Origin of the sequence: Microbulbifer salipaludis (genome assembly GCF_017303155.1) — a bacterium.
GTDB lineage: Bacteria > Pseudomonadota > Gammaproteobacteria > Pseudomonadales > Cellvibrionaceae > Microbulbifer > Microbulbifer salipaludis.
Genome location: NZ_JAEKJR010000001.1, coordinates 1,268,774 through 1,326,444, shown reverse-complemented (window position 1 = coordinate 1,326,444; position 57,671 = coordinate 1,268,774). Strand labels below are relative to the sequence as shown.

The following is a 57,671-nucleotide window of genomic DNA, read 5'->3' as shown; positions in this document are numbered from 1 at the left end:
GCGACTCGGAGCTGGACATCATCTCGGGGCTGAGACTCGGAGCCGACGACTATCTCACCAAAGACATTTCCCTGCCCCATATGCAGGCGCGGATCAGCGCCCTGCTGCGGCGGGTCAGCGTGATGCAGTCGCAAAGCGACGAGGGCGAAACCCTCAGTCAGGGCGACCTGACGCTGGATGTGTCGCGCCTGCACTGCCACTGGAAAGAACAGCCGGTAGACCTGACGGTGACCGAATTCTGGATCGTACACGCCCTCGCCAAGCGCCCCGGCCATGTGAAATCCCGCAGCCAGCTGATGGAAGCGGCACGGGTGGTGCTCGATGACAACACCATCACCTCCCACGTAAAACGGATCCGGCGCAAGTTTCAGGCCATCGACAGCAGTTTTGACGCCATTGGCACCGCCTATGGCATGGGTTATCGCTGGCAGGTTTAGCCGCGACCGCCCCCACTCAGGCTTGCCCCTATGAATCTGCGTCGCCAACTGGTCCTGCTCAGCCTCTGCACCCTGGCCCTGCCGTGGGCGGGCTGCCAGTACCTGCGGCAGGTGGACAAGGCCCTCAGCCAGGGGCAAATCCAGACCCTCGAAGCCACCGGCAACGCCATCGCTGCGCGCCTCGCCAGCGCCCCGGAACTGATCGCCCCCGATCCCCGCCGTACCGGCAGGCCGCCGGGTGCCCAGCTGTACCTGAACCCGCTGCCGCAGGCACCAGTACTCGACGGCTACGGCGAGGAGTGGCGCGCGCTCAAGCTGCGTCCGCGCCCTTTGCCAGACCAACACGGCGAGCCCCTGGCGCAGGCCACCCTCGGCAAGCACGACAGCCAGGTGTACCTGTTGCTGACCGCAAGGGACCGCAGCCCCAGCTATCACGACCCGCGCACCGCCAGCCTGTCCAGCGGCGACACCGTGGAAATCCATACCGCCCAGCATCAGTACACCCTGCCCGTGGCCAGCCAGGGTTCGGTGCGGGCGCTTTATTACAATCCCCGGCGCGGCGACTACGAGCGAGAGCTGCGTCTGCGCGGGCGCTGGACCGCCTCCGCCGGCGGCTACCAGCTGGAGCTCGCGCTGCCCTACGCCCTCACCGGTGGCGAACTGGCCATCCGCGTGCTCGACCGCACACAGAGCGATGCCGGCAGCCCCGCCCGCCGTGCCTCCACGCTCCCCGCCGACGGACGCCCAGGCGCGCTGGTAGAGCCCCTACCCGCCCTGCAGCAGGAGCTGGAGCACTTCGCGCGCCCGGCACTGCAGCTGACCGTTGTCGACCAGGAAGGCTTTGTACTGGCGCGCGCCGGCGCCATATCCGGGCAACAGCGTGAGGAGGAAGGCACCCCGCCGGCCGAGGGGCGCTGGCTGCGCAACTGGTTCTACCGCCAGATCCTGGGCAGTGATCGCCTGCCGCCCCTGCCGGATGGTACTTACCCGCCGACCCTGACCGAAAACCGCGAAACCGCTTCGCTCTGGTTCAGCGCGCCCACAGACGACCTCGATTCCGCGGCCGACAATCGGGTCGGTGCCGTAAGTGTGCCGGTGGTCACCCGCGCCGACGACATCATCGAGCGCCCGCTACTAGGGCGCGTTATTGCCGCCCAGTCGGCCAGCGCCCTGCAATCCCTTACCGAGTCCGCTGCGCGCCGCCTATGGCTCATCACCGCCGGCGCCGCGGGTCTGGTCCTGCTGCTACTGCTGGGTTATGCCAGCTGGCTGTCGTGGCGCATCCGACGCCTGCACCGCGCAGCGCGCACTGCGGTGGATGCCAGTGGCCGCCTGCGCGGGGATTTCCCACGGCCCTACCTCAACGACGAGCTCGGCGCCCTCAATCGCGCCTTCGCCAGCCTGCTGGCGGAACTGGACCACTACCACCAGTACCTGCGCAGCCTCGCGAGCAAGCTTTCCCACGAACTGCGCACCCCGCTGGCGGTTGTGCGCTCATCCCTCGACAACCTCAACGCGGGCGCACTGAGCGAAGAGGAACAACGCTACGCCGAGCGCGCCGCAGAAGGGGGCGCGCGCCTGTCGGCGATTCTCAACGCGCTGTCGGCCGCCAACCACCTGGAGGCCAGCATCAGTCAGGCCGAGCGGGAAGAATTCGACCTGCACGACCTGCTGCAGCTGCTCACCCAGAGCTACGCCGACGCCCATCCCGGACACCACTTTGTGCTGCAAAGCCCCGCGGGCGAACAGCGCTTCTACGGCGCCCCGGAGCTTCTGGCACAGCTGCTGGACAAGCTCGCCGATAATGCAGTGAGCTTTGCCCCGGCGGGCACCACCATTCAACTGGAACTGGACGCTACCGCCAACGCCTACACCCTCCGCGTCAGCAACGACGGCCCGCTACTGCCAGCCGGCTTTGGCCAGAAGCTGTTCGACTCCCTGGTTTCCGTGCGCGATGATGGCGGCAAGGCGGGGCACCTGGGGCTCGGGCTGCACATCGCGCGCCTGATTGCCGACTTCCATCACGGGGAACTTCACGCCACCAATCGCGCGGATGGCAGTGGCGTCGTATTTACCCTGATCCTGCCGCGCCCGTGACTGACGCGCGCGGTTTATCCGCCATCGCCCACACAGTCACAAACAGCCAGCCCCGGCGGTTGACAAACAACCAACGCTGGGGATAATGTCGCGTCCCAAACGGGCCCCCGGCCCGAATGTTCGAGATTTTATAGATTCCAGACAGGAGCAACCGGTGGCCAACTCACCCCAAGCGAAGAAACGCGCGCGCCAGAACGAAAAGCGCCGCAATCACAACGCCAGCCTGCGCTCCATGGTGCGCACCTACATCAAAAAGGTAGTTGCGGCCATTGATGCAGGTGATGCGGAAAAAGCCAAGACTGCCTACGAAGCCGCTGTGCCGGTGATCGACCGTATGGCTGACAAGGGCATCATTCACAAGAACAAGGCTGCTCGTCACAAGAGCCGCCTGAATGCCCAGATCAAGAAGCTGGCTGCTTAAGCCACCGCTTCCTGAGCGCAAAAAACCCCGCTAATGCGGGGTTTTTTATTGCCTGAATTTTGCCTGTTTACAGCAGGATCAGGTTATCGCGGTGAATCAGCTCATCGCCATCCCGGTAACCGAGCAGCTCGACAATACGCTCCGACGGCTGGCCGCAAATTTTCTGCGCCTCGCCACTGTCGTAATTCACCAGGCCACGGGCCACCTCTTCGCCAGCCTCGTTGACACAGCTCACCAGCTCGCCGCGGTGAAAGCGCCCCTCCGCCGCCACCACACCCACCGGCAACAAGCTCTTGCCCTGCTCCCGCAGCGCGCGCTCCGCACCGGCGTCCAGCCGCAGGCGGCCGCGCACCTGTAGCTGGCCAGCCAACCAGCGCTTGCGCGCCGTCAGCGGGTCGGCCTCTGGCAACAGCAGCGTGCCCAAATCTTCTCCCGCTACCACACGCTCAATCACCGATTCATTGGTGCCGCCCACAATCACCGTGCGGGCTCCGGAGCGGGCCGCGAGCTGCGCCGCGCGGACCTTGGTGGCCATACCACCACGCCCGAGGCCGCTGCGGGAATCGCCAGCCATCGCCGCCAGACGCGGGTCAGTGGCCACCGCCTCACGCACCAGCTCGGCGGCGGGGTTGTCACGGGGGTCGGCGGTAAACAGGCCGTCGGCATCGGTCAGGATCAGCAGCACATCCGCCTCCACCAGGTTCGCCACCAGCGCACCCAGGGTATCGTTATCGCCAAAGCGGATTTCTTCAGTGACCACCGTGTCGTTTTCGTTGATCACCGGCACGGCACCAAGGGACAGCAGCGTTCGAATCGTGCTGCGAGCATTGAGATAGCGGGTGCGATTGGAAAGGTCGTCGTGATCCAGCAGGATCTGGGCGGTGCGTATGTCGTGCTGGCCAAACGCGTGCTCGTACACCTGCACCAGATGGCTCTGGCCCACGGCGGCGGCCGCCTGCAACTGGTGCATGGACTCCGGCCGCCGGCGCCACCCGAGGCGGTCCATGCCCGCCGCCACGGCACCGGAGGACACCAGCAACACCTCGATACCCTGGCGGCGCAGGGCGCTGATCTGCCCCGCCCAGTTGTAAATAGCCGCGCGATTCACGCCGCGACCATTATCCGTTAGCAGCGCACTGCCGATTTTAATGACCCAGCGTTTGCTGGTAGAGAGCTGTTGGCGCGACGAGATGGGGTCCATTTCTTCCTCGTATGGGGGCGCACCCCTGCGCGAAAACCCTTAAGCAGGATTTTCCGCTGCAGGGGCGGATAAATCAGGGACGATATTCTACATCGACGTCATAGTCATCGTCGTCCCAATCTTCATCATCTTCGCCAGATTCTTGCGCCGCTTTGCGTTTTGCCCGCTGCGCTTCGCGCAAATGCTCGATACGCTCGCGCGCTTCGCGCTGCATCTGGCGCTGCGCTTCCTGCTCCGCCTCGTACAGGTCGCCGTCCAGCTCCTCCATCTCCTTGCGCTCTTCGAGGTAGTCCATCAACTGGCCAGACAGCACATCGGTGCCCTCGCCGCGAATCGCGGCGACACGGAATACCGGGCCCTGCCAACCGAGCGCATTGACCACCGACTGGCAACGCTCTTCCAGCTCGTCCGCCGGCACCAGGTCGGTTTTGTTCAGCACCAGCCAGCGCTCGCGCTTGGCCAGGGTGGGGCTGAACGCCTCCAGTTCGCGCTCGATCGCCAGCGCATTCTGCGCGGGGTCCGAGCCGTCGAACGGCGCCAGGTCTACCAGGTGCAACAGTACGCGGCAGCGGGTCAGGTGCTTCAGGAAGCGAATACCCAGGCCGGCACCTTCCGCCGCACCCTCGATCAATCCGGGAATATCCGCAATCACAAAGCTGCGGTACTTCTGCACCTTCACCACACCAAGGTTTGGCACCAGCGTGGTGAACGGATAATTGGCAACCTTGGGCTTGGCCGCCGATACCGCGCGAATGAACGTGGACTTGCCCGCATTGGGCAGGCCGAGCATGCCCACATCCGCCAGCACCTTCAGCTCCAGCTTGATATTGCGGCGCTCACCCTCGCTACCGGGGGAAGTCTGGCGCGGCGCGCGATTGGTACTGGACTTGAAGCGGGTGTTGCCGAGCCCGTGCCAGCCGCCCTGTGCCACCAGCAGTTTCTCGCCGGGTTCCAGCAGGTCGCCGAGGGTTTCACCGGTATCCACATCGATGGCGGTAGTGCCCACCGGCACCTTGAGCTCCAGGCTTTCACCCTTGGCGCCGGTGCAGTTGCGACCGCGCCCGGCCTCGCCGTTCTGGGCCTGGTAGTTGGGCTGGTAGCGGTAGTCCACCAGGGTATTCAGTGACTCATCAGCCACCAGATACACGGAGCCGCCATCGCCGCCGTCACCACCGTCGGGGCCGCCCTTGGCGACGAATTTTTCCCGCCGAAAGCTCAAGCATCCCTTACCGCCGTTGCCGGCCTGCACCGTGATCGGCGCTTCATCTACAAATTTCATGACTCTACTTACCGGGGTTATCCGGTCTTCAGTGTAATTTGCGGCAGATCAAACCAAAAAAGCCCCGCAATTGCGGGGCTTTTCGATCAGGCATTACGACCGCTTAGGCTGTTTCGATAGAAACAAACTTACGGTTGTTGGCGCCCTTCACCTCAAACTTCACTACGCCATCAGCGGTAGCGAACAGGGTGTGATCTTTGCCCATACCAACGTTAACGCCAGCGTGGAACTTGGTGCCACGTTGACGAACGATGATGCTGCCTGCGGAAACCGCTTGGCCGCCAAAGCGCTTAACGCCCAGGCGTTTACTTTCGGAATCGCGACCGTTGCGCGTACTACCGCCAGCTTTCTTATGTGCCATGAGTAGTTACTCCTCTTCTATTACCTGGTGATTAGCCTTTGATGCCAGTGATTTTAACTTCGGTGTACCACTGACGGTGGCCTTGACGCTTCATGGAGTGCTTACGACGACGGAACTTGATGATTCTCACTTTCTCGCCGCGGCCGTGGCTCAGCACTTCTGCAGTCACCTTGGCACCTTCCACAACCGGTGCACCAATGTTGATGGTGTCACCGTTCACTACCATCAGAACCTTGTCGAAATCGACAGATTCACCAGTAGCGACTTCAATTTTTTCCAGGCGCAGTACTTCGCCTTCTTCTACACGGTGTTGTTTGCCACCGCTTTCGATAACAGCGTACATATCTCTATGCTCCAAAATGGACGACACGAAGCAGCGGCCGGGTCACGATCTATGCTATAGAGAGATGTGACCAGATAGCCAGCATTTTGGGAGCTTGCGCCGTTGGTGTTGAAAACGTCTTTCCCGCTCGACCCGGTTCGTGTCCTGTAGCGACAGGCAGGGCCCGGTTCAAGCGGGGCGCAGATTCTAATCAATTCGCCCGGTTGATACAATAGCGCGTTTTTCGGACAGGCCAAGGGAGCAAGGCGGCGGTCATCGCAGCCCTATCTTGCCCCACCTGCCTTTCCGCCCGCGACCAAAACGGCTAGTCTTGCCGCCGTGAGAGATAATGAGCGCAGTATAAGGAACCCAGAATGTTGCCCTTCCACCAGGTAGCCGCCGACGACTTCGCGGCCGTCAACCAACGTATCATTGATCAGCTGCACTCCGACGTCCCGCTCGTGGAAAACATCGGACACTACCTGGTTGAGGCCGGCGGCAAGCGCCTGCGCCCACTGCTGGTACTACTGTGCAGCCGCGCAGCCGGCTACACCGGCGATAACCACATCACCCTGGCCGCCATCATTGAATTTATCCACACCGCCACCCTGCTGCACGACGACGTGGTGGATACCTCCGATATGCGCCGCGGCCGCATCACCGCCAATGCCCAGTGGGGCAACGCCCCGGCAGTACTGGTGGGCGACTTCCTCTACTCCCGCGCCTTCCAGATGATGGTGGCCCTCAAGGATATGGACATCATGTCCATTCTGTCCGACACCACCAACACCATTGCCGAGGGCGAGGTGCAGCAGCTGGTCAACGCCGGCGATCCGGCAGTCACGGAAGCAAACTACCTGACGGTGATCCACAAGAAGACCGGCGCGCTGTTCGAGGCAGCCTGTGAAACCGCCGCCGTGCTGGCCGGCTGCAGTGAGGACGAGCGCAAATCGCTCAAGCTGTACGGGCGCCACCTGGGCTCCGCCTTCCAGCTGGTGGACGACGCCCTGGACTATCGCGGCAACGCCGAGGAACTGGGCAAGAATGTGGGCGACGATCTGGCCGAAGGAAAACCCACCCTGCCCCTGATCCACGCCATGGCCAACGGCACCGCCGAGCAGGCCGCACTGGTGCGCGAAGCCATTGAGCAGAAGAGTGCAGACAAGCTGGCGGAAATCGTGGCGGTCATCGACGCCTGCGGCGCGCTGGACTACACCCTGCAGCGGGCCCGCGCGGAGGTCGACCTGGCACTGGAAAAACTGGAGTTCCTACCGGAAGGCGCGCACAAGACGGCGCTGCAGCAGCTGGCCAACTTTGCCATCGAGCGGACGGTCTGATCACTTCCCAGTACCCATAAAAAAACCCGGCAGCAACGCCGGGTTTTTTATGGGAGCGCCATTGAAGCCTTACAGCTTCATGTCGCCAAAGAAGTTCTTCACCCCTTCAAACCAGCCGGTCTGGCGGGGAGAGTTTTTCTTCTCGCTCAGGGTGTCGGCGAACGCCTCCAGCAGCTCTTTCTGCTTGGCGCTCAGGTTCACCGGGGTCTCCACCACCACCCGGCACAAAAGGTCGCCCGGCGCACCGCCGCGCACCGGAGTTACCCCCTTGCCACGCAGACGGAACAGTTTGCCGGTCTGGCTTTCCGCGGGAATTTTCAGTTTGACCTTGCCTTCCAGCGTAGGCACTTCCATTTCGCCACCGAGGGCGGCGGTCACGAAGCTGATGGGCACCTCGCAATACAGGTTCTTGCCATCGCGCTGGAACAGCTCGTGCTCACGCACCATCACCTGAACATAAAGGTCGCCTGCAGGCCCGCCGTCCGGCCCTGCCTCACCTTCGCCGGCGAGACGGATGCGGTCACCGGTATCGACACCCGGCGGCACCTTGACCGACAGGGTCTTGGTCTCTTCCACCCGACCGCGGCCGTGACAGCTACCGCAGGGGTCGCTGATGACGGTACCGCGCCCGCGGCAGTTGGGGCAGGTCTGCTGTACCGAGAAGAAGCCCTGCTGCATACGCACCTGGCCGGCGCCACCACAGGTGCCACAGGTCTGGGGCTGGGAGCCGGCCTTGGCACCGGAGCCGTGGCAGGTGCCACAGTTGGCCAGGGTCGGCACCTTGATCTTGACGGTGGTGCCGCGCACCGCGTCTTCCAGATCCAGGTCCAGGTCATAGCGCAGGTCGGAACCGCGCTGGGGGCCGCGACGGCCGCCGCCAGCGCCGCCGCCAAAGATATCGCCGAACACGTCGCCGAAAATATCGGAGAATCCGCCAAAACCGCCGGCACCCGCACCGCCAGCCTGCCCCTCGACGCCGGCGTGGCCGAACTGGTCGTAAGCAGCTTTCTTCTGCGGATCGGACAGGACTTCGTAGGCCTCGTTGGCCTCCTTGAACTTGTTCTCCGCCTCTTTATCGTCAGGATTGCGGTCCGGGTGAAACTTCATCGCCACCCGGCGGTAAGCCTTTTTCAGCTCTTTTTCATCCGCACCCTTGCTGACGCCAAGGACTTCGTAGTAATCGCGTTTGGACATAGCTCTGTGTGTTCTTTTTAAACTGCAGAAGGCGCGAGAGCCCAGTGTGAGCGCCCGCGCCTTTTTGTATCACCCTGCCAGCAGCGGCCGGCAGGGCAGAGACAAGTGGTTGATTACTTGTCTTCTTTCTTGTCGTCTTTGACTTCTTCGAACTCGGCGTCCACTGCGTCGTCACCGCCAGACTTACCACCTGAACTCGCCTGCTCGGCCTGCTCCGCGGCCGCTTCGCTGGCTTGCGCCTGCTCCGCGTACATTTTCTGGGCTACCGGGCCAGAGGCTTCGGTCAGCTTGGTGGTGGCCGCTTCCATAGCTGCCTTGTCGTTGCCTTTCACCGCTTCTTCCGCTTCGGAGAGCGCCGCATCAATCGCCGCCTTCTCGTCTGCCGTGGCCTTGTCGCCGGCTTCTTCCAGCGTCTTGCGCGTGGCAGAGATCAGGCCGTCGAGGGTATTGCGGGTGGTGACCAGCTCCTCGAACTGCTTGTCCGCTTCGGCGTTGGCCTCGGCGTCCTGTACCATTTTTTCGATCTCGTCATCGGACAGGCCGGAAGAGGCCTTGATCACGATGGACTGCTCCTTGCCGGTCGCCTTGTCTTTGGCGTGCACGTGCAGGATACCGTTGGCATCGATATCGAAGGTCACTTCGATCTGTGGCATGCCGCGCGGCGCCGGCGGGATGTCGGCCAGGTCGAAACGACCCAGGGACTTGTTCTGTGCGGCCTGCTTGCGCTCACCCTGCACCACGTGAATGGTCACCGCAGTCTGGTTGTCATCCGCGGTGGAGAACACCTGGGACTTCTTGGTCGGGATGGTGGTGTTCTTGTCGATCAGCGGGGTAGCCACGCCACCCATGGTTTCGATACCCAGGGTCAGCGGGGTGACGTCCAGCAGCAGTACGTCTTTCACGTCACCGCCCAGTACCGCGCCCTGAATCGCTGCGCCCACGGCAACCGCTTCGTCCGGGTTCACGTCTTTGCGCGGCTCTTTACCGAAGAACTCGGTCACCTTCGCCTGCACCAGCGGCATGCGGGTCTGACCGCCCACCAGAATCACTTCGTCGATGCCGGACGCAGACAGGTCCGCGTCGGCCAGCGCGGTTTTTACCGGCTCCAGGGAGCGGGTGACCAGGTCTTCCACCAGGCTTTCCAGCTTGGCGCGGGTCAGCTTCACAACCAAATGCTTGGGACCGGTGGCGTCTGCGGTGATGTACGGCAGGTTCACTTCGGTCTGCTGACTGGAAGACAGTTCGATCTTGGCTTTTTCCGCGGCTTCTTTCAGGCGCTGCATCGCCAGGGGATCGCCTTTCAGGTCGATGCCCTGTTCTTTCTTGAACTGCTCCGCCAGGTAGTCGATCAGGCGCAGGTCGAAGTCCTCACCACCGAGGAAGGTGTCACCGTTGGTGGACAGCACTTCAAACTGCTTCTCGCCATCGACGTCGGCGATTTCAATGATGGAGATATCGAAAGTACCACCACCCAGGTCGTAGACCGCGATGGTGCGGTCGCCGCCGGCTTTGTCCATGCCGTAGGCCAGCGCTGCCGCAGTCGGCTCGTTGATGATGCGCTTGACGTCCAGACCTGCGATACGGCCGGCGTCTTTGGTGGCCTGACGCTGGGAGTCATTGAAGTAGGCCGGCACAGTGATTACCGCCGCGTCTACTTTCTCACCGAGGAAGTCTTCCGCGGTTTTCTTCATTTTCTTCAGCACTTCAGCAGAGATCTGCGGCGGTGCTTTCTTGTCGCCCTTCACCTCTACCCAGGCATCGCCGTTTTCGGCTTCAACGATGGAGTAAGGCACCATCTTGATGTCTTTCTGTACCACGTCGTCTTTGAACTTGCGGCCGATCAGACGCTTGACGGCGTACAGGGTGTTGGTGGGATTGGTCACAGACTGGCGCTTGGCGGACTGGCCCACCAGCACTTCGTTGTCGTCGGTGAACGCAACGATGGAAGGGGTTGTGCGATCGCCTTCCGCGTTTTCAATTACACGAGCCTTGTCGCCGTCCAGTACTGCCACACAGCTGTTGGTAGTACCCAGGTCGATGCCGATGATTTTTCCCATGGATCTGATTCCTCACTTTGCTGCGCGCCGGATTTCACCCTGGCTGCGCACATTTGTATTCGGTTGCTGCTTATATTGGTGCCGCCATTGGGTTTTCAAGGGCACCGCAAGCAGCGATTTAGAAATCCGCCTTACGGCGCCTTGCTGACAACGACCATCGCCGGGCGCACCAGGCGGCCGTTCAGGCGATAGCCCTTCTGAAACACGTCGAGCACCGTGTTCGGCTCCACATCCCCATTGGGCACCTGGGTCATGGCCTGGTGCAGTTCCGGATCAAAGGGCTCGCCCGCCGGATCCACCACTTCCACACCGGCTTTCACCAGAGTGTCGATAAAGGACTTCTGGGTCAGCTCGATGCCCTCGATCACCGCCTTCTGCGCTTCATCGCTGCTGTCGATGGTGGAGAGCGCGCGCTCCAGGTTGTCCACGACCGGCAATAACTCCTTGATCAGCTTCTCCACACCAAACTTGTGTGCCTTTTCCACATCCTGCTGGGCGCGGCGACGGGCATTCTGTACCTCAGCCTGGGCGCGCAGCACCATGTCTTTATGCTCGGCGAGCTGCTGGTGCAGGGAGGCAATTTCCTCCTCCAGAGCCGCTTCTTTATCCGCATCCCGGTCAGCTGCCAGCTCTTCCGCCAGCGCCTCTTCGGCCGCGTGCTGCTCTTCCGCATCCGGGGTTTCCACCTCGGCGGCCTGTTCGCCGGTCTCAATCTGTTCGTCTTCGCTGCGCTCTTTGGCCACTGCTTTCTCCGTCTGTGTCCGTCGGTCTACTGCCAATTGGTCAAATCGTTGTAAAACTTGCCCGGGAACCTGTTCAGGCACCGGGAATGCAAGGCTATATGGGGGCTGCGCCAGTCACTTCAAGAGGATGTGGCCATACGCAGGCGCAACACGGGGGCAAACGTCAGGGTAGTGTGGGGAGCGGGCGCTTGGGATAGTTGATTCACGCACATTCAACGCCCGGGGTGATTGAAAGGGGGCGGCCAAATACTGTATAAACAACCACTATTCGGATAGCCACGAAAATAATCTCATGTTGCTGCACCTGTCTATCAGCCAATTCACCCTGGTCGACCAGTTGGAACTGGAATTCGGCCCCGGCACCAGCACCCTCACCGGCGAGACCGGCGCGGGCAAATCCATCACCCTGGATGCCCTCGGCCTCGCCCTGGGCGACCGTGGCAATGGCGAGCTGGTACGGGCCGGCGCCAAGCGCGCAGACATTCACGCAACCTTCGATATCGCCCAGCACGACGAGGCGCGCGCCTGGCTTGAGGAGCAGGAAATGGATGCCGGGCGCGAGGTGATCCTGCGCCGCACCATCAGTGCCGATGGCCGTTCGCGGGCCTACATCAACGGCCAGCCGGTGACCCTGATGCAGCTGCGCACCCTCGGCGAGCAGTTGATTGATATCCACAGCCAGCACGAGCATCAGTCGCTGCTGAAGAAGGACACCCACCGGCGCCTGCTGGACGAATACGCCCACGCCGAAGCGCACAGCGCCGAAGTACGCATTCACTACAAAACCTGGCAGGACCAGTACCGCCGCTACCGCAAACTGGCCGACAGCGCCGAGGAAACCCAGGCCCGCCGGGACCTGCTGGAATACCAGCTGGAGGAACTGGAGCAGCTCAACCTGCAGCCCAGTGAGCTGGAAGAGCTGGAAAGTGAGCAGCGCCAACTGGCCAATGCCGGCGATATCCTCAATGGCAGCTACCAGCTGGCCGCACTGCTCAATGGCGGGGAAGGCGATATTGCCGAGCAACTGCACCGGGCACTGCAACTGGTAGGCGCCATGCCGGAGCAGAGTGCGGCACTGGCGGAAGTGGCGCAGATGCTCGACAGCGCGCGCATCCAGATCGAAGAGGCTGGCAGTACCCTGTCGCGGCATATCGACCGCTTTGAAATCGACCCGGAGCGCCTGGCCGAAGTGGAAGAGCGCCTCTCCGCGATTTATTCCATCGCGCGCAAGCACCGGGTACAACCCACCCAGCTGCCCGAGCTGCAACTGCAGTGGCAGCAGGAGCTTGAGGAGATCGGTGCACCGGATGCCCTCGACAAGCTGGCCGCGGAGTGCGAGGCACTGGAACAGGCATTCCGCACCAGCGCCAGCAAACTCAGCAAGCTGCGCGCCGCCGCTGCCACCCAGCTCGCCGAGGCCGTCAATGCCCAGCTGGCCGACCTCGCCATGCCCCACGCCCGTGTGGAACTGGCACTGAGCCCGCTGGACAAACCCTCTGCCACCGGCCTCGAAGAAGTGGAAATCCTGATCGCCACCAACCCGGGCCAGCCGCCGCGCCCGCTCGGCAAGATTGCCTCCGGTGGCGAATTATCACGGGTCAGCCTGGCCATCCAGGTGATCACCGCGCAGACCTCGCGCACCCCCACGCTGGTGTTCGACGAGGTCGATGTGGGTATCGGCGGCGCCACCGGTGATGTGGTCGGCAAGCTGCTGCGCCAGCTGGGCGAACGCGGGCAGGTCATCTGCGTGACCCACCTGGCACAGGTAGCGGCACGCGCCCACCGCCAGTACCTGGTGGAAAAACACAGCGACGGTGACAATGCCTTTGTGGCACTGCGCGAGCTCAAGGACGAAGAACGCTGCCGGGAGATCGCGCGTATGCTGGGGGGCGAGACCACCGCCCAGTCCCTCGCCCATGCGGAAGAAATGCTCGGCCGCCGCTGACGCCCCTCAAAACCTATCAGTCACAGATTTTCGGCCCGCAAACCCTGCGCGGGCCGAAATTGACCGCATGTGGCATAAAATTCACCTTATACTCCCGCGCCCCGAACCATCCCTCTGCCGGGTTGGAAACCAACTACACTGACGGGCAAAGAACGCGGTCGCACCATGCAAACAACCATTTTCAACACTCCCATCGTTACACCCGTCCTGCGCCTGGTGGCGCGGCTACTGCTGAAGCTGCACGGCTGGAAAGTCGTCGCCGACGAGCGCGCGCTGAAGCTGAAAAAATACGTGCTGCTGGCCGCGCCGCATACGTCCAACTGGGATGGCTACTTCTTCATTCTCGCGGCCCTCAAGCTGAAGGTGAACCCGCAGTGGATGGGCAAAGACAAACTGTTCCAGTTCCCCCTGGGCGGTGCCATGCGCTGGTTTGGCGGTATCGCCGTGGATCGCAGCAAGGCCAACAACCTGGTGGAAGCCACCATTAACCAGTATAAGTCCCGCGAGGAGCTGGTGATCGCAGTGCCGCCCGAGGGCACCCGCGGCAAGTCCGAACGCTGGAAAACCGGCTTTTACCACATTGCCCGCGGTGCGGCGGTACCGGTGGTGTGCGGCTTTATCGACTTTGCGCGCAAAGAGGCTGGCCTGGGGCCGGTGATGGAGATGGGCGAGAACCTGGCCCGCGAACTGGCACGCTTTGGCGAGTACTACGCCACCAAGGTCGGCAAGTACCCCGGCGACTACACGCCTCCGGTATAAACCGCAGGCGGCAGCCAATATCAGAACTTACAAAAAAGGGGGAGCGTTAGCTCCCCCTTTTTTGTAAGTGCGAAAGAAGGGTGCGCCGTTTAGCTATCCTTCTTCTTCACATACAGCACCAGACTGTGGCCGGTCAGCTCGTAGCCGTGCTCCTCGGCGATCTGGTGCTGCAGCTCTTCAATCTTTTCATTGTGGAATTCGATCACCTTGCCGGAGTCGGTACACACCATGTGGTCGTGGTGGTCACCGCGATCCAGCTCGAACACCGAGTGGCCACCATCGAAGTTGTGGCGCATGACCAGGCCGGCGCTCTCAAACTGGGTCAGTACCCGGTACACCGTAGCCAGCCCTACATCTTCTCCGGCTTCCAGCAGCATCTTGTACACATCTTCTGCGCTGAGATGCTGTTCATTGGCACTTTCCAGCAGCTGGAGAATTTTCACTCGCGGCAGAGTGACTTTGAGGCCCGCTTTGCGCAGTTCCTGGTTTTCGTTCGACATGAGTTATTCAGTTCCGCAGTGTGCTCGTTATCGCTATATCGTCGTTCGAAATAGTCGCTTGTAATAAATGGCGCCGTGCCTGTCGGCAGGCGCACAGTTCGGGTATTATCCACGCCCAGTGAAGTCAGCGGAACCCCAGGCGCCAAATCGGCCCCAAAAGCACGGCAATATGGCGGCTGCGGGGAACTTTATCGGTAGATTGGCGACTATTCATGTCATGTTGACTCGGGCTGTTGCGTCAACAGCGGCCGCGTCGATGTTTACCCGCTGGTCCGCTATGCTGTCCACAGCACCGGAGCGCCGCTTCGACACCCTGAGCCAGGGAAACCAATAAAAATTCAGATGGAGCATTCAATGCCATCAGTTGTACGAATTCTACTGATTACCGCACTCTGCAGCGTTGCCACGGCCTGCAGCCTGTTCAAGTTTCCCGGCGTTCACCGCATCCAGGTGCAGCAGGGCAATATCATTACCCAGGAAATGGTGGACCAGTTGAGGCCCGACATGACCCGCCGCCAGGTGCGTTTTGTACTGGGTACTCCCCTGCTGGAAGACACGTTTAACCCCAATCGCTGGGATTACATCAATCGTGTACGCAGCCCCAAGGGCGAAGAGACCCAGAAGCGTTTTTCCGTGTACTTCAACGGTGATCGCCTGATCGGGACCAGCGGCGACTGGCAGCCCAGCGGCTGGCCCTGATCTGCCCAAGCCATCAATGACCTGCAGCAGGGCTCAATTGCCCTGCGCCTGCCGCTTCGCCTTCTCCGCGCGCTGCTTGCGCGCCTCCTTCGGATCGGCAATCAGCGGCCGGTATACCTCCACCCGGTCCCCCGGCTGCAGTACATATTCTGCAGCCACCGCCAGGCCCTTGGTCCCCAGCGCCTGACCGAAGATCCCCAACTTCGCCGTTGCCGGGTCCACCTCCGGATACTCCTTTGGAATCCCCGACTGCTCCAGCGCCTGCAGGGCGGTGGTGCCCGGCTCCACCAGCAGGCTCATCAGGCGCTGCTCATGGGGCAGCGCGTACACCACTTCCACGGCAATGGTTTTCTGGTTGGTCATGATTCGGCTCCGTAAATCTGTTTTGCCCGCTCACACATCGCGTCCACCATCTGGTTGGCAATCCCACTGAACAACTTGCCTGCGGCGGCCCCCAGCAGTCGGTTCTGCACACTGAACTGCAGTGCGAAGCTCACCTTGCAGGCGTTCTCTGCCAGCGGCGTGAACAACCAGGTGCCGTTGAATTCACTGAACGGGCCGTCCACCAGCACCAGCTCCATACGCTCCGGCCGAAACAGCCGGTTGCGGGTCACGAAGCTCTGGGAGATACCCGCGCGGGACAAATCCAGGCGCGCCTCCAGCGTCTCGGCATCCCGATGCAGTATTTCCGCGCTGCGGCACCCCGGCAGGAACTGCGGATAGCTGGCGACATCATTCACCAGGTCAAACATCTGCTCTGCACTGAACATCACCAGCGCGCTGCGCTCAATATTTGTCATTGATTAAACCTTGCCCGACAACTACGGTTTTCTTGCCTATCTGGTGGGAGGCTGACCGATTTTAGCCACGGACGCTACTCAAGGCGGCTAAATCCTGCAACAATCCGTCCTTTCGACTGCAGGTAATCGCAAAGACTACCCAGTCCCACAATCATTCTGGCGACAAGAATAACAGGCAAGCGAGAAGATTTATGTCCGCAGCAAGAGAACATTTTGGCTCCCGTCTCGGGTTCGTTTTGGCCGCCGCCGGCTCCGCCGTCGGTATCGGCAACCTGGTTTCCTTTCCCGTCGCTGCCACCAAAAGTGGTGGCGGTGCGTTTTTGCTGGTGTACGCGCTGTTCGTTTTTCTGATCTGCCTGCCGGTAATGATGGCCGAACTGGCCCTCGGGCGTAAGTCCGACAAAGACCCGGTGGGCGCTTACCGCCAGCTTTCCGGCGGCTCGCGCCTGTGGCGCATCCCGGGCTGGTTCGCCCTGATCACCCCCTTTATGATCGCCGTGTTCTACATGGTGGTGACCGTATGGATTCTTGGCTACCTGGTGGAAGTCTTCAAAGGCAACCTGGGCCTGCTGGCCACTGAGGCCTACTTTGGCGAGTTCATCAATTCCAAAACCGTATTCCTGTACCTTATCGCGCTGATGCTGATCATCAACGGCGTGCTGTCGATGGGCGTGAAAGACGGTATTGAGCGGGCGGCCAAAACCCTGATGCCGATGCTGTTCGTTATGCTGCTGGTACTGGTACTGTTTGTACTGACCCGCGAAAACGCCATGCTGGGCGTGCAGTACTACCTGATTCCGGACTTCTCCAAGCTCACCTCGGAAGTGGTCAGCAAGGCCATGTCCCAGGCCTTCTTCTCCCTGTCTCTGGGCATGGGGATCATGATTACCTACGGCTCATATATGAAGCGGCGCGACTCCATTCCCGGATCCGCCCGTGCCGTCGCCATTACCGATACCCTGGTGGCGGTTACCGCCGGCCTGCTGATCCTGCCGAGCATTTTCCACTTCAATCCACAGATTGACACCACCACCCTGAGCGACTCCTCCGCCGGCATGATCTTCCTGTTCCTGCCGAAGATCTTCCTGTCGCTGCAGGACAGCATTGGCTACGCGGGCGCCAGCATTTTCGCCGGAGCCTTCTTCTTCCTGGTATTCATCGCGGCGCTGACCTCGCTGGTCTCCATCATCGAGGTGCCGGTGGCCACATTGCGGGACGAGCGCGGCATGTCACGCCGCAAGGCCATCTACACCATTGCCGCTATCCAGCTGGTGCTGGCGGTCGGCTGCGCCATGTCCTTCGGTATGGCAGACTGGCTGACCCAGTTCGTCACCCTGGCGGGCAGCAACAAATCGTTTTTCGACTTGGTAGAAATCCTGTTTTACGACACCATACTGCCCCTCAATGGCTTGCTGGTGTGTATCTTCGTGATCTACAAGTGGAAGAAAGCCAATTTTGACGCGGAGCTGCAGGAAGGTGACAAAGCCTTTGCCGGCTCCCTGTCGCAGAAGTATGTGAACTTCTCACTGGGCACCTTCATTCCGGCAATCCTGCTGTTGATCTTTATCAACACGGTTGCACTGAAGTTTTTCGGCTCCAGTATTTTCTAATGCATGTTGCCGTACCGGCACCTGATGTACCGATAGTTAGTTTTCATGGCAAAAAAGAAAAAGGCTCCGTCCTCAAACACCATCGCCCTCAACAAGAAGGCGAAACACGATTACTTCATCGAAGAGAAGTTTGAGGCGGGCCTGGAATTACAGGGGTGGGAGGTAAAATCCTGCCGCGAGGGCAAGGCCCAGCTCACCGACAGTTACGTACTGTTCAAGGATGGGCAGGCCTGGCTGCTGGGTGCGCGTATCCAGCCGTTGGCCAGCGCCTCCACCCACTACGTCACCGAACCCGACCGCACCCGCCGCCTGCTGCTCAACCGCCGCGAGATCGCCAAGCTCTTCGCCGCCGTTAACCAGAAGGGCTACACCTGCGTGTGCACCGCGATTTACTGGAAAAAGCACCTGATCAAGTGCGAAATTGCGCTGGCAAAAGGCAAGGCCTCTCACGACAAGCGCGAGACCGAAAAAGAGCGCGACTGGAACCGGGTGAAGCAGCGGGTAATGCGCACCGAGCACCGCTAACCGCCGAACCCGACAGCCAAACCATAACAAAAGAATAACGACGAGATTTACCATGAGTGCACCGCGAGGACAATTCAGCTCCAACTTCGGCTTCCTGATGGCCGCCGCAGGCTCCGCCGTCGGCCTCGGCAATATCTGGGGCTTCCCCACCAACGTGGCCGCCAACGGCGGCGCCGCCTTTGTGGTCGTATACCTGGTACTCGCCTTCCTGCTGGCGTACCCGGTGCTGATGGCGGAACTGTCCATCGGCCGCTACGCGCGCAGCAACATGGTAAAGGCCCTGCGCAGTATTTCTCCCGGCCCCGTGAGCCGCGGCGTGGGCACCCTGGCCGGATTTGGCGGCATCCTCGTTGCCTCACTCATCCTCAGCTTCTACGCCATTGTGGCCGGTTGGATGGTGGCCCATCTGGCGGATCCTTTCGCCAACCTGGTCGGCGCCACCGAAACCGCCAGCTGGCTCACCGGTGACAGCACCGCGCGCAACTTCACCTTCACCGCGATTTTCAGTGGTCTCACCATGCTGATCATTGCCAGCGGGGTTGAGAAGGGCATCGAGCGCTGGTCCACCCTGCTGATGCCGGCACTGCTTATTCTGCTGCTACTGCTGATCATGTACGTGCTGGCCCAGCCCGGCGCCGTTAAGGGCCTGGAAGCCTACCTGATCCCCGACTTCAGCAAGCTGTCACCGCAACTGCTGCTGTCCGCCATGGGCCAGGCCTTCTTCTCGCTGTCCCTCGGCGTTGGCACCATGCTGATCTACGGTTCCTACCTCAGCAAGCAGGAGAGTCTTCCCCGCCTCGGCGCGCTGGTGACCCTGATCGACGTGGGTATCGCGTTCACCGCCGGCCTGCTGATCCTGCCGGCGATGTACGTGGCCCAGGAAGCCGGCACCCAGATTTACTCCGAAGCCGGCGACCTGATTGCCGGCCCCGGCCTGATCCTGCAGGTACTGCCGGCCCTGTTCGACTCCATGGGCACCTCCGGACTGTTTGTGGCCATCGCGTTCTTCGCGCTGATGACCATCGCCTCCCTCACCTCCTCCATCTCCATGCTGGAAGTGCCAGTGGCGTTCTGTATCGAGAGCCTGAAACTGAAACGCAAGCCCGCCACCCTGCTGATGGGCGCCCTGATCTTTGTCATCAGCACCGTCATCATTTTCAATTTTGAGGCGCTGTTTGGCCTGGTGATCTCCGCGGCAACGGAATACGGTCAGCCGCTGCTGGGCGTTGCCCTGTGTGTCTTCGCCGGCTGGATCTGGCGCCGCGACCAGCTGCTGGTGGAGCTCCAGGAAGGACACCCGGGCATCGAGAACACCCTGTTCTGGAAAGTCTGGCCCTGGTACGTGCGCATCGTGTGCCCGCTGCTGATCCTCGCCGCCTTCGCGCAAACTGTGCTGTAATTACCCCGATGTACCCGCCGGGCTGCCGATACGCGCAGCCCGGCGACGCTTTACCTGACCCACGTCAGCCGAAGCCCTCCCCCGACCCCAGCTGCCCCGACACAATTCTATGCCTGCCAGAAAACCGCCCTCGATCTTCCGCAATCGCTCCGGCAACCGAGCATCCGGCCGGCCCGGGCAGCAACAACCCGCCCAGGGCACTCCCGAGGTCGATATCGAGCGCTTCAGTCACGAGGTACGCGGTATCGCCCGGCACCAGGGCAAGACTTTGTTTGTGGACAACGCCCTGCCCGGCGAGAAAGTGCGCATACGCTACACCGCCAGCCGCGCAAAATTCGATGAAGCGGTGGCCACGGACATCCTCAGTCCGTCTGACGATCGCCAGCCACTACCCTGCCCCCATGCCGAAACCTGCGGCGGCTGCGCCCTCCAGCATATGCAGCCCACGGCACAGATCGCCGCGAAGCAGCAGATCCTGCTGGACCAGCTGCAGCGCTTTGCCAGCGCCAGCCCGGAGCAGGTGTTGCCGCCTCTCACTGCCGACATTGCCGGTTACCGCCGCAAGGCCCGCCTCGGCGTCCGCTATGTGAAACCGCCGCACAAAAAAGGAGCCGCCAGCAAACCCCGCCTGGTACTGGGCTTCCGCGAAAAGCGCTCCAACAACCTCACCGACATCCGCGAATGCCTGGTGATGCCGGCATCCTTCTCCAGCCAGTTGCCGCAGCTGCACCAGCTCATCGAGCGCTGCCATGAGGGCCGGCAGATCTCCCATATCGAGGTCGCCGTCGGTGAAGACGCCACCGCACTGGTGGTCCGCCACCTCAAGCCCCTGCCGGACGAAGACCGCCAACGCTGGCTCGACTTCGTACAGCCACTGGGGTGGCACTTGTACCTGCAGGCTGACGACACCCCGCGCAAAGTGTGGCCGGAAGACGGTGACGAACGGCTCAACTACAAACTGCCGGAATTCGACCTCACCCTGCACTTCCACCCGCAGGACTTTGTGCAGGTGAACTTCGCCATCAACCGGCAGATGGTGCACCGCGCCATCGAACTGCTGGACCCGCAGCCCGGCGAACGGGTACTGGACCTGTTCTGTGGCCTTGGCAACTTCACCCTGCCACTGGCCAAACGCGCCGCCGAAGTGGTTGGCGTCGAAGGCGCCCTCGCGCTCACCCGCCGGGGCCGCGAGAATGCCGAGCACAACCGGCTCGGCAACGTGCAATTCCAGGCCGCCGACCTCACCGAAGACTTCTCCACCAGTCCCTGGGCCCGCGGCGGCTTCGACAAGATCCTGCTGGACCCACCGCGCACCGGCGCCCTCGAAGTGGTGCGCAACATCGCGCACTTTGGGGCCAAACGCATCGTCTACGTCTCCTGCAACCCCGCCACTCTCGCCCGGGATACCGCGGAACTTCTGCAGCGCGGCTACCGTCTAACTAAGGCAGGCGTGATGGACATGTTCCCCCACACCACCCATGTGGAGTCCATCGCCCTGTTTGAGCGCACGTAACCAGAAGGGCACTGAGCGGTCACAAAATTGTGCCGCCACCCTATGGTGGCCAGAGACCTTCAGGTATACTGCGCGACACGCAAATGCGTTTCGAACTGACCAGCCTGCACACACTGCACGTTGGGTCGAACCGGGGATGACTTGGATTCGACGTTGGTTGCGAAACCATGGGTGCATGCCGTGAGGGTAGCGAATCACGTAAATCCAAAGCTGCATTTTATTAGTTGCCAACGACGACAACTACGGTGCCCAACTCGCTGCGTAAGCAGCTTGGAAAGCACTAACTAAGGGTTCGCCCCTTAGCGGCCTACAGTAAGGTTCCAGTACCGCGCTGCAGGCTGTCATACAGAACTGGATCGTCCTGAAGCGTGCCTGACGTGGATGGCCTAAAACTTATTCAGGCTCGCTCTTAACGTCCTGCCCGCTGGGCTGTAAAGAGCTAAATCAATAGGCGGATCTAAGCATGTAGAGCCTCTGGCAGAGTGCTGACGGACGCGGGTTCGACTCCCGCCATCTCCACCAAATTAAAAAGGCCCGTTACCGCAAGGTAACGGGCCTTTTTAATTTGGCGAGCTGTCGCGAGAGGAATGCTTAGCGAGGGTTCGATCAACGCACGCAGTGCGTTAAGACAGCCGCAGGCTGCCCCGAAGGGGTGAGGTGCAAAGCACCGAATCACTCCCGCCATCGGGCGATCAGAGCTCTGCGAATCAGGATAAAACTCCTGTTCTGTATTGGTGGATATGCCCACCAAAATGTTCCCCCTATGTCTGATAGATACCGCGCTGTTTTACTAAAACTCTCACAAATTGATGTCACTCTAGAAGTCATGACACCTTGCCGACCCGAGCACACAAAAACTCCGTTATCGAAGAAACAATTCTTTCTGGCGCTTCCACGTTCGGATAGTGGCCAATATCTTCGAGTTCCACGATATCAGGATTGGGAATGAGCTCCCGGTATCGCTCTACCATATGCGCGCCGGAAATCGGATCAGATAGCCCCACGGTCAGACGAATGGGAATAGAGGGTTGCTGCAGTGCCGATACCCAGCGCTCGCGGTATTGGCGCCGCTGATTCATGTAATCCATCAATCGATGCATGACCAGCTTCCCGCGATTGTGGGTGATGAGTTTCCAGAAATCATCGATCTCTTGCTGCGAGGGTGACGTAGCAGGTCCGAAAATCTTCCTGAAATTTTTCTCCAGTTTTTCCCGACTGAACAATCGGGCGAGCAGTCCACCGCAAGGGCTGAGTATGAGTTTTTGTATCAACAGCGCCCGATGCGTTTCCGGGAACAAGCCGCCATTCAAAAGATGCAGCGACCGAATAGTAAACGAGAGTTTTCCATCCAGTTGGCGCGACAGCAGTTCTTGTGCGACGGTATCACCATAATCATGGGCGATCAGGTGCGCAGCCTCCACACCAAGCGTATCCAGCAAGTTTTCAAAAATATCGGCCTGTTCAAAAATCAGGTATTCTTGTCGTGGCTTGCTGCTGTAGCCAAAACCGAGCATGTCGAGAGTGATACACCGGTAATGTTCGGTCAATGCTGGCCAAATCTTTTTCCAGTCCCAGCTGGAGGTTGGAAAACCATGGATCAGTAGCAGCGCTGGCCCCTGACCTTCCTCCCGGTAGAAGATTTTATGCCCCCGGTAATCGAGATACTGCCCAGAATCACGCCACGCGGATAACTGCATCGCCCTGCCCCCAAGGTCGTTTGTTTATTGTATTGACGACGTTCTAACACATTAACACCTGTTACTCATCCGTTTTACCCTTCCAGGCTGAGCTCGGTATCAGCAATCCTGTAATGGCCAACAGATTCCGGACCGTAAATTACGCTTTTGCAGCAGCGCCAGTCCCCAGCATCGGGCCAGCAAGATTCCAGTACCGCGCTACAGGCTGCCATACAGAACTGGATCGTCCTGAAGCGTGCCTGATGTGGATGACCTAAAACATATTAGGGCTCGCTCTTAACATCATTGCCCTTTATTACGGATCGCAACACCCGCTGCCACGCGCTGTACTTTTGAATCATCGACAACAACTTTCCCGTTCACGATGACATAGGGGATACCGGTAGATGGCAGGGAGTTTTTGCCGATTTCTGGGCCCGCATTGTCCGTCACGCTATTGGGGTCAAATACCGTGATGTCTGCGACTGCTCCCTCCTGAAGGCGGCCGCGTTTCTTCATTTGTGGTACGTGTTCTTCCAGAAATTTGGCAGGGCCATAGGTCATCTTTGAGATAGCCTCCATCAACGGGATGGCCTTGGTCTCGCGCACCATTCGCAAGATTCTTGCATGGGCACCGGCACCGCGGGCGTGGCCATTCCCCTTGCCGAATTGCGTATCCCAGTCACCATTCAAACCGCCATCGACGATATACGGCATCGCGTCGGAACCAATGATGACACCGGGGCGGGTTAGTGCCTCTTTGATGTACTCATCTTTCATCGAGTACATCAATAACTGCGTGTCGGGCGCTTCCTTGCGTAGGCGGTCAAATTCTTTGTCGGTCAGCGCCTTGCCGGTTTCGGTCACCTTATAGTCAGAGGCTTTAATGCCGAGGCGGTCTTCAAACCCAGGCTTGTTGTAGTCGGCGTCGACGTAAGTACCCGCGTATTGGTAGGGATAGAATTCACCGACTACTTTTTGCCCCTTTGAGCGTGCGGCATCAATCAGGTCCAGGCACTCTTTGGTTAACCCGAGGCAGTTGCTAGGAATATGGTGCAACAGCAGGGGAACATCGTTTTCGCGCGCGATGGTCAACATTTCCGTCATCCCCATGAATCCGCTCGGCGGAATCTGCGACAGGTAGCGGACATGCGACGTGATTGGCACATTGTACTTTTTTGCCAGGCCGGTAACGGCCATAATTTCCGGGCTGCCAACAACGGTGTAGTAGCCGATTGGAAAGCCGATCCCTATGCCTCCCTGTTTTAGCCCCTCTTCCACGGCTGCGAGAATCTTCGGCTCATCCTTGGGGTCATACAGCTTTGTTTTCCACTGCTGCCCATCATCCATGGCGCGCGTTACAGAGCCCTCGTAGAGGACGCGCCCACCCGGGTTCTGACCATCGAGAACTTTCAGCCGTGCAAATGCGTGGGATACGGTGGCACCGTAATTTAACAGGGCCTTGCCCTCCCAATATTTGTAAAACTGATCGATGGGATACTGACCGACCTCCAGATCCATTGGTGTGGTCACGCCATCGCGCGCGTACAGCCGAAATGCAAAGTCATCCTGCCCATGGGAGTGGAGGTCGATAAAACCCGGCGCAACCACATGACCGGTCGCATCGATATTCCTCGCGCCCTTGATACTTTTGGTGGTAATAGACGTTACAACACCGTCCTTGATACCTACGTTAGCCACCGCGTCGTATCCCGTCTCCGGGTCCATAACGCGACCATTCGTGATGACAATGTCATACGCTTCGGCGAAGGCATGGGCGGTGAGCAATGGCACCGATATCAATCCCAGCCACGCCACGACAAGGGCTTTGAACACCAAATGAAACTGTGCGCGAATATGCATGAGGCCTGTCCTTGTTAGAAATACAAATGCGCTAAAACTCTAGTCGAACAGCATGAGAAATAAGTTCAGAGTTGGAATTTGACGCCAGAAAAAGATTCACCAGGGCTTGGTTCTTCCCCTGCTTCCGCCTTCGCCAGGCAATGATGCCCAATTTTTTGTTTTCGACAGCAACACCGTGTGACAGGCTGGCCTGTAAACCTACGACCAGTAGACCTGGCGCAGGCCCGCTCGAATCGCCAAACCAAACGCCAGACCAGACGCCGAACTATTCACCGGCGCCGCTACGCCAGCGCATCCTCCGGCACAAATATCCAGCCCTCCCCCGCCGGCACCCCCGCATCGGGCCAGTAAAGCGCATCCGGTTGCGCGTGGAACAACCACGCAACCAGCGCACACAACAGGGCATCGCGCTTGTCCTCGTGGTCAATACCAGACCCGAATCCAGCCGTGTCCCAGACCTCGGGCTGGGTAGTTGCAGATACGGTGCGATATTTCTGCAGCAGCTCGCGCACCCTTAGGGATGACTTGCAGGCGGAGGGATAGGCTTCAAACGCGGTAAGTGCCGCACCGTTGCGCCAGACACCGGTCTCAACGGCTTCCGCGGCGAAGCGGGCAAGTGCGTGCATGCCCTTGGTGGCCTGGCTGCCGATCATGTCTTTGACTGCCGACAGGGGTTTCAAGCCATGCTGGAACAGAAAGTGTTCCGTGTAGCGGAACAGGTAGGGGTTATCCGCCGATTTGCCAATATCACCGGCGGCGCCCCGGCCGCTGATCAGGTTCAGGAAAGGCCGCGAAAAGCCAAGCGGTGTATCAATGGCCATCACCGCAGGCGGCAAGTCGTCGTTGCATTCGATTTGGCAGTAACGCAACAGTGTCTGAAGCCACTCCCGCGTACTGCCGGCCTCATTGATTGCGGTACGCAGGTTGCCACGCCAGGGCTGGCCGAGCAGGTTCCGCTTTCCATCCAGCACCACCAGCGCATCGCGACTGTTGGCATTGCTATCACAGTTCCAGCCACCCACATCCCAGCCAATAAAGAGTGTGTCGACACTCATAAATAATCCAGCCTCCGAAAGTATTGGTGGTGCGCGCCTAGTCCAATTGCGGCAGCGGTGACGGCGTTACGGATTGCACCGCTGGCACTGGCCCGGGTCTGCCTGTGCTTGTTCTACCGGCTGTCGCTCGGTAAAGCCACACTGCCGGCATTGCTTGATGCGTGTTTTTGCCAGCGCCGTTGGCTCGCTGCACCAGGCGCAGGGCAGGCCCCGCTCTACAGACGTTTGCCAGAAGTCGGGGGTGGTGCATGTGGGGCACAGGGACTGCAATCGCTGGCACAGCTGCGCTGCCGCCTGCGCGATGTAAACACGCCTTTCCGGGCAGTGCATGGCACGCAGGTCTGGCTCCAGGCGCACTTCGCCTTGAATAGTTCCCTGTGTCAGCAGGCCCTGCTCGGTCAGTATTTTCTGCAGCGGTGCGTTGCCGGTGAGGCCTTTATAGAGCCGGTCAGACAGTCGCAGTATCCATGCCTGCTCAGGCGGAAACCGCTCCACCCAGTCGCTTAACTCCTGCCATGAACTGGATGAGATGGGCCCCAGGCCGACCGCGCCGGCAGCGTGGGCGGTAATTTCCAGATCCTGCTTCGCGTCGTAAAACACCAGAAGCTCTTCATCCCAGTTCACCAGCCCGGGCATTGGGCCGCCGCCAAAACTGCCCTCGCTGCCAAGCCCGAAGTCCAGACCGGTCAGTTCGCACGCCAGCCGCGCCTTGTGCGCGGCGCACTCCCGTGGCGAGAGTGCGCGCGGTATTTCTCCGCTAAAGGTGCCCAGCGTGTCGGTATCGAACGCATCGGTGGTTACGACGTGTAGCCCAAGTTCCGCCAACGCCGGACCAATCACCGCGCCTTTGTCGTGCTTGGTCAACAGCGCTACAGAGAGGTTCTGGTAGCGATTCGTGTGTCTGGACTGTGTCATTTTCCATGCACTCCTCGACTGTATGTTATGGAGCCAATAACCCTATAGGCGGAGGCGTCTAGGCGTCGACGGTTCCCGCGTTGCTGCCTGCCAGGGAGCCTGAGCCCGGTGACTGAGCGGATATTGACTATCAAGTTCTGCAACCCATGCCATCCCTTGACCCCACGTATTTCGTGACCGCTCCAGCATCCCGTGTTCCATCCCCCGCTCCATCCCGCACAGGACGGACGGTAGAGAAATGCTTTGACTTAGTTGCCGGGGAGGCCTACAGTGACCTTAGTTAAAAAGTAAGTCTCTTGTTTAAATCCTCAGTTTCGTAGTAGTCGTATTTCTTCGTCCTGTAGCATCTAAATTCCAGTCTTTTTTTTGCTATTCATGCCTCATGAAGGGGCACCCCTACTTGTTTACAGGAAATTATCATGTCTAAGACAACTACCGGCACTGTTAAGTGGTTTAACGAATCTAAAGGCTTTGGCTTTATCGAACAGCAGTCTGGCCCCGATGTGTTCGCACACTTCAGCGCCATCGCTACCTCAGGCTTCAAAACCCTGACCGAAGGCCAGACCGTTGAGTTCTCCGTGACTCAAGGTCCGAAAGGCCCGCAAGCTGAAAATATCGTTTGCGCCTGAGCGAATTCGCTCACACGGGCAATGGGCCAGACAATGGCCCACTGCTGAGTGGCCTTAAGTGCCACCCCGGTTGCGCAGCCCATCTGGGTTACGCAACCTGAAAGACGGGCACTCGCACTGATCTCAGTATGAGTGCCCTACTGCAATACCGCTCAACATTGTTGAGTCATTCCGCCTGCATATCTTGCCGAGTAACACCTGATCTGTCTTTACACATCACTCCAGTTTTTACCAAGCGCAATCTTATTGGCGGTTTTCCCAAGAGGAAATCATGAGTAAATCCCCAATAGCTGCGTTTAATCCGCAGGACGCAGAGAAGTACAGCCACCCTATTCCCGCGCGTGAGTTCATTATGAGCTTGCTCGAAAAAAACAAAACCAAGCTCGACCGAGAGCAACTGGCAAAAGTCCTGCACCTGTCTGGTGACGAGCAGAAAGAAGCCCTGCGCCGACGCCTGCGCGCGATGGAGCGTGACGGACAGATTCTTTTCGATCACGGTAAAGGCTACAGCCTGGTGAAACCCGAAGATCTGGTCAGTGGCCGCGTGATCGGCCACCCGGACGGTTTCGGCTTTCTCAAAAGTGACGACGCCAGCGAAGACCTGTTTTTGTCCGATAACGAGATGCTCAGCGTATTCGACGGCGACCTTGTGCAGGCCCGAGTCAGCGGCTCCGACCGCCGCGGCCGCAAAACCGGGGTTATCGTCAATGTGCTCGAGCGCAATACCACCCACCTGGTGGGCCGTTTGCAGTTTGAGGAAGACCACTACTTCCTGAAGCCTGAGAACAGCCGTATTACCCACGAGATCGATCTCGATAGGGATCAGTTGATGGGCGCAAAACCGGGCCAGTATGTGTTCGTCAAGATCACCGAATTCCCCAGCCGACGCTATAACGCCTTCGGACGTATCACCGAGTTACTGGGCGATTCCATGGGCCCGGGTATGGAAATCGATGTGGCTATCCGCAGTCACGAGATTCCGCACAGCTGGCCCAAAGAAGCGCTGCAGGCCGCCAAGCGACTGGGCGGCACCGTCCCCGAAGCGGACAAGCTGCACCGCGCCGACCTGCGCGAACTGCCGTTTGTCACCATCGATGGTGAAGACGCCAAGGACTTTGACGATGCCGTGTACTGTGAAGAAGCGGCTTCCGGTGGCTGGCGCTTGTTCGTCGCCATCGCCGATGTGTCCCACTATGTCGCCCCCGCCAGTGCGCTGGACTTGGAAGCGGAGAAGCGGGCCACGTCCGTGTACTTTCCCGGCCGCGTAGTACCGATGCTGCCGGAATCACTGTCGAATGGCCTGTGCTCACTCAACCCGCAGGTAGACCGGCTGGTGATGGTGTGTGAAATGACCATCAACAAGTCCGGCAAAATGACCGGCTACACCTTTTCGGAAGGTGTGATTCACTCTCACGCTCGACTGACCTACAACCAGGTCAATGCGTTCATTACCGCACCCAAATCCCGTGTTGGCCGCGAGACAGCGCGCCGCCTCGGTGAGACTGCGCCGCATATCCAGGCATTGCACCGTCTGTATGCCGTGCTGAAAACTGCGCGCACCAAGCGCGGGGCGATGGATTTTGAAAAGCCCGAGGTGCAGTTCGTATTTACCGACGACCGCAAGATCGAGCGGATCGTGCCGGTAGTGCGCAATGATGCGCACAAGATGATTGAAGAATTCATGCTGAGCGCCAACGTGGCCACCGCCGATTTCCTCAAAAAGCAGAAGATGCCGGCACTGTACCGGGTGCACGATGGCCCACGCGATAAAAAGCTCACCGCGTTGCGCGCTTTCCTGAACACCAAAGGACTCAAACTGGCCGGTGGCAATAAGCCCTCGCCGGCGCATTACGACCAGTTGCTGCGCAGCCTGGGCGAACGCCCCGACGCTCAGACCGTCCGCACCATGATGCTGCGCTCCCTCAGCCAGGCGGAGTACAGCCCGGATAACCAGGGTCACTTCGGCCTGGCGTATTCCGCGTATGCGCACTTCACCTCGCCGATTCGCCGTTACCCGGACCTGCTGATACACCGTGCCATCCGCTCGGTCATCCGCCAGCAAAAGCAGCGCAACCCGCTCCGTCGTGCACTCAAATTTGTGCTCGGTGCAGGCGATGCACCGGTGCAGCGTTTTGAAAATGCCAAGCCCCTTGCCCCGGGTAAAAGTTACCCCTACGACATGGCGGCGATGCAGAACCTTGCCACCCATTGCTCGACGGCTTCCCGCCGCGCGGACAAAGCCAGCTGGGACGTCGAAGCGTGGCTGAAATGCGAATATATGCAGGACTTTATCGGCGATACCTTTGAGGGCATCGTGAGCAGCGTCACCCACTTCGGTCTGTTCATCGAGATCAGCGAGACCCAGGTCGAAGGACTGGTGCATATCTCGGCGCTGAAAAAGGACTACTACAACTTTGACCCGGCCACCCAACGCCTGGTCGGCGAGCGCAGCAACGCCAGCTTTGCCATTGGCGACACCGTGAAAGTACGCGTAGTCGCTGTGGATATGGAGCGGCGCAAGATTGAATTTGCCCTGGCCAACTAGAGTCGCACTCGGGCGTTAGGATGAACGCCCTGCCCCTTTCCTGGCGCCGCGGCCCGCTACATTACGCTAGCGGGCCAATTGCAGGGCAGGTTGCTTAAAGCCACCGACGGGCACCTCTATCGCCTCACACGCACAAGCCACCCGCCTACCCCGACATCACCGTCAAACTCCGACAAGTGTTGGTCTGCGGGCCTTATATTCCATTCTGATCTATAAAAATTGCCACTTACTTCTAATTAGCCGTTTTCTTTATCACGCCCACTGACTACATTTGTAATCATTAAGACTACAAGTGTAATCGGAGCGGGTATGGAGATTTCGGAAGCGGAACATGAAGTCATGGAGGCACTATGGGCTGGCGCTCCCGCTAGCGCGCGTGAAGTTTTTCAGCGCCTGAGGAACAAGAAGAGTTGGCAAGAGCGCACCGTAAAGACGCTCCTGAGTCGCCTGGTTAAAAAGGGCGCTATCGGTTTTGAAAAAAAAGACAGGGCTTACCTCTACTCCCCCTGCTTCGATCGCGAGGCATATCAAATCAAACAGAGTAGAAAACTCGTCGAACGACTCTTTGATGGACAGCTCTCTGTATTGATCTCTGGCTTTGTCAAAGGTGGGGATTTGAAGAAATCCGACATTGAGGAGCTCAAGGACATTATCGAACAGTGGGAAAAAGATAATGATTAATTGGGTGCTAGAACAACAGGCGCTGCTTACGCTGGTGCTACTCGTGGTTTGGCTTAGCGACCTGATATTGACAAGACGCATAGGCGCGAAATTTACATACCTGCTTTACCTACTTATCCCTCTGGCGATCGTTGTTGCAAGTCTTCCTCCCATAACCTTAGATTATGCCGCCTCTGAAAACGTCGCCTCTAATTTAGTCACAGAGGTCATAGCGTCAACAGTCCAAACGGCCAATGACTCTGGAATTTACCGCAATATAACACCCACTTCGACGATTCAATTTCAATGGATATGGCTAGCCGGAGTCATTGTATTGGCCTCCGGGCTGGCTGCTGGGCTATTCAAATTGGCCACGCTGCCAAAAAAACCGGTACTCGAAGACAGCCTGTACGACCAACTTCCCAACGGAATATTTTACACATCAGATAAAGTCCGGGGACCTATCTTGAAAGGTATCTTTCGCCCGGAAATAATTCTCCCTAGCAACTACCGACAATGTTATGACTCAAGGCAGCTGCAATTTGTATTTGAACATGAGCTTGTGCATGCCCGTCGATTTGACAACCTATGGAACTTGCTCGCACTGGCATTAGCAAGCATTTTTTGGTTCAACCCTATTGTCTGGATTGTGTACTTGAGATTTAGACTCACTCAAGAATGTGCATGCGACGAAGAGGTATTAGCGCAGGCAAGTAAAGGGAAAAAAATCCTGTATTCCAGGGCGATGCTACAGTCCTATGAGAACTGGAATGGATTCTGGATGCTTCAATCACATTACGGAGACAAAGTGACCATGATTACAAGAATCAATCGGCTTAAATATAAAATAAGACCATCACGAATAGCCAGGTTCCTGGCTGGTGGAGCGAACGCCTTAATCCTTTCATTCGCTTTTTTCTGGGGGCAGGTGAACGCAAGTCCTCAGAACACCATCAACCTGGATGATGCAAAATTACTGCCGTTTTCGCTACCACGTGCGGCGTTCATCGAAGGTGCTCAAGGTGAGGTTCATCTTCAGTTTGATGTTACTGAGGGCGAGATTTCATCGATCGACGTACTGGACACGGTAACTTCCGGTGGCCATGTAAATTCGTTTATTGAGGCAAGCAAAAATTACGTTAGCAGCTTTCCTTTCACCGGAGATAACGCGAATCTGAAAGGGGCAGAATACGTAGTACGCTTCCATATAGCAGGTGTAGGAACATCTCAAACCGTACTTGATTCTGTTACGGAAAGAATGCCTTATCGAAAAATCCACTTGCTGCCCTATTCAATTCCATCGCCCGCAAATGAGCTAAAGTTCACTGGAACACCAGCCTTGCAGCCCATTAAAAGCCACTACCCAGATTATCCAGATGGGCTCGAAGCGCTGGGGATCTCAGCATCTTCTACCGTAGAATTTGATGTGAAGGAAGATGGAGTTGCAATCAACACACGTGTAATTAGTGTGACTGCGCCTGCCGAGTATCAGCAAGCCTTCCGTGAGGTTGCGTTGAGGGAAGCGAGCAACTTGAATGTATTCATAAACAATTCTGGCAAGACAATCAATAATGTAAGAGTAACACTGCACTGGAATCCGGCGGACCACACAAAGGGTCTGGATCACTCAAAGCTAAAATAAAACCCGACGTTGTAGACTCTCTTGGTCAAACACATAGAAGTTCGAAAATTGGCCAAGAGGGTGAAGGACCTAACGAAGGGTTGGGTATCGACTTTCTTGCCAATAATTGACAAGCATTAATGTCAAAGTTCTTCCAGGTTATTCATCAACTGGTAGAAAAATGCGATCGAGCGGGCGTACTCATCCACCAGAATACGCTCATTCACCCCATGAAAACCGGCAAATTCCTTGGTGGATTCCAGCTGTATCGCGGTAATGGTGTAGACGTTCGGTGCGAAAGACCGAGCCTGGAAATGCTTGGAATCCGAGCCGCCAATCACAAAAAATGGCGAGACAATCAGGTCATTGCCCCAGGTTTGCCGGATGGTTTTTTCCAATAGTTTGTAGCCATCCCCATGAGGGTCGGCGACGTTCGTTGGTGGGGTGGATGCGGAAATGTCCTTGATGCTTACGCGATCGTCGTCGATCGCCTTTTTCACATGGGCAATGACGCTTTCTTTGGAATCCTCCGGCGCGATCCTGAAATTGACCACGGCGGTTGCCGAAGGCGGCAGTACATTGTCTTTAATGCCAGCGTTAAACATGGTGACCGCGATGGTGGTATGCAGCATGGCGCGGGTTACCTGATCTTCGGCCATTTCCTCGATGAATTTCTGCTCCAGCTCGGTCGTCTTTCCGTCGTCACCGTATGCGACGGCCTTGTACATCGCCTGCTTTTCCTTTGGCAATTCTGGCCCCATAAAGCGGTACTGGTGGCGCACCGCCTTGTTGATCTTATAAGGGAACTGGGCATTTTCCAGCTTGGTGATCGCCTCCGCCAAAATACCGATATTGGAATGCTCGGGCGGCTGGGATGAATGGCCACCTTCCCCGTTCACCGACAGTTCCAGGCTCATGTAGCCCTTCTGGGCAATCCCGATCAGCGCGGAGTTTTCCTCGATGCCGGGAAACAGATTCGGTATCAGCGGCGCAGACTCGTCAATGACAAACGCGATCTCCTTGAGCCCGCGCTGCTCCAGTACGTCAACCACATGCTTGACGCCTTCCGGGCCACCCACTTCCTCGTCGTGACCAAAAACAAAGTAAAGCGTGCGGGCCGGCTGGAAACCTTCCTTGATCTTCATTTCCGCAGCTTCGAGGATGGCATGAATCTGGTTTTTGTCGTCCAGTACACCGCGCCCCCAGATGTAGCCATCGGCAATTGCGCCGGAAAAAGGCTCGTTCTGCCATTGGTCGCGGGACTCCTCGGCGATGGGAACCACGTCCTGATGCGCCATAAACACGGCAGGGGGCAGTGACGGATCCTTGCCCTCCCAGGTGTACAGCAGGCTGTACGGGCGGGGCTTACCCAGCTTTTCCCGCTTCAGGGTCTTGTGGACATTCGGATAGGCCTGTTCGAGAAACGTGTGGTAGCCCTCAAACGCCTTTACATCAAAATCCGCTCTGTCCTGATTAGAGATGGTGGGGAACTGCACGGCCTTGGACAATCGTTTCGCTGCGGCGTCCACATCAACCTTGATGTCTACCCGCTTTACGCCCTGCATCTGCATGGAAGAGAAGTCCTGGTCTGCATTAGTGACCGCCGCAAGGCTCACACTCATAAGGACGGCGGCGAGCACACTCAATGATTTCTTCTTCAGTAACTGCATATTGCGAACTTCCTTGTTCCGTAATCCATTCAATGCAGGAATTATTCACAGGGGCCGTGAAATTTCCTGGCCAGCATTTGTTAAGGAGCCCAGTTGTTTTGATGCGGGCATCGTAGTATCGGGGGTCGTATCGGGCGTATTATCGGGGGCAGTATAGCCGCTGTAGTTGCGACCGAACCGACGGTGACCTAGCGCCAGAGTTGTGTTCTGTAGCGAGTCCCGCGACCGGCGTTCCGCATGTGTCAGCGGTTACCTCGCTTTACGCCGATGGATGACTGGCGAAATTGACTGAATAAAAATGAAGGACCTGTCAAATTCGATCCCAATGCCAACACGTAGCTCCCCCCGAACATAAAAAAGGAGGCTATGCGCGTGAGGCGCTGATCCGCGGGCTCACGCTTGAAAGCGAGGGCAACGGCAACCCGTTCAAATTCGGTTTTATCGGCGACTCGGACACCCACAATGGGGCGTCTGCGATCGAGGAGGACAACTACACCGGAAAGTTCGGTTTTGAAATCGATCCCAAACACAGACTGGAAGGCCCGCCCGGAGTCGATGCGGCTGGCGCAAAACAGGTGCGGAGTTTCAGCTCTGGCGGTGTGGCCGCGGTGTGGGCCGAGGCCAATACTCGGGACGGCATCTTCGAGGGCATCAAGCGCAAAGAGACTTATGCTACTTCCGGCCCGCGCATGAAGGTGCGATTCTTCGGCGGCTATGAACTTGAGGGTATATCCCTCGGCTCCGCAGATGGTCTCACCAAGGCCTATACCAAAGGTGTGCCCATGGGAGGCGACCTGCTACCGACCACGGACAAGGCGCCAACCTTTGTGGTGCACGCGATGAAGGAAGCCGACGGCGCAAACCTCGACCGCATTCAGATCATCAAGGGCTGGATCGATGCATCCGGCAAGCAACAGTCGAAAATTTATGACGTTGGCCTGTCCGGTGATCGCAAGCCCGACGCGGACGGCAAGATCCCGCCGGTGGGTGATACCGTCAATGAAAAAGACGCGACCTATAACAATAGCATCGGCGACGCCCAGTTAACGGCGACCTGGACGGACCCGGACTTCGATGCCTCGCAGCATGCCGTTTACTATGCGCGCGTACTGCAAATTCCCACACCGCGCTGGTCCACCTACGATGCCGTACGCACGGGCCTCAAACGCCCGGAGGACCTGCCGGTGAGCATTCAGGAGCGCGCGTGGACCTCGCCGATCTGGTATACACCCCAACAGTAACCAACCGACAACGCGCCGTTGTTGAGAATAGATTGAGAGCCTAGCACTGCGGCTTTTGGTACAGCCGCTGAACCACCGCCAACACCACGGCGGTGGTCCAGCCGAACATGATGATGCCGATGGCGGCCTGGAAGGAAGACAACAACCGCAGGCCGCCTTCAAGCACGATGTCGCCATAGCCCAGGGTGGTGTAGGTGACCATGGAAAAGTAGAGCGCGGGTTCTGCCTCGCTGAACGCACCCAGCCAACGGTAGACCAGCGCCCAGGTCATCACTTCGGCCACCGAGGCAAAGAACATCAGTAATACCACCGCGGATACCACCAGCGGCCGGCCGGTTGGCAGGAACGGATGTGTCGGATGTAGTTCGGCAATTAGCCGGCTCCAGCGAAGGGCAACCGTCATCCCCAGCGCGTGGATCAGTGTGTTGATCACCAGCAATGCCGATGCAATGAGCAGGACTTTGATCAGCATTGTCTCACCTCGGCCTGTTTCATTCCCTGAATACCTTGCGCCAACTACCGCTACGCTGCTGCATTTCTTCGCGGGTTTCCGGTGGCACCAGTTCAACCGGTGACAGGTTCGCACGTACCTGCGGCAACTGACTGCCCACGACGATGGTCAACTGCTGTGACTGCATTATGCGCAGCGTGGACGAGCGCAGGCTGAGGTTTTGCTCCAGAGCATTGGCCACCAGTTCATCCAGTAGCGGGTCGGCAAATGCCGGCCCCGACGCTACTTGCGCCCGGGCGCATCTTCACTCTGCCGGGGGGGCGGTGCCTCCCAGTACCTGCACCGAAGCGCTGGTGCCGACACGTAGCAAGACCCCATCTGGCAATTCGCCGAGAGCAATTTTCACCGGTATGCGCTGGGCCAGGCGTATCCATTCAAACGTAGGGCGTATTTGCGGCAACAGGTCGCGGCCGGTGGCGCCATCCGGCTGTGCGATGCCCCAGCCGATGCTTTCCACGCGCCCCTCGATCGGGCGACCCGGGTAACCCATCAATGTCACTACGGCGCGGTCACCCGGAGAGATATGCGCAATGGCGGTTTCACGAAAGAATCCCTCGATCCAGAAACTGTCTACGTCCACCAGTGCCAGCGCGGGCTGGTTGGCCACCGCATGACTGCCCACACGTAAATTGAGGTTGGTGACATAACCATTTGCGGGCGCAGTGATACGGGTAAATTCAACATTCAGTTGCGCCTCCCGTAGTGCCGCGCGCGCTGCACGGATACTCGGGTTGGCATCGCCCACCTCGCCCAAACTTGCGCGGGCTTCATCAACACCGGCTGAAACCCCGGCCAGGTTTGCCCGCGCCTGCTCCAGCCTCGCCTCAAATGGACGGGGGTCTATCTCAAACAGCAGGGTGCCCTGTTCGACAAGCTGATTGTCCTTCACCCCGACGTTCACCACCTGACCGGAAACATTGGGGGTCACCTGAATGACCGCGGCGCGCACCTGGCCATCCCGAGTCCAGGGGTTGTTCCGCGAGTATTGGTATCTGAGCAGCACCGCCAGCGCCGCCACCAGTACAACCAGCGCTGTCAGTATGGTTTTTCTGGAAATCTGCACGCGTCATATTCCAATAAACAGGGTTCCCACCAGCAGGGTAAAAATGACACTCAGGCTGGTGAGCACCAGAGCCGGATGGGCGAAGTACCGCGACAGGCGATAGCGATCCAGCAGGTGTGCCACGGTGAGCGCGAGGATTAATCCCAGCGTCGCCGCGACGAGCATGGGAGAAAGGTAAATCCCGGCGATGGCCAATTCATGGGGTACGGGCATCGCCACACACCGGCCGGTTTTCAATAAAAGCGCGGTTCATCCCACTGCCTCCAGCTGAATTTATCCGCCGTCTCGGCGATATCGACCACAGACTGGCCTATGCCGCGCAGCAGGCCTGCTCGACAAAGCCACTGCTCCACCACATCACTATCCAGTTGCGTGCGTTGTGCCGCTTCGCTGCGCACTTCCGCTTCCATGCTGTCGAGTAAAGCGTGCAGCTGGATGGAAAGTTCGCGATAGTCCACCCGCTCCGTTCCTGATAGTGAACCCGCCAGGGTAACCAGGGCACCGCCCACCGATTCGCGCCAGTGCACCAGCGCCTCCGGTTCTCGTCGCTTAACCGGAAGTTCCTGTGCCAGCGTCTGGATAAAAAATGCCAGCGCACCAATGCGCTGCACCAGCGTATCCAGTGCCTGGCGTTCGCCATCGGGCCAATAGCGCGCGGGAGTTCGACCAGACCAGGTGGCAATTTCCACAGGAAGTGTAGTCAGCGCATGGGCAAGGCGTTGTCTATGGCGCCCATACCCGGCGCTATTCCCCTGCAAAAAACTATCGCCGGCGCAGCGCAAGAAGCGCGCAAGTAAGCGACGGAAAACCTGTTCTGGCCGCGGCGAGGTCGGGAAGTACGCCGCCAGGGCGAGCAGCAGCAACACAATGGGAAACGCCATGGCTATATTGGCAATGGCGAGAAAACTGTACGTTTGCGCGTTCTGGATACTGCAAACAGAAATGAACATGGAAAACGCGAGGGCTTTTGCCGCCTGCGCGGAAGGACTGGAAAGCGCACGGCAGATGCCGAACGTCACCGCAAACAGCAGCAACGCCAATTGCCAGAAATGGATGAGGTTGGGCATGACAAAGAGATAAATCACACCCGCCAGCAATGTGGTCACCAACACCGGCAACACCAATCGCAGTGGCGCCACCTGCGGCGCCGCCGCCAGCACCATCGCCAGCGATCCAGTTAACGTCACCAGCGTTGCCCCCGCCGGTACACCTTCGACATAGATATACAGCAGATACGCCGCCCACAGGGAAAGCATGACACGCGCGACCGCAATCAAGCGATCCGCATCCAGCCGCCAGTGTTCATGGATTAAATTCGCTGTCGCCGCTGGTTTCATTCCAAGCTGGTCACTACGCGCATCCTCCTTCACAGAAAGTAAGTCGCTTGTGAGGGTATCCAGCGCGGTGAGCTGCCGGCGAATAACCGCGAGGTTACCCACATCAAACAGCGACAGGGATTCCAGTTGACGTCGCTCTGCGACAAGCGCTGGTGCCATCTGTGGCGTCTCGCTGATGCCAGCGTGATCTCGCGAGGCAAGCGCTCTGAATCGCTGCTGGATAACGGTGTCGAAGTCCGCCAGTGCGGGTATCCGTTTCTCCAACGAGAGCGGCGCACTACCGGGCGCCAGTAATGCGAGCCGCTCCAAACCTTCGGTCACGGCTTTGCCGCGGGCGACATAACGCTGCCAGTAGCAGCGCCGCTCCCAGATCTCGTAGCTATCGGCAACCGACGCTTCCAAAAGACCAGACACCTTCTGGTGGAGGCCGGTGAGTTCCCCCAACAGAGCGGTGGTTTTTGCCACGTCCACGCTTCCCGTCAGCCCGCCAACCGTATGCCGGTACAGCGCGAGTTGCTTGTCGTGCAATTCCGCGATGGCGGCCAGGAACTGGCCGTCGCTGTGACGCGGCCACACCAGCATGGCCACCAGGCTGTACACCAGCACCCCGAGGCCCGTCTCCTGGGCGCGCAATACGGCAGTGGCAAACGCGCCGCTACTGGAGGTAGCGGCACCGACACAGATAATCACACTGACAAAGCCACAGACCTGCCAGAAATAGGCCCGCTGGGAACCCAGCATCATATAAGTGCAGCAGCCAACCCACAGCGACAGCGCGGCCATGAGCAGCCAGCGATCCTGCGGAAAGAGCCCCACCAACACCAGTGCCACCACCCCGGCAACCAGCGTACCCAGCATGCGCAACGCGCTCTTGTTGAGTGATAACCCCAGGGTATCCAGGCTGACAAGCGCCACAGCAAGGCCCGCCCACATGGGCTTGTCCCAGTTGGCCTGCAGGGCAATCCAGTAGGTGAGCACCATCGCCAGCGCCGTTTTCAGCGCCTCGCGGGTGGCTGGGGAGTGAAGAATTGTGACGTTCACCATGCCACCCAGCGCTAGCCCGCCCCCGACTCATCGCGCCCAGGGCACGCAGAGAACGCATTGGCAGTGACGCCATGGGCAATCACACCTGCGCCGAAGGTCAGGCCAGACAGGGTGAAAACCAGCGCGCCATTAATCGCCGTGCGTTCGGCGCGGCCACTGACAGCGCAGTATGCAAAAACAAACAGCGCCAGAATGGTGAGATCTGCGTATGGCATGGGGCTCTCCCTGCCCTCTTTAATCCGCTAGCGGAAATAACAAGGAATGGATGTCGACAACGGCGGTGAACACTGAGGAGCTTAGTTCGTTTGGTCAGCGAGTGCCGATCGCGCGCCATTTCGCAGTGGACGAGATAAATCGTCGGGAAAAGCCTCCTTGCGGGCGCAATCTCAACCAAAATCTAGGGATTCATTCACCGTGTTTTCCAAAGCCTTAGATATACATACGCAGCGAAACCGGCGCGGCCGGAGAATAATGCAGCGCTGCGCGTGTGAACGTGATCACCGCCATGCAGATCGATGACCTTCAATACCTGCTGGGAATGGCGGGCACCGTCGCCTTTGCGGCAACGGCCGTCGCCGCGGTGGCGCCCAAAGGGATCGATTTGTTCGGAGCAACGGTGATGGGTGTGATTACCGCCATTGGTGGCGGCACCATCCGCGACGTCATTCTCGATGTGCCGGTGTTCTGGGCTTCCGACCTGAACTACATCTGGGTAGCCATGTTTGCCAGCATGCTGGCGTTCCTGGCCAACAAGCTGATGACGCACGGACAGGTCTACCGCAGCATGCTGTATCTGGATGCGCTCGGCGTATCCATGTTCGCCATTCAGGCTACGCACAAAGGCATCGAGCTGCCGTTCGCGTTACCACTGGGGCCACTCATTCTCGGAATTATCACGGCCATTGGTGGCGGCCTGATACGCGACACACTCGCCGGTAACCAGACCCTGCTGATGCGCAATGAACTGTACGCAGTCCCGGTCACCATCGGCTGCATCGGCTATTTGATCCTTATGCACGTGTCGCCGGAATCTGCCGTCATAAATGGTGCCTGCTGCATGCTGCTCATTTTTTTCCTGCGTGCCGCCGCCATTCACTGGAACCTGCGGGTACCAGGCTGGCTGTTGACCAAAACCACGCAGCCTTAAAACCAAACCATCACACGCAACGCGTTTAAAGAGAGTACCAGGGAGAACCACGTACCATGCCAGACAACAAAATGACGCTGCTTAACACGTTTGAGGGTGGAAAGCTCTACGAGTCAAATGGGTTCCTTATTCCCGTCCTCACAGGATCAGCAAGGGAAATGGGCAAACAATATGGTGCCCTGATGGTCGACCACATGCAGCAGGCGTTCGATGTTGTGGTGGAACCCGCCCGCAAGCAAGGCGGGCTTACCCAGGACGAAATGCAAACATGGAGCGACCGCGCCTACCACAGTTGCTCGACGAGAAACCGGCACTGGTATGACGGCGTTGCCGAAGGCACCGGCTGGCCACTAACGAAGGTTTGCATGCTCGACCAGATCATGGAGTACGGCATCTTCCAGTCCAAGCTGCACTCCTTTGCTGGCTGCACTTCAATCCTCTCTTGGGGCAGCCATTCCCTTGATGGGGGTACGTTTATCGGCCGCAACATGGATTGGGGGGAAGCATTTAACCAGTTTGCGCAGGTGCTGACCGTGCGCAGGCCCACCGATGGCGCCTACAAGCTCGCAGCCCTGGGCTGGCCCGGTATGTATTGCCCATTCAGCGTGTTGAATGAGCACGGTGTCTATCTGGATATTCATGATGGCACCAGCATGGGCGGTTCACTGGTTTACCTGGACCGCCCATCGATACTCAATGTACTGAACGACATTTTGAGTGAAACCGCATCACTGTCTGCCCTGATCTCCCGTTTGAACGGCATCTGCCATAGCACCTCAATGATCCTGTCGATCGCCGATGAACACGGCGGTGCTTCCATGGAGTGCTCATCACTCGCCGGCAATCGTCTGCGCACGCCAGACGGTGACTCCATTGCTGTTGTAAACACCTTTCTGGTGCCCGACTGGGGACTGGGGCCACGGGAAACCATCAGTAATTCTCTGCGCCGCCACGCCAACATGAACGCGCGTCTCGCGGAACACGATGGCAAGGTCGATGCCGCAGTGACCCGGCAACTCATGGATCTCCGGCTGTTCAATGAGGATGGTTCGTTTGCCCAAAATGGAGGCGCGACCAAGCCCACCAAACAGGATGCCGACCTGACCAATCACCAGATCGTCACCGATGTAAAACGCCGCCAGGTGTGGCTCAAGGTCCCGGTCCCCGATTATGTCACCGACTGGACGCACATTGATCTGGCCGCACTCTGGAAATGATCCGAGCCGCCAGCTGAAAAAACAACCTTCCGGCAACGGTGACAGAACCACAGGGAGATTACCCGTGAGACGCGTCCTTATTTTATTGCTGCTGAGCTTTCCCTTTTGTGTTGCGCAGGCACAGAGTTCCGGTCGCCCGGAGACCTTCGGCGGGAGCCTGCCGGACCGCTGGTTGCTGGGAGCCGAAGTCTACCTCTGGGGCGCCAGTGTCGGCGGTGAGAGCCGAAGTGGCGACAACATTGATATCGGTTTTGATGAGCTGGTCAAAGACCTGGAAATGGGCTTCATGGGCACCCTGGCCGCAAGTCGCAACGAGTGGACAGTGTTTGCCGACATGATCTACCTGAATGTATCCGACGATATCCGACAGACCGTTCGTTTTCGCGGTGACCTCTTCCGTGTGGGTGCCGACATTGATCTTGAGGGTTTTGTTTCCACACTGGGCGGCGCCTATCGCTTCTATCAGTCCGACAGGACGCGACTCAACCTGACACTCGGCGCGCGCTATTTAGATCTCGACGTGGATGTCACTGGACGCGTCGATCGGTTCGGTCGTTTTCGAATTTCACGATCCGGCAGCGTATGGGATGGCATTATTGGCCTGCGCGGCAAAACCGATCTCGATGACCGCTGGTATCTCACCTACTACGCCGATGTGGGCGGCGGCGATAGTGATTCAACCTGGCAGGCATTGGCGGCAGTCAGCTACCGCTGCTATCGCTACGATATCGTCGGCGGCTATCGCTACCTGAAGTGGAACTTTGACCGCTCGCCCTATTTTGACGACCTGGATCTGAGTGGATTCTTTGCTGGCGTAAAATTTTCTTTCTGACAGGCACCATGTTCGACACACAAGAAAACAAAACAACCGTACCAATTGTGAAGTGGTGATGCGCACAAATGTAAAACGCACACGATGTTGAATATTAGATTTCTATCGCAAACGAAAAATTCATCACACCGAATTGGATAACACCATTCAATAAATCCCTGCAGGACAACCGCTCATCTCATATTAATTGCCTCGCCATTCCGCGATTGATAACGTCGTGCGCGTAACTGAACGGTCCTACCGCTTCGGTCACACAACAATAATGACGGCTAACGGACGAGCAATTCTTATGAAAAGACCTTTATTACGCCAAAGCATTTTATCCAGCGCCATTTTATCCATCACCGCGGCAACTGCCCCTCAGGTACTGTTTGCCGAGGAAGAAAAAGCCATGGAAGAAATTGCCGTGGTGGGCTCCCGCATTCAACGCAATGCGGAATTCGAAACGGCGACACCAATTCAGGTAATGGACCGCGAGGCGATCGAAAAATCCGGCTACACCAATCTGCAGCAGATGTTCGAGAAGAACCCCGCTGCGGGGAATGGCACCTTTTCCACCCGCGGCAACAACCAGGACTCCACCGCCAACGGTGCCGCGGCGGTCAGCCTGCGCGGCATGGGCGCCGATGCCACGCTGGTGCTGGTGAATGGCAAGCGTGTGGCGATCAGCGCCTTCGCGGAAAGCATTACCACCAACTTTGTGGATATCAACAGCATTCCGATTGCCGCCGTGGAACGGGTGGAAGTGCTAAAAGATGGCGCCTCCGCCATTTACGGCTCCGATGCAGTGGCCGGGGTGGTGAATCTGGTTTTGCGCAAAGACTTTGAAGGCGCGGAAGTGTCGGCGGACTTTGGCGGTGCCGATGGCTACGACGAGCAGTCGGTATCTGCGGTGTGGGGTGTCAATGGTGAGGATTCCAACCTGACTGTTATTTTTGACCACCGCAGTAACACAACCCTGGCGAGTGTCGAGCGCCCTGGACTCGATACTGCCAATCAATCGCCACGGGGCGGCATGGACTTCCGCTCTTCCCGCGGTTATCCCGGCCGTTTCATTGTCGACGGCGAAACCACCATCGATCCCAACTGCCCCGCTGGCAATGCGTTCGGCCAGACCTGCGTGTACGATTACGGCCCCTGGACGCTGCTGACACCGGAGGCAGAGCGCACCGGCGTGCTGCTGCTGGGTAATGCCCAGCTCACCGACAGCGTCGAGTTCTTTACCGAACTGGCGGTACAGCACAACACCTCCATCGCCCAGGGCGCCCCGACGCCACTGGACGAAGACGCCGGGCTCACCGCACCGATCAACCACCCGAATAATCCATTTGTGGGCGCCACCTCCATCGGTGTTGGCCGCTACCGCACGGTGGATGCCGGTGCACGGCAGTGGGATATTGAAACCGACAACCTGCGCGGCGTGTTCGGCCTGCGCGGCACCATCGCCGACTGGGACTGGGAAGCCTCGGTACAACGCTCACGCAGCGAGTCCACCCAGAGCGGTGACCGCACACAGGGTTGGGTGCGCACCGATCTACTGCAACAGGAAATCGATGCGGGCCGCTACAATCCGTTCGGCGGCGTACAGAACCCGCAGTCGGTCATTGATGCGTTCACCACCAGCCTGGTGCGGCAGGGCAAGTCCGAGCTGCGCGGCATGGACTTTACCCTCAGCGGTGAGCTGTTCGACACCGCCAATGGTGCCATTGCCATGGCCGCAGGTATCGAGCGCCGCGAGGAACGCGCATCCGACATCCCCGATGATCAGTTCCAGCGCGGCCTGATTTTCGGCACCGAGTCGGTATCCGCCGCCGCCAGCCGCGATATCAATTCCGCGTTTGTCGAGTTTGCGATTCCGCTTCCCGCCAACCTGGACCTGACGCTGGCGGGCCGCTTTGACGATTACAGCGATTTCGGCAGCACCACTAACCCGATGGCCAACCTGTTGTGGACCGCGAACGAGCAGCTCTCTCTGCGCGCCTCCTGGGGTACCGGGTTCCGGGCTCCGTCGCTGGCGCAAATCGGCCTCGGCCCATCCCAGGAGTCACTGTTCTTTATCGACTCCTACGGCTGTGCCATTAACGACGCTTACTGTGCCAGCACCGACTACAACATCGTGTTTTCCGGCAACCCGGATCTGGACGCGGAAGAGTCGGAATCGGTGAACCTCGGTGCGGTGCTCAAACCAGTCGACAATATGCAGATGTCGCTGGATCTCTGGCAAATCACCCAGGAAGGCAAAATTGACGAGGTGCCGTTTGGCTATCTCTACAGCCAGTTCTGTAACGACCAGAACAGCACCGTGTGCGTCCGCTCCGCGGCCCTGCCCGGTGAATCCCTCGGCTCGCTGCAGTCCATCAACAGTGGCTTTATCAATATCGGTGAGCAGACCGTTTCCGGCATTGACCTGAGCATGGTGTATTCCGGATTCGCGTTGGCCGGTGGTGACCTGGGCCTGCGGCTGGATTACTCCTATCTGACGGAGTTTGAGCGGGTGGAACTGAACGCCACCGGTGATGACTTCCTCAACCGGGATCTGGCGGGCGAGTACGAATACCCGGAACACCGCTGGGCGGCGTCTGCCGACTGGTCGCGGGATACCTTCGCGGTCACCCTGGGGCTGAATTATATCGGCGAGTTTGAAGATACGCCGGATATTGATTTTGACGGCACCCTGGATTACGACACCAACAAGTCCCGGATTGTGGATTCCTTCATGACGGTGAATCTGCAGGCGCGCTATACCGGTTTTGAAAACATGGTATTGAGCCTCGGTGCAGACAACGCACTGGATGAGGAGCCGCCGTTCGCCATCGGCGATGGTGATTCGGACTTGTACGGTTACGTATCCAGCCAGCACGACCCTCGCGGTCGTTTCATCTACGGCAAAGTGACCTACAACTTCTAACCGGCGGGCACAGAAAAAAGGGGGGAGGGCTTCGGCCCTCCCCCCCTTTTTTTATTGGGATGTTTTATTGCGGCTGTTTTATTCCGGCAAGCGCGAGGCCAGCGCCTCGTGGCTTTCACCGGGCTCGGGAAGATAGCAGCCGCGGGTGGCGAGATAGTGCTGGTTAAACACGGAAAAGTAATGCCGCAACGTATCCGCGGGCTCCGCCTCGTCCGCTAACAGCAGACAACTGATCGCCGCTTCTGCAGTGGAAAAGCGATGGCTTCTACCGGAGTCCCGCACCGAATAAGAGCGCACCAGTGTCTCTGGCAGGCTCAGGCAAGGCACCTTATCCAGCCAGCGACTCAGGCCGATCATGCGGCTGCACTGCTTCCAGGTGCCGTCGAGCAGGATCAGTGTGGTTCGCTTCTGCGTCTGCGGCAGATCGCGCACCACATGCCGGGCACAGTTTTCGGTGCCGTCGGCGGGGAACACGATAAAACAGTCGCGCTCCGGATCTTCCAGTATCGCCTTGAGCCCTTCCGGCGCTTCCAGCCGGTTCCATAGAAACGCCCGGGTCTCGGGAAACACATCCACAATCAGGCGGCCGGTATTGGTGGGCTTGAATAATTCCTTGCGGTGCAACAGCAATACAAAGTCCACCCGGCTCTCAGCCACCGGCCGCCAGGGGCACATACAGGCATATTCTGCCATCTGGCACTGGGCACAGCGCTTGACGCTCTTGCCTTTGGCCAGGAATGGCTTGGTGGACTTTGCGAGTTCCCGATCTCGCAAGCGGGTAAAAGCGGTTGAGTACATACCATCGCTCAAGAATTGATGTATGCGCGGCATTGGGCGCCGGACACAAGGAGCGCGATTTTACGCTGGAAACAGGGCGCTCTCCAGCGCCACCTTGCCGCCGTGTAAGGGAAAAAATTTCCACGACATACAGGCAACGCGAACAATTTTCCACGGTATTCGAGAAGTGACCTGTCACCCGCTCAAGGTGCGCACTGCGGCCGGCAAATTCCCGAGCCCATGCTACTTTTACAGGTGTTTCAGATTTATCCCGGCAATGCCAATTTCAATAATTGCCGCGTCATTCCAAGGCTTTTGACACATCGCGCGAAGTTTTAACGATAAGCAGTATCGCAGCGGTCGATCGGTGTTAAACGGAGTTAACCATGAAGACACTCAGGCTGGCGGCCTGCCTGGCAATGGTGTTGCCGATGTTTGCCAAGGCACAGATCCCGATTTCGGATGTGGACCTCACCCGCTTTTACCTGCGCCTTGGGGCGAGCCTCGTCTATCCCGACGACAACAACACATCGCTCAAGTACTACTTATTGCAGGACTGGGAGTTGTACCGGACCCACTGGGAGGTCGAGGACGACACCACCTGGAATGTGTCCGGTGTATGGCGGCCGCTGCCTTACCTGGGAGTTGAGTTGTTGTACATCGGCGACTCAGACCACTCCCTGACCCTGCAGAATTTTCGCGCAACCCCGGGCCAGGACAACATCTACTTCGGGCGCTACAGCGCGTCTTCCGCGAACCTGTTCGTCAACTGGTATATGAATGACCTGATCTGCCTCGGGCAGCCGTACCTCGGTATCGGGGTCAATTACTCCGATTACTACGACGACGAACTCAACCCCGATTTCCAGCGCTATCTCATCAACAGCGGTATGGCGACCGGTCCCGGGCGGTTTGGCATGGGGCACTCCTGGGGCGGCAGCGCGCAGCTGGGCATCGACTGGCGTCTGGGGCGCGGCATCGCACGATCCTGGCTGATCAATGCAGCGGTAATTTACACCGACTCGAATCCCGATGCGGAAGTCACCTACCCCACGGCGCCCGGCTACGAACGACTCTACTCGGAATTCGAGACCAACCCCTGGACGCTCAACCTGGGCATCACCTATGAATTCTGAACGCCGCGCCCACACCGGGCGCCGGGTTCTTTGCCAGATTCTTTGCCGCATGCTGTGCGCAGCCGGCTTGTGCCTGCTGCCGGTGGCCACCCTCGCCGACTGTACCCCCGCCAATACCGGCACCGCCGGCCCCGACCAGATTCTGTGTGACGAAGACAACGATGCCGCCGGCGCGGACGTCAGTACCTTTGGCGGCAACGACACGCTCGACCTGAACGGCGGCACCATCGGCACCGTGGACGCAGGCACCGGCGATGACCGCATCAACATCAACGGCGCGCTGATCGAAACCAACCTGCTCACCGGCGATGGCAACGACACCGTAATCATGGATGTGCGGGATTCGGAAGTCGGCAACTTCTTCAGTGGTGGTCTGGATACTGGCGCCGGCGACGATCGCATTGAACTGTACGACGGGCTCATTTTCGATCTTAACGCCGGCGACGGCGACGACTACATGCTGCTCGATGGCGGGTTTGTATTTCACACCCTGAACATGGGGAGTGGCGACGACACCCTGTATTTTGACGAAGGCATCATCTTTCATTTCATCGGCGGCGACGGGTCTGATTACCTGGAGATCGACGCGCGCGCCTATGATGGTGACGCCATCCTGGATGGCGGAGACGACCTTACCGCGGACGACGGTTACATCGATACCATCCGCTTCAAACTGGATCACCTGCTGGACGGCGATAAGCTGCGGAACTGGGAAAGGTTCATCATCAACGGCAGCTCCAAACTGCGTCTGTTCAACAACCTGGCCGTCGGCGGTGGCACCAGCGGGCGTCAGGCCCTGGGGCTGGACATTCGCTTTGGCGGCATCCTGGAACCGGTGCAAACCGACTTTTCCATCGCCGGGGACGTCCACAACGCGGGCACCCTGTGGCTGCAAAATGGCGAGTTTAACCAGCTGCATATTGTTCCCCATCCGGATGGCCGTTTCGGAAACTACACAGGGCGCGACGGGCGCCTGTGGATGGACACATTACTGGCCGACGACAATGCGCCCAGCGATTTGCTGACGGTAGCCGGGGATGTGAGCGGGCGTACCTTTGTGCGCATATTTAACCTGGGGGGCGATGGTGCCGTTTCCGCGGGAAACGGTATTCCCATCATCCGCGTGCAGGGACGTAACCCGCGCGATGGGTTCCTTCTCGATCCCGATTACATCGGCTACGACGGCCGCACGGCGGTTGTGGGTGGCGCCTACGGTTATGCCCTGTACCGGGGTGGCATCGACGGCGGCGAACAGGACACCTGGTTTCTGCGCTCCACCATTAGCGATCCTTTCTCCAGCAGCGGCGAGCTTGTTCCACGCTGGCAACCGGGCGCGGTGCTCTACGAGACGTACGCGCAAGCCATCCGCCGGATGAACGCCCCCACCACCCTGCGCAAGCGGGTGGGGAATCGTTTCTGGGCCGGCACCAGTTATCGCGACCGCGGCATCTGCTGCTATGGCGATGCGGTGGAGCGCACCATTGATGGCGGTGGCCTGTGGATACGCATGAATTCCGTGTACAACGACAATGCGCCGGAGCAGTCCACGGCCAGTGCCCGCTGGCAGCAGGATTTCGGACAGGTACAGATCGGTTCCGATTTTTCCTTCGACCCTGCCGTCTATCGCGGCCGCCTGATGCTCGGTGTTTTTGCCCAGTATGGCTACGGCAGTACGGAGCTCGACAGCTACTTTGGCCAGGGTGACATCGACACCTACAACTGGGGAATCGGCGGCACTGCCACCTGGTACGGCAGCCAGGGCAGTTACGCCGACGTGCAACTGCAATTCAACTGGTTTGACTCCGACCTGTACTCCCGCGAGCTCTGGTACCTGGGTACCGGCAACGATGCCATTGGATTCAACTTTTCCGTCGAAGGCGGGCACAGCTTCAAACTGTGTGACTTTTATTCCCTCACGCCGCAACTACAAGTGGCCTACACCGCAGAAGACATCGATGACAATTTCGACCCCTACGGTGCGCGCCTGATCGACACCAATAACGAGGGTGGCTTTGCCCGTTTCGGCGTGGCATTCGAGCAGCGGGTCAGCCAGCGAGTCAACCGCAACATGTACGGCAACCTGCTGCTGGAGCGGATCGGCCTCTACGCCATTGCCAATACCTACTACTACTTTGACGACCAGACCGAGGTGCAGGTGTCCGGCACGTCCCTGTATCAGGCGCGGGATGAATGGTGGGGGCAGCTGGGCATCGGCTTTACCTACGACCAGTGCGGTGACCGCTGTTCCGTTTTCGGGGAGGTGGACTATGCCAGCAGTCTGGAGAACTTTGGTGATAGCGACAGCATTCAACTGACCTTTGGCTTCCGCATGAAGTGGTAGCAGCTGGCGCGCCCGCATTTCGCGCGAGGCCCCTATTCCCTATACTCGCGCAATGAGCATCGAATTCGTCACCGCCAGCCCGGACCACTGGCGCAACTTCCTGTGGGCACTGGCAGCGCCCGACATCGCGCCTGACACCGCGCTACCCTGGCTGCCGGAATCCCGGCGCTCGGCGCTCGCCCGGTTTTTCTCGCAAACTGGCGTCCGGGCGGAGCTGGAATCCCGATTACTCTCCCACCTTCAGCAGCTAAACAACCACAGGCTCGGTATTTACTTCGAGCACCTGTGGGCTTTCGCCTTTGCCCATCACCCGGACTACCAGTTACTGGCGCATAACTTTCCTATCCGCGATGAGGCAAGAACCCTCGGTGAGCTGGATTTTGTGGTGCGCCATACGCCGGATCATTCGGTCGAGCACTGGGAAATTGCACTGAAGTTTTATCTGCAGGTGGGCGACTACTGGGTTGGGCCGGGCCTGAAAGACCGGCTCGACATCAAGCTCCAGCGTATGCGCACACATCAGCTTCCGGTTGCCCGAGACAGTACCGCCACCAGCAGGTTGCGCGATGCAGGTATCACCCTCGACCGGCAATGGGCGCTGATGCCCGGGCGACTGTTCCGCCCGCTGGATACCGCCAGCGATGACTGGTCTGCGCCCGATCATTACTGGTGGGCAGATGTGGCGACCTTTCGCGAACATCCGCTGTCCGCCCACCCGTCAGGGGACAACGGGTGGTATCGGCTGCCGAAGCCCTGCTGGCTGGCACCACTGTCGGAGTCCGTTGTAACACCGCCGATAGAGGGTGAACCTCTGGCGGAGGCGATGCTGGCGCGCGGCCCGCTGTGCGTAGCCCGATACGACCACCGTGGCGAACGGAGCCGTGGATTTATCGTACCCGCCGACTGGGCCGAGCGCGCTGCTGCCCGATCTCGCCGCTAAAGCGGTTCCGACATGGCCCGGTAGTCGGGCATGGCTCTGGCGGGTGTGGAGAGGACGGCCGTTGCGGAGAGAGCCTACAAAAAAAGGGGCTTCCACTGGAAGCCCCTTTTGCGTTGCACTCGCCCGATCGATCAGTCAGACGCCTTTAGCGTGCGATCAAAAAAGTCTTTCATCATTTGATACCAGTGCTTGCGGGTTTCCTTGCCGCGCAGGCTATGCTTCTTGCCTGGGTAGGTCATCAGCTCGAACTGCTGGCCGTTGTCCTGCAGCTGTTTAATCAGCTTGGTGGTATTGGTGAACAGCACATTGTCGTCCGCCATGCCGTGATAAATCAGCAGCGGGCCTTTCAAGTCCTTCGCATAGGGGAATACGGAAGCCGCCTCGTAGGCTTCCGGTACCTGGTTGGGGTTGCCCATGTAGCGCTCGGTGTAATGAGTGTCGTACAGGCCCCAGTCGGTCACCGGCGCACCGGAAATGCCGGCCTTGAAATAGTCGCCCGCCTTGAACATCGCCATCAGCGCCATGTAACCGCCGTAGCTGTGCCCGTACACACCGATACGCTCGGGATCAATAAACGGCAAGGTGCGCAGGAATTTCACCCCGGTCACCTGATCGTCCACTTCTACGCTGCCCATTTTCTTGAAGATGGGGTCTTCGAATTTTTTGCCGCGATTGGCGGAGCCGCGGTTATCGAGGGTGAACACCACATATCCCTGCTGGGCCATAAACTGGTTGAAGGGTCTGTCCCAGCTATTGGTGACCAGCTGCGCGTGGGGGCCTCCATACAGGAAGACCATGGTCGGGTAGGTCTGCTTTGGATCAAAGCCTGCCGGCTTGTACATCCGGTAATAGAGCGTGTGGCCTTCCGGTGCCTTGCCGCCTTTTACTTCAATCTGGCCAAACTCCGGCTCGATCCAGTCACTCATGTACGGATACAGCGGATGGCCCTCTTCCACCTTGTTTTCCTGCAGCCAGGTGACGCGCTTGCCATCAATGCCATGCAGGCTGACCTGCGCCGGCGTCGTCGGATTGGAGTAGGTATCGATATAACCGGAGGCATCGCCAGCGAATTCGATGCTGTGCATACCCGCGCGGCTGGAGATTTTCTCAATCTTGCCGCTGCCGTTCAGGTCTGTCACATACAGGTGACGCTCCAGCGGCGTGTCTTTGCGCCCGGAGAAATACACCTTGCCATTGTCTTCATCCAGCGCTTCCAGCTCGTCAATCGCCCAGTCGCCAGCGGTCAACTGCGCCAGTTGCTTGCCGCGGAAGTCGTACAGGTAGAGATGTTTGAAACCGTCTTTTTCCGACGCCCAGAGAAAGCGGTCGCTATTTTTCAGGAAGCGCAGATCGTGGAACAGGTTCACCCAGGTATCACTGGTTTCCACCAGTGCATTGCGGGTGTTGCCACTGGGGATATCCACAAACCGCAGTTCCAACCGGTTCTGACTGCGGTTCTGCCATTGATAGGACAGCAGGTTGTCCCGCGCCCATTGCACCCGGGGAATGTAGATGTCTTCGTTGTTGCCCAGGTCGAGCCACTGGGTCTTGCCACTGGCGAGTTCCAGTACTCCCAACTTGATTTTCACATTGGGCCGACCGGCGGCGGGGTAGCGCTGCTTGATCATTTCGATACGGTCCGCATAGATCTCGCTGCGGGTGACCTCGTCCACCGGGCTTTCATCCACCTGCAGATAGGCGATGCGCTGCTCGTCTGGCGACCACCAGTAGCCTGTCATGCGGTCCATTTCTTCCTGGGCCACGAATTCCGCCATGCCGTTTTTGATTGGCCCCTTGCCATCGACAGTAAGCTGGCGCTCCTTGCCGCTGTCCAGGTCCACCACAAAAATATTCTGGTCGCGGATAAAGGAAACAAAGTTTCCTTTCGGGGACACCCGCACATCGGTTTCAAACGCTTCGGTTTCCGTCAGGCGTTTGGACTGGCCATCCTCCAGCGCGTAATAGAACACATCGCCCGCCAGGGGAAACAGCAGGGACTTGCCATCTTTCGACCAGCTGTACTCCATGATACCGCTGCCGAAAATACGCTGGCGCTCGCGGCGGGCCTTCTCTTCATCGGAAAGCTGTTCCTCACCGCGGTGAAGCTTGTCGGAATCCACCAGCATGCGGGTTTCGCCGTCACTCAGGCGGTATTCCCACAGGTCATAGCGGTTGTAATCTTCCTCGCGTCCTTTGAGAAAAGTGACTCGACTGCCATCCGGGGAATACTGCAGCGCGCGAGGGCTGGTGCCGCTCAACGCCGGGTCGGAGAAGATTCGATCGATGGTGAGCTGCTCGGCAGAGCAAAATCCTGCAAAACCGGCAACGAAAAGAGACAGGGCAAAACGTTTCATAAAACTTTGACTACTGAACTACGTGTGCCCCGAAAATGACATAAATCCAGCGGAATTTGTAGCGCGCAACGCCATTTTACGCGGCCCCTCTACCGTCGGTGCAGTTATTCGAGCGGTATTCCCCGCCAGAGCAAGACGCCTCGGATTAATCTGGCTACCGGCGCACAGAATCCCTTGGGAACCCGCGCCACCCCCGGCAAACCGCGCAGTTTCGCTTACACTGCTTGAGACACACCGCAACCATCAAGTCACGCATGTGAGCATTCATCCACGTCGGGAGGCGACTACGCCGTACAGAGCAGTGACCGATCTCACACGCCTGCAAGTATTTACACGCCAAGAATGGTCGGTCATTATGTGGGGTGTTCAATAACGCAGCGCGAAGCGAGGGCAGGTCGCTATGACAAAGCACTACCTTAGAATCGATATCGTCTCCGATGTCGTCTGCCCCTGGTGCGTTATCGGCTTCAAACGCCTGCAGCAGGCGCTGGATCGTTTTGCCGGCCAGTTTGATCCCAATATCGTCTGGCACCCCTTCGAGCTGAACCCACAAATGCCGGAAGCCGGTGAAAACCTGCGCGAGCACATTACCGGCAAATACAACATCTCGGACCAGGAAAGCGCGGAGAATCGCGCGCGGCTTGAGGAAATCGGGCGGGAGCTGGGGTTCGCGTTCAACTTCTCGGATGATATGCGCATCTACAATACCAACCAGGCGCACCGGCTACTGCACTGGGCCGAGCCCACTGGCCAGCAGACGGACCTGCAGCTGCGCCTGTTCGAGGATTACTTTACCCACGGCAAAAACCTGAATCACGAGAGCGTGCTGCTGGAAGCGGTGGAAGCGGTTGGCCTTGACCGGGAAGCGGCGTCACAGGCACTGCACGATACCGCGATCACCCGGCAAACCCTGGCGCGGGAAGAGCAACTTATGTTGCAGGGCATCCGCGGGGTGCCCCTGTTTATGTTCAATCATGAGCACGCCATCAGCGGGGCCCAAGAGGTGAGTGTGTTTGAGGCTCAACTTCAGCAGCTGGCCACGTCAGCCTCCTGAAGCTGCCCGCACACCACCCAATTCACAAAAAATCCACAATCGGCGGACAGTATCCATGAATATTCGGCCCGGAAAGTGTTATCTCGTTTTTCTCGGTGCCCTGGCACTGGGTGGCTGCGACACCACGCAAGCCCCACAGCAGCCCGCCGACCAATTCCTGAAGAACATCGCGGCCTACTGTGGCCAGGCGTTCGCCGGCGAGATCACCGCGAACGAGCCGAAAACGGATGAGCCCGATGCTTTCGAGGGCAAGACCCTGGTGATGCACGTGCGCGGCTGTGACAAGCCCACCGAGGAAATTCGCATTCCGTTTCACGTGGGTGAGGACCACTCCCGCACCTGGATTCTGACCCGCACCGCCGACGGATTGCGCCTGAAGCACGACCACCGCCACGAAGATGGCAGTGAAGATGCGGTGACCATGTACGGCGGGGATACCGCAGAGCCGGGCACCGAAAACCGCCAGGCGTTTCCTGTGGATCAGGCGTCCATCGACACCTTCAAGCACGAGGGGCTGAATGCCTCGCTGAACAATACCTGGGCGATGGAAATTCACCCCCAGCAGTATTTCATCTACGAGCTGACCCGCCCCAACGGACGGGAATTCCGTGTGCGCTTTGATCTCACCAAGCCGGTGGCCACACCGCCGACCCCCTGGGGCTATTGAGCCTCAGCGGTCGGCCAGTAGCGCAACCACCATCACGGTCAGCGCCGGCGATCAGTCGACGTGCAACAGATAGTCCGCATGAAAGCGCAGGTGCTGCTCGATAAAAGTGGCAATGAAGTAGTAGCTGTGGTCGTAGCCCGCATGAAACTCCAGCTTCAGCGGGTAGCCCGCTGCGCGGGCAGCCGCCTGCAGGGCGTTGGGCTTCAACTGTTCTTCGAGAAACGCATCCTCCTCCCCCTGGGAAATCAACATCGGCAAGCGCTCGCTGGCGCGACTGAGTAATACCGTCGCGTCATACTCCTCCCACAGGGTTTTATCTTCCCCCAGATACGATGCCAACGCCTTTTCTCCCCACGGGCAAGCCATGGGGTTACAGATCGGGCTGAACGCAGAAACCGAGGTGTAGCGGCCGGGGTTTTTGAGGGCAATGGTCAGCGCACCATGCCCGCCCATGGAATGGCCGCTGATGGCACGGCGATCGCTCACCGGAAAATTTGCTTCCACCAGCGCCGGCAATTCCTCCACCAGGTAATCGTACATCTGGTAATGAGGTTTCCACGGTGCCTGGGTGGCATTCACATAAAACCCTGCACCCTGCCCCAGGTCATAACCTTCGTCATCGGCCACCTCCTCACCGCGGGGGCTGGTATCGGGAATCACCAGCACAATACCCAGCTCCGCGGCCATGCGCTGGGCGCCCGCCTTCTGGGAGAAGTTTTCGTCGGTACAGGTGAGGCCAGACAACCAGTAGAGCACCGGGAAACGCTGCTCCCCTTCCGCCTGTGATGGCAGGAATACGGAAAAGCGCATCTCGCAATCCAGCACATCGGAACGATGGCGGTACTGGCACTGACTTCCATCAAAACTCTGGGTTTTACTGACAAGCTCTAGCATCATCGACGCCCCTTACTGGTAGTGAATCACGCTGCGAATGCTTTTACCCTCGTGCATCAGGTCGAAGGCTTCATTGATGTTTTCCAGCGGCATGGTGTGCGTAATGAAGTCGTCCAGCTGGAATTCCCCGGCGAGATAGCGCTCCACATACTCCGGCAGCTGCGAGCGGCCCTTCACGCCGCCAAACGCGGTGCCGCGCCATACCCGCCCGGTGACCAGCTGAAACGGGCGCGTGGAGATTTCCTGGCCTGCGCCGGCCACACCAATAATCACCGATTCACCCCAGCCCTTGTGGCAACACTCCAGCGCCGAGCGCATGACGTTCACATTGCCGATGCATTCGAAGGAGTAATCCACACCGCCATCCGTCATTTCCACGATCACTTCCTGGATGGGCTTTGTGTAATTCTTCGGGTTGATACAGTCGGTGGCGCCCAGTTTTTTCGCCAGTTCAAATTTGCCTTCGTTGATATCGATGGCAATGATCCGCGCAGCCTTTGCCAGGCGTGCGCCGATAATGGTGGCAAGACCAATACCGCCGAGGCCAAACACCGCAACCGTCGCGCCTTCTTCCACCTTGGCGGTATTGGCCACGGCACCCATGCCGGTGGTGACACCACAGCCCAGCAGGCAAATTTCTTCCAGCGGCGCACTCTTGTTCACCTTGGCCACAGAGATTTCCGGCAGCACGGTGTACTCAGAAAAGGTGGAAGTCCCCATGTAGTGATAGATCGGCTCGCCATTGATGGAAAAACGCGTGGTGCCATCGGGCATCAGGCCCTGCCCCTGGGTGGCACGAATTTTCTGGCACAGGTTGGTTTTTCCGGAAGTGCAGAATTTGCACTCGCCGCACTCGGGGGTATACAGCGGGATCACATGATCCCCAACTGCCACACTGGTGACCCCCTCCCCCACAGACTCCACGACACCGCCGCCTTCATGGCCAAGAATGGCCGGGAACACGCCTTCTGGGTCGTCACCGGACAGGGTAAACGCGTCCGTATGACAGACCCCCGTCGCCATAAGTTTGATGCGCACTTCCCCCGCCTTTGGCGGCGCTACCTCGACCTCTTCAATCGACAGCGGCGCGCCCGCTTTCCAGGCAACCGCCGCCTTACATTTGATGGCCTCTGCAGACATATCCGATCCTCTTTTCTTTCTTGGCCGGCCAGTGCCGGACCTGTGCCACAGCTTAACAGATCACCGGTCACCGGCACCCCGGCGAAACGTGTCGTACGGGCAACTGGTGCGCCATTCTCGCCGAACAATACTGCGCCGAGGCCCGCAGGCTTCGTGAACAAGGTCACAGCACTTCTGACAAGTTGGCCCGCTCTTTGCTCTCTGTTTAACAGGAAGAATTAAAAATGATGAATAGGACGAGGCAGCAACACTATGACCGACCACCAATGGCTAATGACCTCCCAGGCGCTCAATACCCTGCGCAAGCTGCGCAAACGTATTCAGGCAGAGTTCGGCATTAACCTGCGTTTTTCCGATTTTGATTTTGAAGCGCAGCTGGCGGAATTGAAGCACCGCAGCAAGGATGCACAGACTCTTGGTCTGATCAGACAGCTGGAGGCGCTGAAAGGCAGCGCTTTCCTCACCGGCAACGAACCGCCCGAGCGCCTGTACCGGGGCCAGAAGGTCCTGCAGGAAAAGAGCAAGAAAGATATTTATGAAATGATTTATGGCGACGAGCTGGCGTTGCACGATGGTCGTGGCACGCCGGCACTGCCGCGCAAGATGTATCGCGGCCTGCCAGTGCTCGGTTAACCGGTACTAAGTTACCCGAGTGATCGGCTGGCCACGACCCGGACGCGCGCGTTACCTGCGGGCCAGTGCCAGCAGGGCATCCGCCTCCAGCTCATCCTCGATGCGGTCCAGTACTTCCTCGGCAATCTCCTCCAGCAGGCGCTCGGTGGCTTGACGGGTTGTATCTTCCACCACGCCGCCGTCTTTCGGTGCGCGGGTGGAGTAACGGGCGCGCAATTTAAAGTCGGCGATGTCCACCTCTCCTTCGCGTAACGCCGCGGCGCCCTGTACACGGTAGCGGAACTTACCGTAAGCGGTCATGGTGCCCTTTTCCAGATCGTAATCCCGGGTGCTACGGATATCGACGATTTGCTGACGAATGGCGATATCAAAGTTGGTGTGCAGCGTAAGCGGCGCCCGGTTGTCCACCAGGTGTACTCGCTCGTCTTCAAAGAAATCGCCAAACCGCCGCTGAACCTGCTGATCCAGATACAGGCTGAATTCGCGCGCGGCCTTCTCGCGAATTTCGCCGAGACCGCCACCGCCGGACAGGGCCAGTAGCAATTCCAGGTTGTTGCCGGTCAAGGGCGTGGGGGCCTCAATCTCAATCTCTACCGGCGCTA

The 57,671-nt window shown here is 58.8% G+C and carries 52 protein-coding genes and 1 other RNA gene (2 of these 53 running past the window's edge); 27 read left to right on the top strand and 26 right to left on the bottom strand.

Annotated elements, in window-relative coordinates:
- The 3 genes from pdsR to rpsT form a co-directional block, all read left to right on the top strand.
- On the top strand, window positions 1–437 hold the 3' portion of the coding sequence (gene pdsR / locus JF535_RS05600; protein WP_207000001.1) for a proteobacterial dedicated sortase system response regulator. It extends 256 nt beyond the left edge of the window; the window shows 437 of its 693 coding nt (coding positions 257–693); its start codon lies off the left edge, out of view; it ends in the stop codon at window positions 435–437.
- Window positions 438–467: 30 nt separating this feature from the next.
- Window positions 468–2,534 carry an ATP-binding protein gene (locus tag JF535_RS05595; RefSeq protein ID WP_206999999.1) on the top strand — a complete coding sequence of 689 codons (2,067 nt, stop codon included), beginning with the start codon at window positions 468–470 and terminating at the stop codon, window positions 2,532–2,534.
- Window positions 2,535–2,688: 154 nt separating this feature from the next.
- Entirely contained in the window at window positions 2,689–2,955 is a 267-nt protein-coding gene (gene rpsT, locus JF535_RS05590) for a 30S ribosomal protein S20 (RefSeq protein WP_043320846.1), read from the top strand.
- Between the two features lie 67 nt (window positions 2,956–3,022).
- On the opposite strand, the gene proB is transcribed toward rpsT, so the two are convergent.
- The 4 genes from proB to rplU form a co-directional block, all read right to left on the bottom strand.
- Window positions 3,023–4,156 (bottom strand): glutamate 5-kinase, encoded by a 1,134-nt coding sequence (proB, locus tag JF535_RS05585; RefSeq protein WP_206999996.1) that lies wholly within the window; start codon window positions 4,154–4,156, stop codon window positions 3,023–3,025.
- A 73-nt stretch (window positions 4,157–4,229) separates the two neighbouring features.
- The gene (gene cgtA / locus JF535_RS05580) at window positions 4,230–5,435 is read right to left on the bottom strand and encodes an Obg family GTPase CgtA (protein WP_206999994.1); all 1,206 of its coding nucleotides are present in this window, start codon (window positions 5,433–5,435) and stop codon (window positions 4,230–4,232) included.
- 103 nt (window positions 5,436–5,538) lie between these two features.
- Window positions 5,539–5,796 (bottom strand): 50S ribosomal protein L27, encoded by a 258-nt coding sequence (rpmA, locus tag JF535_RS05575; protein WP_010132157.1) that lies wholly within the window; start codon window positions 5,794–5,796, stop codon window positions 5,539–5,541.
- 31 nt (window positions 5,797–5,827) lie between these two features.
- Window positions 5,828–6,139 carry a 50S ribosomal protein L21 gene (gene rplU, locus JF535_RS05570; protein WP_010132159.1) on the bottom strand — a complete coding sequence of 104 codons (312 nt, stop codon included), beginning with the start codon at window positions 6,137–6,139 and terminating at the stop codon, window positions 5,828–5,830.
- Between the two features lie 353 nt (window positions 6,140–6,492).
- On the opposite strand from rplU, the gene ispB reads away from it, so the two are divergent.
- Window positions 6,493–7,455, top strand: coding sequence for an octaprenyl diphosphate synthase (gene ispB, locus JF535_RS05565; protein ID WP_206999987.1), 963 nt, complete (start codon window positions 6,493–6,495; stop codon window positions 7,453–7,455).
- Between the two features lie 69 nt (window positions 7,456–7,524).
- Here the strand turns inward: ispB and dnaJ are convergent, their stop codons facing one another.
- The 3 genes from dnaJ to grpE all read right to left on the bottom strand — a co-directional run bounded on the left by dnaJ (window position 7,525) and on the right by grpE (window position 11,449).
- Window positions 7,525–8,649 (bottom strand): molecular chaperone DnaJ, encoded by a 1,125-nt coding sequence (gene dnaJ / locus JF535_RS05560; protein ID WP_206999985.1) that lies wholly within the window; start codon window positions 8,647–8,649, stop codon window positions 7,525–7,527.
- A gap of 113 nt (window positions 8,650–8,762) precedes the next feature.
- Complete coding sequence (gene dnaK / locus JF535_RS05555; protein ID WP_206999983.1) at window positions 8,763–10,706, bottom strand: molecular chaperone DnaK; 1,944 nt, start codon at window positions 10,704–10,706, stop codon at window positions 8,763–8,765.
- Between the two features lie 131 nt (window positions 10,707–10,837).
- Window positions 10,838–11,449, bottom strand: a complete 612-nt coding sequence (gene grpE, locus JF535_RS05550) for a nucleotide exchange factor GrpE (protein WP_206999975.1) — start codon at window positions 11,447–11,449, stop codon at window positions 10,838–10,840.
- Window positions 11,450–11,741: 292 nt separating this feature from the next.
- Between grpE and recN the strand changes: the two genes are divergently transcribed.
- Both recN and JF535_RS05540 read left to right on the top strand, forming a co-directional pair.
- On the top strand, window positions 11,742–13,394 hold the full coding sequence (gene recN, locus JF535_RS05545) for a DNA repair protein RecN (protein WP_206999973.1): 1,653 nt from the start codon (window positions 11,742–11,744) through the stop codon (window positions 13,392–13,394).
- A 165-nt stretch (window positions 13,395–13,559) separates the two neighbouring features.
- A complete protein-coding gene (locus tag JF535_RS05540) occupies window positions 13,560–14,153 on the top strand; it encodes a 1-acyl-sn-glycerol-3-phosphate acyltransferase (protein WP_206999971.1) in 594 nt (197 codons plus the stop codon).
- An 89-nt stretch (window positions 14,154–14,242) separates the two neighbouring features.
- Here the strand turns inward: JF535_RS05540 and fur are convergent, their stop codons facing one another.
- Window positions 14,243–14,653, bottom strand: coding sequence for a ferric iron uptake transcriptional regulator (fur, locus tag JF535_RS05535; RefSeq protein ID WP_066961733.1), 411 nt, complete (start codon window positions 14,651–14,653; stop codon window positions 14,243–14,245).
- Between the two features lie 354 nt (window positions 14,654–15,007).
- Between fur and JF535_RS05530 the strand changes: the two genes are divergently transcribed.
- Window positions 15,008–15,352 (top strand): outer membrane protein assembly factor BamE, encoded by a 345-nt coding sequence (locus JF535_RS05530; RefSeq protein WP_206999969.1) that lies wholly within the window; start codon window positions 15,008–15,010, stop codon window positions 15,350–15,352.
- Window positions 15,353–15,385: 33 nt separating this feature from the next.
- On the opposite strand, the gene JF535_RS05525 is transcribed toward JF535_RS05530, so the two are convergent.
- Together JF535_RS05525 and JF535_RS05520 are read right to left on the bottom strand one after the other, a co-directional pair.
- Window positions 15,386–15,715 carry an RnfH family protein gene (locus JF535_RS05525; RefSeq protein WP_206999967.1) on the bottom strand — a complete coding sequence of 110 codons (330 nt, stop codon included), beginning with the start codon at window positions 15,713–15,715 and terminating at the stop codon, window positions 15,386–15,388.
- Entirely contained in the window at window positions 15,712–16,152 is a 441-nt protein-coding gene (locus JF535_RS05520) for a type II toxin-antitoxin system RatA family toxin (RefSeq protein ID WP_206999965.1), read from the bottom strand. Before JF535_RS05520 ends, JF535_RS05525 begins: the two co-directional genes overlap by 4 nt.
- A 191-nt stretch (window positions 16,153–16,343) precedes the next feature.
- Here JF535_RS05520 and JF535_RS05515 point away from each other — a divergent pair, with 191 nt between their 5' ends.
- The 5 genes from JF535_RS05515 (at window position 16,344) to ssrA (ending at window position 21,721) form a co-directional block, all read left to right on the top strand.
- The gene (locus JF535_RS05515) at window positions 16,344–17,762 is read left to right on the top strand and encodes a sodium-dependent transporter (RefSeq protein ID WP_206999963.1); all 1,419 of its coding nucleotides are present in this window, start codon (window positions 16,344–16,346) and stop codon (window positions 17,760–17,762) included.
- A gap of 45 nt (window positions 17,763–17,807) precedes the next feature.
- Window positions 17,808–18,287 (top strand): SsrA-binding protein SmpB, encoded by a 480-nt coding sequence (smpB, locus tag JF535_RS05510; RefSeq protein WP_206999960.1) that lies wholly within the window; start codon window positions 17,808–17,810, stop codon window positions 18,285–18,287.
- Between the two features lie 52 nt (window positions 18,288–18,339).
- Window positions 18,340–19,686, top strand: coding sequence for a sodium-dependent transporter (locus JF535_RS05505; RefSeq protein WP_206999952.1), 1,347 nt, complete (start codon window positions 18,340–18,342; stop codon window positions 19,684–19,686).
- Between the two features lie 109 nt (window positions 19,687–19,795).
- Window positions 19,796–21,199, top strand: coding sequence for a 23S rRNA (uracil(1939)-C(5))-methyltransferase RlmD (rlmD, locus tag JF535_RS05500; protein ID WP_206999950.1), 1,404 nt, complete (start codon window positions 19,796–19,798; stop codon window positions 21,197–21,199).
- A gap of 132 nt (window positions 21,200–21,331) precedes the next feature.
- Window positions 21,332–21,721: a transfer-messenger RNA gene (gene ssrA / locus JF535_RS05495) on the top strand.
- A 302-nt stretch (window positions 21,722–22,023) separates the two neighbouring features.
- On the opposite strand, the gene JF535_RS05490 is transcribed toward ssrA, so the two are convergent.
- From JF535_RS05490 to JF535_RS05475, 4 genes are all read right to left on the bottom strand, one after another.
- Entirely contained in the window at window positions 22,024–22,896 is an 873-nt protein-coding gene (locus tag JF535_RS05490; RefSeq protein ID WP_206999941.1) for an alpha/beta fold hydrolase, read from the bottom strand.
- 282 nt (window positions 22,897–23,178) lie between these two features.
- Entirely contained in the window at window positions 23,179–24,738 is a 1,560-nt protein-coding gene (locus tag JF535_RS05485) for an amidohydrolase family protein (protein WP_206999939.1), read from the bottom strand.
- Between the two features lie 281 nt (window positions 24,739–25,019).
- Window positions 25,020–25,793, bottom strand: a complete 774-nt coding sequence (locus JF535_RS05480; protein ID WP_206999937.1) for a DUF429 domain-containing protein — start codon at window positions 25,791–25,793, stop codon at window positions 25,020–25,022.
- 66 nt (window positions 25,794–25,859) lie between these two features.
- Window positions 25,860–26,708, bottom strand: a complete 849-nt coding sequence (locus tag JF535_RS05475) for a DUF6671 family protein (RefSeq protein WP_206999935.1) — start codon at window positions 26,706–26,708, stop codon at window positions 25,860–25,862.
- Window positions 26,709–27,127: 419 nt separating this feature from the next.
- Here JF535_RS05475 and JF535_RS05470 point away from each other — a divergent pair, with 419 nt between their 5' ends.
- The 4 genes from JF535_RS05470 to JF535_RS05455 all read left to right on the top strand — a co-directional run bounded on the left by JF535_RS05470 (window position 27,128) and on the right by JF535_RS05455 (window position 32,184).
- Entirely contained in the window at window positions 27,128–27,337 is a 210-nt protein-coding gene (locus JF535_RS05470; RefSeq protein WP_066961684.1) for a cold-shock protein, read from the top strand.
- A gap of 271 nt (window positions 27,338–27,608) precedes the next feature.
- On the top strand, window positions 27,609–29,882 hold the full coding sequence (gene rnr / locus JF535_RS05465) for a ribonuclease R (RefSeq protein WP_206999933.1): 2,274 nt from the start codon (window positions 27,609–27,611) through the stop codon (window positions 29,880–29,882).
- Between the two features lie 309 nt (window positions 29,883–30,191).
- A complete protein-coding gene (locus JF535_RS05460; protein ID WP_066961678.1) occupies window positions 30,192–30,563 on the top strand; it encodes a BlaI/MecI/CopY family transcriptional regulator in 372 nt (123 codons plus the stop codon).
- Window positions 30,556–32,184 carry a M56 family metallopeptidase gene (locus JF535_RS05455; RefSeq protein ID WP_206999931.1) on the top strand — a complete coding sequence of 543 codons (1,629 nt, stop codon included), beginning with the start codon at window positions 30,556–30,558 and terminating at the stop codon, window positions 32,182–32,184. Before JF535_RS05460 ends, JF535_RS05455 begins: the two co-directional genes overlap by 8 nt.
- A gap of 122 nt (window positions 32,185–32,306) precedes the next feature.
- On the opposite strand, the gene JF535_RS05450 is transcribed toward JF535_RS05455, so the two are convergent.
- Window positions 32,307–33,833 (bottom strand): M20 family peptidase, encoded by a 1,527-nt coding sequence (locus tag JF535_RS05450; protein WP_206999929.1) that lies wholly within the window; start codon window positions 33,831–33,833, stop codon window positions 32,307–32,309.
- A gap of 314 nt (window positions 33,834–34,147) precedes the next feature.
- Here JF535_RS05450 and JF535_RS05445 point away from each other — a divergent pair, with 314 nt between their 5' ends.
- On the top strand, window positions 34,148–35,074 hold the full coding sequence (locus JF535_RS05445) for a DUF3604 domain-containing protein (protein WP_207000263.1): 927 nt from the start codon (window positions 34,148–34,150) through the stop codon (window positions 35,072–35,074).
- 40 nt (window positions 35,075–35,114) lie between these two features.
- On the opposite strand, the gene JF535_RS05440 is transcribed toward JF535_RS05445, so the two are convergent.
- From JF535_RS05440 to JF535_RS05415, 6 genes are all read right to left on the bottom strand, one after another.
- Window positions 35,115–35,546, bottom strand: coding sequence for a potassium channel family protein (locus JF535_RS05440; protein ID WP_206999927.1), 432 nt, complete (start codon window positions 35,544–35,546; stop codon window positions 35,115–35,117).
- A gap of 19 nt (window positions 35,547–35,565) precedes the next feature.
- Complete coding sequence (locus tag JF535_RS05435; RefSeq protein WP_206999926.1) at window positions 35,566–35,766, bottom strand: hypothetical protein; 201 nt, start codon at window positions 35,764–35,766, stop codon at window positions 35,566–35,568.
- A 63-nt stretch (window positions 35,767–35,829) separates the two neighbouring features.
- The gene (locus tag JF535_RS05430) at window positions 35,830–36,648 is read right to left on the bottom strand and encodes an efflux RND transporter periplasmic adaptor subunit (protein ID WP_206999924.1); all 819 of its coding nucleotides are present in this window, start codon (window positions 36,646–36,648) and stop codon (window positions 35,830–35,832) included.
- 3 nt (window positions 36,649–36,651) lie between these two features.
- Complete coding sequence (locus tag JF535_RS05425; RefSeq protein ID WP_066961657.1) at window positions 36,652–36,861, bottom strand: DUF1656 domain-containing protein; 210 nt, start codon at window positions 36,859–36,861, stop codon at window positions 36,652–36,654.
- Between the two features lie 20 nt (window positions 36,862–36,881).
- Window positions 36,882–39,029, bottom strand: coding sequence for an FUSC family protein (locus JF535_RS05420; RefSeq protein WP_206999922.1), 2,148 nt, complete (start codon window positions 39,027–39,029; stop codon window positions 36,882–36,884).
- Window positions 39,030–39,040: 11 nt separating this feature from the next.
- The gene (locus tag JF535_RS05415) at window positions 39,041–39,244 is read right to left on the bottom strand and encodes a hypothetical protein (protein ID WP_206999913.1); all 204 of its coding nucleotides are present in this window, start codon (window positions 39,242–39,244) and stop codon (window positions 39,041–39,043) included.
- A gap of 272 nt (window positions 39,245–39,516) precedes the next feature.
- Between JF535_RS05415 and JF535_RS05410 the strand changes: the two genes are divergently transcribed.
- The 4 genes from JF535_RS05410 to JF535_RS05395 all read left to right on the top strand — a co-directional run bounded on the left by JF535_RS05410 (window position 39,517) and on the right by JF535_RS05395 (window position 45,133).
- Window positions 39,517–40,176: a trimeric intracellular cation channel family protein gene (locus tag JF535_RS05410; protein WP_340674130.1), complete on the top strand. Its 660-nt coding sequence runs from the start codon at window positions 39,517–39,519 to the stop codon at window positions 40,174–40,176.
- A gap of 56 nt (window positions 40,177–40,232) precedes the next feature.
- Window positions 40,233–41,393, top strand: coding sequence for a C45 family autoproteolytic acyltransferase/hydrolase (locus JF535_RS05405; protein ID WP_340674129.1), 1,161 nt, complete (start codon window positions 40,233–40,235; stop codon window positions 41,391–41,393).
- 64 nt (window positions 41,394–41,457) lie between these two features.
- Window positions 41,458–42,225 carry a hypothetical protein gene (locus JF535_RS05400; protein WP_206999909.1) on the top strand — a complete coding sequence of 256 codons (768 nt, stop codon included), beginning with the start codon at window positions 41,458–41,460 and terminating at the stop codon, window positions 42,223–42,225.
- 289 nt (window positions 42,226–42,514) lie between these two features.
- Window positions 42,515–45,133, top strand: a complete 2,619-nt coding sequence (locus tag JF535_RS05395) for a TonB-dependent receptor (protein ID WP_206999907.1) — start codon at window positions 42,515–42,517, stop codon at window positions 45,131–45,133.
- Between the two features lie 78 nt (window positions 45,134–45,211).
- Here JF535_RS05395 and JF535_RS05390 read toward each other — a convergent pair whose 3' ends face one another.
- Entirely contained in the window at window positions 45,212–45,931 is a 720-nt protein-coding gene (locus JF535_RS05390; protein WP_206999905.1) for a tRNA-uridine aminocarboxypropyltransferase, read from the bottom strand.
- Window positions 45,932–46,296: 365 nt separating this feature from the next.
- On the opposite strand from JF535_RS05390, the gene JF535_RS05385 reads away from it, so the two are divergent.
- The 3 genes from JF535_RS05385 to JF535_RS05375 are packed head-to-tail and all read left to right on the top strand — an operon-like array spanning window position 46,297 to window position 50,327.
- Entirely contained in the window at window positions 46,297–47,046 is a 750-nt protein-coding gene (locus JF535_RS05385; RefSeq protein ID WP_206999903.1) for an OmpW/AlkL family protein, read from the top strand.
- Window positions 47,036–49,387 (top strand): autotransporter family protein, encoded by a 2,352-nt coding sequence (locus tag JF535_RS05380; RefSeq protein WP_206999901.1) that lies wholly within the window; start codon window positions 47,036–47,038, stop codon window positions 49,385–49,387. Before JF535_RS05385 ends, JF535_RS05380 begins: the two co-directional genes overlap by 11 nt.
- A gap of 52 nt (window positions 49,388–49,439) precedes the next feature.
- Window positions 49,440–50,327, top strand: coding sequence for a DUF1853 family protein (locus JF535_RS05375; protein WP_206999899.1), 888 nt, complete (start codon window positions 49,440–49,442; stop codon window positions 50,325–50,327).
- Window positions 50,328–50,458: 131 nt separating this feature from the next.
- Here JF535_RS05375 and JF535_RS05370 read toward each other — a convergent pair whose 3' ends face one another.
- Entirely contained in the window at window positions 50,459–52,681 is a 2,223-nt protein-coding gene (locus tag JF535_RS05370) for a S9 family peptidase (protein WP_206999897.1), read from the bottom strand.
- Between the two features lie 400 nt (window positions 52,682–53,081).
- Between JF535_RS05370 and JF535_RS05365 the strand changes: the two genes are divergently transcribed.
- Window positions 53,082–53,735, top strand: coding sequence for a DsbA family oxidoreductase (locus tag JF535_RS05365; protein ID WP_206999895.1), 654 nt, complete (start codon window positions 53,082–53,084; stop codon window positions 53,733–53,735).
- Window positions 53,736–53,790: 55 nt separating this feature from the next.
- Complete coding sequence (locus tag JF535_RS05360) at window positions 53,791–54,402, top strand: hypothetical protein (RefSeq protein WP_206999894.1); 612 nt, start codon at window positions 53,791–53,793, stop codon at window positions 54,400–54,402.
- Between the two features lie 51 nt (window positions 54,403–54,453).
- On the opposite strand, the gene fghA is transcribed toward JF535_RS05360, so the two are convergent.
- Together fghA and JF535_RS05350 are read right to left on the bottom strand one after the other, a co-directional pair.
- Window positions 54,454–55,299: an S-formylglutathione hydrolase gene (fghA, locus tag JF535_RS05355; RefSeq protein WP_206999892.1), complete on the bottom strand. Its 846-nt coding sequence runs from the start codon at window positions 55,297–55,299 to the stop codon at window positions 54,454–54,456.
- Between the two features lie 9 nt (window positions 55,300–55,308).
- Window positions 55,309–56,436, bottom strand: a complete 1,128-nt coding sequence (locus JF535_RS05350; protein ID WP_206999890.1) for an S-(hydroxymethyl)glutathione dehydrogenase/class III alcohol dehydrogenase — start codon at window positions 56,434–56,436, stop codon at window positions 55,309–55,311.
- Between the two features lie 252 nt (window positions 56,437–56,688).
- On the opposite strand from JF535_RS05350, the gene JF535_RS05345 reads away from it, so the two are divergent.
- On the top strand, window positions 56,689–57,069 hold the full coding sequence (locus tag JF535_RS05345) for a hypothetical protein (protein WP_206999888.1): 381 nt from the start codon (window positions 56,689–56,691) through the stop codon (window positions 57,067–57,069).
- Between the two features lie 51 nt (window positions 57,070–57,120).
- On the opposite strand, the gene JF535_RS05340 is transcribed toward JF535_RS05345, so the two are convergent.
- Window positions 57,121–57,671, bottom strand: partial view of a hypothetical protein gene (locus JF535_RS05340; protein WP_206999886.1) — the 3' portion only. 145 nt of this gene lie beyond the right edge of the window; the window shows 551 of its 696 coding nt (coding positions 146–696); the start codon falls outside the window, past its right edge; the stop codon is at window positions 57,121–57,123.

Excerpts from the sequence above, each read along its gene's own strand:
- JF535_RS05595 (WP_206999999.1), top strand. The coding sequence starts at position 468 with ATGAATCTGCGTCGCCAACTGGTCCTGCTCAGCCTCTGCACCCTGGCC.
- proB (WP_206999996.1), bottom strand. The coding sequence starts at position 4,156 with ATGGACCCCATCTCGTCGCGCCAACAGCTCTCTACCAGCAAACGCTGG.
- cgtA (WP_206999994.1), bottom strand. The coding sequence starts at position 5,435 with ATGAAATTTGTAGATGAAGCGCCGATCACGGTGCAGGCCGGCAACGGC.
- rpmA (WP_010132157.1), bottom strand. The coding sequence starts at position 5,796 with ATGGCACATAAGAAAGCTGGCGGTAGTACGCGCAACGGTCGCGATTCC.
- rplU (WP_010132159.1), bottom strand. The coding sequence starts at position 6,139 with ATGTACGCTGTTATCGAAAGCGGTGGCAAACAACACCGTGTAGAAGAA.
- ispB (WP_206999987.1), top strand. The coding sequence starts at position 6,493 with ATGTTGCCCTTCCACCAGGTAGCCGCCGACGACTTCGCGGCCGTCAAC.
- dnaJ (WP_206999985.1), bottom strand. The coding sequence starts at position 8,649 with ATGTCCAAACGCGATTACTACGAAGTCCTTGGCGTCAGCAAGGGTGCG.
- dnaK (WP_206999983.1), bottom strand. The coding sequence starts at position 10,706 with ATGGGAAAAATCATCGGCATCGACCTGGGTACTACCAACAGCTGTGTG.
- recN (WP_206999973.1), top strand. The coding sequence starts at position 11,742 with ATGTTGCTGCACCTGTCTATCAGCCAATTCACCCTGGTCGACCAGTTG.
- JF535_RS05540 (WP_206999971.1), top strand. The coding sequence starts at position 13,560 with ATGCAAACAACCATTTTCAACACTCCCATCGTTACACCCGTCCTGCGC.
- fur (WP_066961733.1), bottom strand. The coding sequence starts at position 14,653 with ATGTCGAACGAAAACCAGGAACTGCGCAAAGCGGGCCTCAAAGTCACT.
- JF535_RS05530 (WP_206999969.1), top strand. The coding sequence starts at position 15,008 with ATGCCATCAGTTGTACGAATTCTACTGATTACCGCACTCTGCAGCGTT.
- JF535_RS05525 (WP_206999967.1), bottom strand. The coding sequence starts at position 15,715 with ATGACCAACCAGAAAACCATTGCCGTGGAAGTGGTGTACGCGCTGCCC.
- JF535_RS05520 (WP_206999965.1), bottom strand. The coding sequence starts at position 16,152 with ATGACAAATATTGAGCGCAGCGCGCTGGTGATGTTCAGTGCAGAGCAG.
- JF535_RS05515 (WP_206999963.1), top strand. The coding sequence starts at position 16,344 with ATGTCCGCAGCAAGAGAACATTTTGGCTCCCGTCTCGGGTTCGTTTTG.
- smpB (WP_206999960.1), top strand. The coding sequence starts at position 17,808 with ATGGCAAAAAAGAAAAAGGCTCCGTCCTCAAACACCATCGCCCTCAAC.
- JF535_RS05505 (WP_206999952.1), top strand. The coding sequence starts at position 18,340 with ATGAGTGCACCGCGAGGACAATTCAGCTCCAACTTCGGCTTCCTGATG.
- rlmD (WP_206999950.1), top strand. The coding sequence starts at position 19,796 with ATGCCTGCCAGAAAACCGCCCTCGATCTTCCGCAATCGCTCCGGCAAC.
- JF535_RS05490 (WP_206999941.1), bottom strand. The coding sequence starts at position 22,896 with ATGCAGTTATCCGCGTGGCGTGATTCTGGGCAGTATCTCGATTACCGG.
- JF535_RS05485 (WP_206999939.1), bottom strand. The coding sequence starts at position 24,738 with ATGCATATTCGCGCACAGTTTCATTTGGTGTTCAAAGCCCTTGTCGTG.
- JF535_RS05480 (WP_206999937.1), bottom strand. The coding sequence starts at position 25,793 with ATGAGTGTCGACACACTCTTTATTGGCTGGGATGTGGGTGGCTGGAAC.
- JF535_RS05475 (WP_206999935.1), bottom strand. The coding sequence starts at position 26,708 with ATGACACAGTCCAGACACACGAATCGCTACCAGAACCTCTCTGTAGCG.
- JF535_RS05470 (WP_066961684.1), top strand. The coding sequence starts at position 27,128 with ATGTCTAAGACAACTACCGGCACTGTTAAGTGGTTTAACGAATCTAAA.
- rnr (WP_206999933.1), top strand. The coding sequence starts at position 27,609 with ATGAGTAAATCCCCAATAGCTGCGTTTAATCCGCAGGACGCAGAGAAG.
- JF535_RS05460 (WP_066961678.1), top strand. The coding sequence starts at position 30,192 with ATGGAGATTTCGGAAGCGGAACATGAAGTCATGGAGGCACTATGGGCT.
- JF535_RS05455 (WP_206999931.1), top strand. The coding sequence starts at position 30,556 with ATGATTAATTGGGTGCTAGAACAACAGGCGCTGCTTACGCTGGTGCTA.
- JF535_RS05450 (WP_206999929.1), bottom strand. The coding sequence starts at position 33,833 with ATGCAGTTACTGAAGAAGAAATCATTGAGTGTGCTCGCCGCCGTCCTT.
- JF535_RS05440 (WP_206999927.1), bottom strand. The coding sequence starts at position 35,546 with ATGCTGATCAAAGTCCTGCTCATTGCATCGGCATTGCTGGTGATCAAC.
- JF535_RS05425 (WP_066961657.1), bottom strand. The coding sequence starts at position 36,861 with ATGCCCGTACCCCATGAATTGGCCATCGCCGGGATTTACCTTTCTCCC.
- JF535_RS05420 (WP_206999922.1), bottom strand. The coding sequence starts at position 39,029 with ATGGTGAACGTCACAATTCTTCACTCCCCAGCCACCCGCGAGGCGCTG.
- JF535_RS05415 (WP_206999913.1), bottom strand. The coding sequence starts at position 39,244 with ATGCCATACGCAGATCTCACCATTCTGGCGCTGTTTGTTTTTGCATAC.
- JF535_RS05405 (WP_340674129.1), top strand. The coding sequence starts at position 40,233 with ATGCCAGACAACAAAATGACGCTGCTTAACACGTTTGAGGGTGGAAAG.
- JF535_RS05395 (WP_206999907.1), top strand. The coding sequence starts at position 42,515 with ATGAAAAGACCTTTATTACGCCAAAGCATTTTATCCAGCGCCATTTTA.
- JF535_RS05390 (WP_206999905.1), bottom strand. The coding sequence starts at position 45,931 with ATGTACTCAACCGCTTTTACCCGCTTGCGAGATCGGGAACTCGCAAAG.
- JF535_RS05385 (WP_206999903.1), top strand. The coding sequence starts at position 46,297 with ATGAAGACACTCAGGCTGGCGGCCTGCCTGGCAATGGTGTTGCCGATG.
- JF535_RS05380 (WP_206999901.1), top strand. The coding sequence starts at position 47,036 with ATGAATTCTGAACGCCGCGCCCACACCGGGCGCCGGGTTCTTTGCCAG.
- JF535_RS05375 (WP_206999899.1), top strand. The coding sequence starts at position 49,440 with ATGAGCATCGAATTCGTCACCGCCAGCCCGGACCACTGGCGCAACTTC.
- JF535_RS05370 (WP_206999897.1), bottom strand. The coding sequence starts at position 52,681 with ATGAAACGTTTTGCCCTGTCTCTTTTCGTTGCCGGTTTTGCAGGATTT.
- JF535_RS05365 (WP_206999895.1), top strand. The coding sequence starts at position 53,082 with ATGACAAAGCACTACCTTAGAATCGATATCGTCTCCGATGTCGTCTGC.
- JF535_RS05360 (WP_206999894.1), top strand. The coding sequence starts at position 53,791 with ATGAATATTCGGCCCGGAAAGTGTTATCTCGTTTTTCTCGGTGCCCTG.
- fghA (WP_206999892.1), bottom strand. The coding sequence starts at position 55,299 with ATGATGCTAGAGCTTGTCAGTAAAACCCAGAGTTTTGATGGAAGTCAG.
- JF535_RS05350 (WP_206999890.1), bottom strand. The coding sequence starts at position 56,436 with ATGTCTGCAGAGGCCATCAAATGTAAGGCGGCGGTTGCCTGGAAAGCG.
- JF535_RS05345 (WP_206999888.1), top strand. The coding sequence starts at position 56,689 with ATGACCGACCACCAATGGCTAATGACCTCCCAGGCGCTCAATACCCTG.